The sequence below is a fragment of the Mycobacterium triplex genome, assembly GCF_000689255.1.
GTDB lineage: Bacteria > Actinomycetota > Actinomycetes > Mycobacteriales > Mycobacteriaceae > Mycobacterium > Mycobacterium triplex.
In genome coordinates this window covers 4075999-4133669 of sequence record NZ_HG964446.1, presented here as the reverse complement: position 1 = coordinate 4133669, position 57671 = coordinate 4075999, and the positions used below count along the sequence as shown (strand labels likewise).

At 65.4% G+C, this 57671-nt stretch carries 46 protein-coding genes, 1 tRNA gene and 1 pseudogene (1 of these 48 running past the window's edge); 24 read left to right on the top strand and 24 right to left on the bottom strand.

All coding sequences use genetic code 11. The features are described from left to right. The first annotated feature begins 220 nt into the window (after positions 1-220). From BN973_RS19190 to BN973_RS19175, 4 genes are all read left to right on the top strand, one after another. Positions 221-766, top strand: coding sequence for an MmpS family transport accessory protein (locus BN973_RS19190; RefSeq protein WP_036470164.1), 546 nt, complete (start codon positions 221-223; stop codon positions 764-766). After that, complete coding sequence (locus BN973_RS19185) at positions 763-3693, top strand: MMPL/RND family transporter (protein WP_036470162.1); 2931 nt, start codon at positions 763-765, stop codon at positions 3691-3693. Before BN973_RS19190 ends, BN973_RS19185 begins: the two co-directional genes overlap by 4 nt. A gap of 274 nt (positions 3694-3967) precedes the next feature. Further along, positions 3968-4990: an alpha/beta fold hydrolase gene (locus BN973_RS19180; protein ID WP_051641358.1), complete on the top strand. Its 1023-nt coding sequence runs from the start codon at positions 3968-3970 to the stop codon at positions 4988-4990. Between the two features lie 167 nt (positions 4991-5157). After that, positions 5158-6471, top strand: a complete 1314-nt coding sequence (locus BN973_RS19175) for an NtaA/DmoA family FMN-dependent monooxygenase (RefSeq protein WP_036470161.1) — start codon at positions 5158-5160, stop codon at positions 6469-6471. 4 nt (positions 6472-6475) lie between these two features. Here BN973_RS19175 and BN973_RS19170 read toward each other — a convergent pair whose 3' ends face one another. Beyond that, positions 6476-7402 (bottom strand): class I SAM-dependent methyltransferase, encoded by a 927-nt coding sequence (locus BN973_RS19170; protein ID WP_036470160.1) that lies wholly within the window; start codon positions 7400-7402, stop codon positions 6476-6478. A gap of 374 nt (positions 7403-7776) precedes the next feature. Between BN973_RS19170 and BN973_RS19165 the strand changes: the two genes are divergently transcribed. Next, entirely contained in the window at positions 7777-8427 is a 651-nt protein-coding gene (locus tag BN973_RS19165) for an HAD-IA family hydrolase (RefSeq protein WP_036470157.1), read from the top strand. Between the two features lie 77 nt (positions 8428-8504). On the opposite strand, the gene BN973_RS19160 is transcribed toward BN973_RS19165, so the two are convergent. Together BN973_RS19160 and BN973_RS19155 are read right to left on the bottom strand one after the other, a co-directional pair. Continuing rightward, positions 8505-10562 (bottom strand): SIR2 family protein, encoded by a 2058-nt coding sequence (locus tag BN973_RS19160; protein WP_036470156.1) that lies wholly within the window; start codon positions 10560-10562, stop codon positions 8505-8507. Between the two features lie 89 nt (positions 10563-10651). Next, entirely contained in the window at positions 10652-11920 is a 1269-nt protein-coding gene (locus tag BN973_RS19155; protein ID WP_051641357.1) for a sensor histidine kinase, read from the bottom strand. Between the two features lie 523 nt (positions 11921-12443). On the opposite strand from BN973_RS19155, the gene BN973_RS19145 reads away from it, so the two are divergent. Next, positions 12444-12992, top strand: a complete 549-nt coding sequence (locus tag BN973_RS19145) for a hypothetical protein (RefSeq protein WP_036470154.1) — start codon at positions 12444-12446, stop codon at positions 12990-12992. A gap of 16 nt (positions 12993-13008) precedes the next feature. On the opposite strand, the gene BN973_RS19140 is transcribed toward BN973_RS19145, so the two are convergent. The 3 genes from BN973_RS19140 to BN973_RS19130 form a co-directional block, all read right to left on the bottom strand. Continuing rightward, entirely contained in the window at positions 13009-13737 is a 729-nt protein-coding gene (locus BN973_RS19140; protein ID WP_169718188.1) for an esterase, read from the bottom strand. A 5-nt stretch (positions 13738-13742) separates the two neighbouring features. Further along, positions 13743-14609 (bottom strand): NHL repeat-containing protein, encoded by an 867-nt coding sequence (locus BN973_RS19135; RefSeq protein ID WP_169718187.1) that lies wholly within the window; start codon positions 14607-14609, stop codon positions 13743-13745. A 92-nt stretch (positions 14610-14701) separates the two neighbouring features. After that, the gene (locus BN973_RS19130; RefSeq protein WP_051641354.1) at positions 14702-15958 is read right to left on the bottom strand and encodes a TolB-like translocation protein; all 1257 of its coding nucleotides are present in this window, start codon (positions 15956-15958) and stop codon (positions 14702-14704) included. Positions 15959-16173: 215 nt separating this feature from the next. Between BN973_RS19130 and BN973_RS19125 the strand changes: the two genes are divergently transcribed. After that, positions 16174-17604: a serine/threonine-protein kinase gene (locus BN973_RS19125; RefSeq protein ID WP_051641353.1), complete on the top strand. Its 1431-nt coding sequence runs from the start codon at positions 16174-16176 to the stop codon at positions 17602-17604. 27 nt (positions 17605-17631) lie between these two features. Continuing rightward, positions 17632-18759, top strand: a complete 1128-nt coding sequence (locus tag BN973_RS19120; protein WP_036470153.1) for a BTAD domain-containing putative transcriptional regulator — start codon at positions 17632-17634, stop codon at positions 18757-18759. Between the two features lie 6 nt (positions 18760-18765). Here the strand turns inward: BN973_RS19120 and BN973_RS19115 are convergent, their stop codons facing one another. Further along, a complete protein-coding gene (locus BN973_RS19115) occupies positions 18766-19284 on the bottom strand; it encodes an EXPERA domain-containing protein (protein WP_036470152.1) in 519 nt (172 codons plus the stop codon). A 627-nt stretch (positions 19285-19911) separates the two neighbouring features. Between BN973_RS19115 and BN973_RS19110 the strand changes: the two genes are divergently transcribed. From BN973_RS19110 to BN973_RS19100, 3 genes are all read left to right on the top strand, one after another. Further along, a complete protein-coding gene (locus tag BN973_RS19110; protein ID WP_036470151.1) occupies positions 19912-20841 on the top strand; it encodes a TPM domain-containing protein in 930 nt (309 codons plus the stop codon). Positions 20842-20924: 83 nt separating this feature from the next. Next, positions 20925-21314 carry a YchJ family protein gene (locus BN973_RS19105; RefSeq protein ID WP_036472717.1) on the top strand — a complete coding sequence of 130 codons (390 nt, stop codon included), beginning with the start codon at positions 20925-20927 and terminating at the stop codon, positions 21312-21314. A 55-nt stretch (positions 21315-21369) separates the two neighbouring features. Further along, entirely contained in the window at positions 21370-22512 is a 1143-nt protein-coding gene (locus BN973_RS19100) for a zinc-binding dehydrogenase (RefSeq protein WP_036470150.1), read from the top strand. Here BN973_RS19100 and BN973_RS19095 read toward each other — a convergent pair. Next, a tRNA-Cys gene (locus BN973_RS19095) sits at positions 22513-22583 on the bottom strand. A gap of 106 nt (positions 22584-22689) precedes the next feature. Between BN973_RS19095 and BN973_RS19090 the strand changes: the two are divergent. Next, positions 22690-23746, top strand: a pseudogene (locus BN973_RS19090) (alpha/beta hydrolase fold domain-containing protein). Positions 23747-23825: 79 nt separating this feature from the next. Here BN973_RS19090 and BN973_RS19085 read toward each other — a convergent pair. Further along, positions 23826-25232 carry an aldehyde dehydrogenase family protein gene (locus BN973_RS19085; protein ID WP_036470149.1) on the bottom strand — a complete coding sequence of 469 codons (1407 nt, stop codon included), beginning with the start codon at positions 25230-25232 and terminating at the stop codon, positions 23826-23828. 116 nt (positions 25233-25348) lie between these two features. Further along, positions 25349-26320, bottom strand: coding sequence for a LacI family DNA-binding transcriptional regulator (locus tag BN973_RS19080; protein WP_036472715.1), 972 nt, complete (start codon positions 26318-26320; stop codon positions 25349-25351). A 207-nt stretch (positions 26321-26527) separates the two neighbouring features. On the opposite strand from BN973_RS19080, the gene BN973_RS19075 reads away from it, so the two are divergent. Beyond that, positions 26528-27538, top strand: coding sequence for an AraC family transcriptional regulator (locus tag BN973_RS19075; protein WP_169718186.1), 1011 nt, complete (start codon positions 26528-26530; stop codon positions 27536-27538). On the opposite strand, the gene BN973_RS19070 is transcribed toward BN973_RS19075, so the two are convergent. The 3 genes from BN973_RS19070 to BN973_RS19060 are packed head-to-tail and all read right to left on the bottom strand — an operon-like array spanning position 27539 to position 29375. Further along, complete coding sequence (locus tag BN973_RS19070; RefSeq protein ID WP_051641351.1) at positions 27539-28366, bottom strand: TIGR03621 family F420-dependent LLM class oxidoreductase; 828 nt, start codon at positions 28364-28366, stop codon at positions 27539-27541. Positions 28367-28387: 21 nt separating this feature from the next. Continuing rightward, positions 28388-28843: a hypothetical protein gene (locus BN973_RS19065; RefSeq protein ID WP_036470146.1), complete on the bottom strand. Its 456-nt coding sequence runs from the start codon at positions 28841-28843 to the stop codon at positions 28388-28390. Then, a complete protein-coding gene (locus BN973_RS19060) occupies positions 28824-29375 on the bottom strand; it encodes a pyridoxamine 5'-phosphate oxidase family protein (RefSeq protein ID WP_051641350.1) in 552 nt (183 codons plus the stop codon). The genes BN973_RS19065 and BN973_RS19060 overlap by 20 nt, the downstream gene beginning before the upstream one ends. 262 nt (positions 29376-29637) lie before the next feature. Here BN973_RS19060 and BN973_RS19055 point away from each other — a divergent pair, with 262 nt between their 5' ends. The 4 genes from BN973_RS19055 (at position 29638) to BN973_RS19040 (ending at position 35405) form a co-directional block, all read left to right on the top strand. Beyond that, positions 29638-29820, top strand: coding sequence for a hypothetical protein (locus tag BN973_RS19055; RefSeq protein ID WP_036470144.1), 183 nt, complete (start codon positions 29638-29640; stop codon positions 29818-29820). 83 nt (positions 29821-29903) lie between these two features. Continuing rightward, complete coding sequence (locus BN973_RS19050) at positions 29904-30797, top strand: lytic transglycosylase domain-containing protein (RefSeq protein WP_036470142.1); 894 nt, start codon at positions 29904-29906, stop codon at positions 30795-30797. Between the two features lie 169 nt (positions 30798-30966). Beyond that, positions 30967-35094: a SpoIIE family protein phosphatase gene (locus BN973_RS19045; protein WP_232232112.1), complete on the top strand. Its 4128-nt coding sequence runs from the start codon at positions 30967-30969 to the stop codon at positions 35092-35094. After that, a complete protein-coding gene (locus BN973_RS19040) occupies positions 35094-35405 on the top strand; it encodes an STAS domain-containing protein (RefSeq protein WP_036470140.1) in 312 nt (103 codons plus the stop codon). Before BN973_RS19045 ends, BN973_RS19040 begins: the two co-directional genes overlap by 1 nt. Positions 35406-35429: 24 nt before the next feature. Here BN973_RS19040 and BN973_RS19035 read toward each other — a convergent pair whose 3' ends face one another. Continuing rightward, positions 35430-36137 (bottom strand): Type 1 glutamine amidotransferase-like domain-containing protein, encoded by a 708-nt coding sequence (locus tag BN973_RS19035; RefSeq protein ID WP_036472709.1) that lies wholly within the window; start codon positions 36135-36137, stop codon positions 35430-35432. Positions 36138-36340: 203 nt separating this feature from the next. Between BN973_RS19035 and BN973_RS19030 the strand changes: the two genes are divergently transcribed. Next, positions 36341-37942 carry an MFS transporter gene (locus BN973_RS19030; RefSeq protein ID WP_051641349.1) on the top strand — a complete coding sequence of 534 codons (1602 nt, stop codon included), beginning with the start codon at positions 36341-36343 and terminating at the stop codon, positions 37940-37942. Positions 37943-37984: 42 nt separating this feature from the next. Here the strand turns inward: BN973_RS19030 and BN973_RS19025 are convergent, their stop codons facing one another. From BN973_RS19025 to BN973_RS19015, 5 genes are all read right to left on the bottom strand, one after another. Next, the gene (locus BN973_RS19025; protein WP_036470137.1) at positions 37985-38524 is read right to left on the bottom strand and encodes a GNAT family N-acetyltransferase; all 540 of its coding nucleotides are present in this window, start codon (positions 38522-38524) and stop codon (positions 37985-37987) included. A 257-nt stretch (positions 38525-38781) separates the two neighbouring features. Continuing rightward, on the bottom strand, positions 38782-38943 hold the full coding sequence (locus BN973_RS31415) for a hypothetical protein (protein WP_163667078.1): 162 nt from the start codon (positions 38941-38943) through the stop codon (positions 38782-38784). A 303-nt stretch (positions 38944-39246) separates the two neighbouring features. Further along, positions 39247-39492: a hypothetical protein gene (locus tag BN973_RS31120; protein ID WP_156959183.1), complete on the bottom strand. Its 246-nt coding sequence runs from the start codon at positions 39490-39492 to the stop codon at positions 39247-39249. 21 nt (positions 39493-39513) lie between these two features. Beyond that, a complete protein-coding gene (locus BN973_RS19020; protein ID WP_198048950.1) occupies positions 39514-47016 on the bottom strand; it encodes a BTAD domain-containing putative transcriptional regulator in 7503 nt (2500 codons plus the stop codon). 113 nt (positions 47017-47129) lie between these two features. Then, positions 47130-47786, bottom strand: coding sequence for a hypothetical protein (locus BN973_RS19015; protein ID WP_051641348.1), 657 nt, complete (start codon positions 47784-47786; stop codon positions 47130-47132). A 146-nt stretch (positions 47787-47932) separates the two neighbouring features. Here BN973_RS19015 and BN973_RS19010 point away from each other — a divergent pair, with 146 nt between their 5' ends. After that, positions 47933-48856, top strand: coding sequence for a class I SAM-dependent methyltransferase (locus tag BN973_RS19010; protein WP_036472702.1), 924 nt, complete (start codon positions 47933-47935; stop codon positions 48854-48856). Here BN973_RS19010 and BN973_RS19005 read toward each other — a convergent pair. From BN973_RS19005 to BN973_RS18995, 3 genes are all read right to left on the bottom strand, one after another. After that, a complete protein-coding gene (locus BN973_RS19005; RefSeq protein WP_051641347.1) occupies positions 48828-50123 on the bottom strand; it encodes a glycosyltransferase in 1296 nt (431 codons plus the stop codon). The two genes, BN973_RS19010 and BN973_RS19005, sit on opposite strands and share 29 nt — an antisense overlap. Before the next feature lie 248 nt (positions 50124-50371). Continuing rightward, positions 50372-51139: a class I SAM-dependent methyltransferase gene (locus BN973_RS19000; RefSeq protein WP_036470135.1), complete on the bottom strand. Its 768-nt coding sequence runs from the start codon at positions 51137-51139 to the stop codon at positions 50372-50374. Positions 51140-51173: 34 nt separating this feature from the next. Continuing rightward, positions 51174-51794: a hypothetical protein gene (locus BN973_RS18995; protein ID WP_036470134.1), complete on the bottom strand. Its 621-nt coding sequence runs from the start codon at positions 51792-51794 to the stop codon at positions 51174-51176. A gap of 129 nt (positions 51795-51923) precedes the next feature. Here BN973_RS18995 and BN973_RS30640 point away from each other — a divergent pair, with 129 nt between their 5' ends. Together BN973_RS30640 and BN973_RS18990 are read left to right on the top strand one after the other, a co-directional pair. Further along, positions 51924-52223: a hypothetical protein gene (locus BN973_RS30640; RefSeq protein WP_139830121.1), complete on the top strand. Its 300-nt coding sequence runs from the start codon at positions 51924-51926 to the stop codon at positions 52221-52223. 9 nt (positions 52224-52232) lie between these two features. Next, positions 52233-52868 (top strand): class I SAM-dependent methyltransferase, encoded by a 636-nt coding sequence (locus BN973_RS18990; RefSeq protein ID WP_036470133.1) that lies wholly within the window; start codon positions 52233-52235, stop codon positions 52866-52868. Between the two features lie 16 nt (positions 52869-52884). On the opposite strand, the gene BN973_RS18985 is transcribed toward BN973_RS18990, so the two are convergent. Beyond that, a complete protein-coding gene (locus BN973_RS18985) occupies positions 52885-53574 on the bottom strand; it encodes a histidine phosphatase family protein (protein ID WP_407067554.1) in 690 nt (229 codons plus the stop codon). A gap of 168 nt (positions 53575-53742) precedes the next feature. After that, positions 53743-54366 (bottom strand): chitin-binding protein, encoded by a 624-nt coding sequence (locus BN973_RS30635; protein WP_084163454.1) that lies wholly within the window; start codon positions 54364-54366, stop codon positions 53743-53745. Between the two features lie 363 nt (positions 54367-54729). Here BN973_RS30635 and BN973_RS18975 point away from each other — a divergent pair, with 363 nt between their 5' ends. From BN973_RS18975 to BN973_RS18965, 3 genes are all read left to right on the top strand, one after another. Further along, on the top strand, positions 54730-55515 hold the full coding sequence (locus tag BN973_RS18975) for an acyl-CoA thioesterase domain-containing protein (protein ID WP_084163637.1): 786 nt from the start codon (positions 54730-54732) through the stop codon (positions 55513-55515). After that, a complete protein-coding gene (locus BN973_RS18970) occupies positions 55512-57074 on the top strand; it encodes an AMP-binding protein (RefSeq protein WP_036470129.1) in 1563 nt (520 codons plus the stop codon). Before BN973_RS18975 ends, BN973_RS18970 begins: the two co-directional genes overlap by 4 nt. Before the next feature lie 122 nt (positions 57075-57196). Then, on the top strand, positions 57197-57671 hold the 5' portion of the coding sequence (locus BN973_RS18965; RefSeq protein ID WP_051641345.1) for a hypothetical protein. The gene runs 407 nt beyond the window's last position; 475 of the gene's 882 nt are visible here — the first part of the coding sequence; the start codon lies at positions 57197-57199; the stop codon falls past the right edge of the window.

The window sequence follows — 57671 nt, the reverse complement described above, 5'->3', positions numbered from 1 at the left end:
CCCAGCCGGTCGCACCTATGAACGGCAAGTGGATACTGTCTTTCCGCTGCACTTGTGTTCACGCCGAAGCAGGGACGGTCAAGGGGAGTGTCTGAGTCTGCGAATCGCTCAGCTCGGGAGGTGAAGTCCGGACCATGTCGGTGTAGGTTAGAGCGTCTAAGCTTACCCTCACTAAGCTAATGAGTTGAGTAGCCTTCGGCCCCTGGTTAGGAAAGCGCCCATGACGAGCACCAAGCCATGGACAGAGTCGCGAGATCCCAACGTTGCCCCACGCAGCGAGGAAAAACCCGGCCCACAGCCCGCCAAGAAGAAGGGCCTGTTCAGCCGGTTTTGGCTCATCCTCACCATTGCCGCCGTAGTCGCTCTATCGGGTTTCATGGTCTACCGACTGCACGGAATCTTCGGCGTCCACAGCGGTTCGTTCGGTGGTGGCACATCCGGTGACGTCATCGACCAGTTCAACGCCAAGACCATCACGCTCCAGGTCTGGGGTTCACCGGGCAGCACGGCGACCATCAACTACCTCGACGAAAACTCCCACCCCCAGCAGGCCCTCAACGTCCCCTTGCCCTGGAGCACAGTATTGAAGTCAACAAAGCCCGGCATCCCGGCCAACCTGGTGGCGCAAGGAGACGGCAGTTGGATCGCCTGCCAGTTCGTCGTCAACAACCACGACGGACGCGGTGACGTCATCAAGGCTCCGAACCACTCGCCCCCCCACGAAACCGTCAACGCCTTCGTCTACTGCCTGGACAAGTCCGCATGACCGAGACCACCGAGCCTGTGCCGCGCGTTGATCAGCCGCTGATCCCGCCGTTCCTGCCGCGGATGATCCATCGGCTCGCATTGCCGATCGTCCTGCTGTGGTTGGGCCTCGTCTTCGTCACCAACACCATCTCTCCGCAACTGGAGGTCGTCTCCAAGAGGCAGTCGGTGTCGTTGAGTCCCACGGACGCGGTGTCGTTCCAGTCGATGATGCGCGTCGGTTCGACGTTCAAAGAGTTCGATACCGACAGTTCGGCGATGATCCTGTTGGAGGGCGACAAGCCGCTGGGGGCCGAGGCGCACCACTACTACGACGAGATCGTCAAGCGCCTCGAGCAAGACAAGAACCACGTTCAGCACATCCAGGATTTCTGGAGTGATCCGCTGACCGCCGCGGGCTCCCAGAGCCACGACCAGAAGGCTGCCTACGTCCAGGTCTACCTCGCCGGCAACATGGGCAGCGCCAAGTCCGGCGAATCCACCGATGCCGTCCGCAAGATCGTCGAATCGGTGCCCGCACCGCCCGGGATCAAGGCCTACGTCACCGGGGCGGGTCCGCTGTTTGCCGATCAGTCGCACGCGGGCGAGAAGGGCGTCGCGACAGTCACCATGGTCACCTTCCTGGTGATCATCGTGATGCTGCTGTTCGTCTACCGCTCGATAGTCACCGTTGCGATCATGCTGACGATGGTCTTCGTCGAGTTGGCGGCGGCCCGAGGCGTCGTCGCGACGCTCGGAAACTACAACATCATGGGGTTGTCGACGTTCGCCAACAACATGCTCGTGCTGATGGCGATCGCCGCCGGAACGGACTACGCGATCTTTGTGGTCGGCCGCTACCACGAGGCCCGCGGTCTGGGCGAGACGCGTGAACAAGCGTTCTACACGATGTTCCACAGCACGGCCCATGTCGTGCTCGGGTCGGGTCTGACCATCGCCGGCGCGATGTACTGCCTGAGCTTCTGCCGGTTGCCATATTTTTCGTCACTCGGCATACCCTGCGCCGTCGGCATGTTGGTCGCGGTCCTCGCGGCCTTGACTCTGGCACCGGCGGTCCTCACCGTGGCATCGTTCTTCAAGCTGCTGGACCCGAAGCGCACGCTGCAGACCCGGGGCTGGCGACGCATCGGTACCGCCGTCGTCCGGTGGCCCGCACCGGTTCTCGCGGTGACCATCGCCGCCGCACTAGTTGGTCTGCTCACTCTGCCCGGCTACAAGACGGACTACGACACCCGCCACTTCCTGCCGGAAGACACTCCGGCGAATGTCGGTTATGCGGCCGCCGACCGGCACTTCAACCAGGCTCGGCTGAATCCCGAGCTGTTGATGATCGAGACGGACCACGACCTGCGTAACCCGGCCGACTTCATCGTCCTGGACAAGGTCGCCAAGGCGGTCTTCCACATCCCCGGTATCGGCCGGGTCCAGACCATCACCCGGCCGTTGGGCACGCCGCTCGACCACAGCACCCTCGGTTTTCAGATGGGTGCCCAGTCGGCAGCGCGGCTGCAGACCCAGCACTACCAAGAAGAGCAAGCGCAGAACCTGCTGAAGCAGGCGGACGAGCTCAAGAAAACGATGGCAACGCTGCATGAGCAGATGCAGGTCACCCAGGATCTGAGCAACACCACACACGAAACCACCAGGCTCACAAAGCAAACCGTGGAAATCACCGAGAAGCTGCGCGACGACATCGCGAACTTCGACGACTTCCTCCGGCCGATCCGTAGCTACTTCTACTGGGAGAAGCACTGCTACGACATACCGGTCTGCTGGGCAATCCGGTCGGTTTTCAACGCGCTGGACGGCATCGACCAGGTGGCCGAGAACATCGTGAACCTCAGCGCGAATCTCGACAAGCTGGATCAGATCCAGCCGAAGCTGGTGGCACTGATACCGCCGCAGATCGAGAGCCAGCAGCACAACCTCGACACCATCATGTCGAACTATGCGATCACGAAGGGTCTTAACGACCAGGCGAAAGCGCAGGCCGACAACGCCACCGCGCAGGGCGATGCCTTCGACAAGTCCAAGAACGACGACACGTTCTACCTTCCGCCGGAGGCGTTCAAGAGCCCGGATTTCGCCAGGGGCCTCAAACAGTTCATATCGCCGGACGGGCACGCTGTCCGGTTGATCATCTCGCATGAAGGCGACCCGGCGACTCCCGAAGGTGTCAGCCACATCGAGCCGATCAAGCAGGCCGTGCACGAGGCGATCAAGGGCACGCCCTGGGAGGGCTCCAAGGTTTACCTCGGCGGTACCGCCGCGACGTACAAGGACATGCACGACGGCTCCAACATCGACCTGTTGATCGCCGGAATTGCCGCGGCCACACTGATTTTCGTCATCATGTTGGTGATCACCCGAAGCGTGGTTGCGGCCTGCGTGATCGTCGGCACGGTGTTGCTGTCGTTGGGCGCCTCGTTCGGACTCTCCGTGCTTCTATGGCAGTACATCCTGGGGATCAAGTTGCACTGGATGGTGCTGGCGATGGCGGTCATCCTGCTGCTGGCGGTCGGCTCGGACTACAACCTGCTGCTGATATCGCGGTTCAAGGAGGAAATCCAGGCCGGGCTCAAGACGGGGACGATCCGCGCGATGGCCGGTTCGGGCTCGGTGGTGACCGCCGCCGGTCTGGTGTTCGCGGCCACCATGGCCACGTTCATGTTCAGCCCGCTGCGGGTGATGGCCCAGGTGGGCACGACGATCGCGTTGGGTCTGTTGTTCGACACCTTGATCGTGCGGTCGTTCATGACACCGTCGCTGGCCACCTTGCTCGGACGCTGGTTCTGGTGGCCGCAGCATGTGCGTCCACGGCCGGCCAGCACGATGCTGCGACCGTACGGACCGCGTCCCGCCGTGCGCTCGCTGATCCTCAACGACGTTGACGAAAACCCACCGGGCGGACTGGTCACAAAGCGCTAAAAGCTTTGTCGACAACCTGATTCGGGCGCTGAGCGTAGCCTCGCCGGGCTTCTCGGCATCAGGCGGTGTTCTGTCGATCTTGCAAGTAGTGGAGCACGGGTGCTGCCCCGCGCTCGAACGGCAGAAATTTGAGGATTTCGTCAGAACCTCTTGACTGAGGATAGCGTCGTATATGACGATTTCGTCAGTACGTTGGTTTCGTAAGACGGCGATGCCGTAGCGACCCCGGCAACAAACACTCAGACCGGCCCAGCATCGAAAGGAACCGCTCCAGATGACCGTTGATTTCGTCGACACTTACACTGATCCGCCGCAGCGCCTGAGCGAGGAGCGCAGTGCCGGCGCCGGGCAGGACCTCTTCCAACGCGTCGATGCCGTCCTCGACCAACTCCCTTCTACCGATCCCGCGCGACCCAGCCTCGACGGGGACCGCGAGCGGCTCGGCGATGCGACGGTGGTGCACCGGTTCGTTGCCGCGCCCGGTGACAGCGAAACCGTCACCTGGCACTACGTGGAAGCCGGCGACAGATCGGCGCCCACAGTCGTGTTCTTGCATGGTGTGCCGGATTCGTGGTGGCAGTGGCACTACGCGTTAGAGTCACTCAGCAACCAATATCATTGCGTCGCTATCGATTTGAAGGGCTACGGTCAATCTGACAAGCGCACTGGCGACTACCGTCAACAGGGTGTCGCAGCCCAACTCCAGGCCCTGCTCGACGCGATCGGGATCTCCGAATTCGCATTGGTGACGCATGACCGCGGAACCCCGCCCGGCGATCACCTCGTCAGCATGCTCGGTGATCGAGTGACCGGATACGCGCGCGGACAGCAGCATCTGTGGCATCTGCATCCCAGCCTGCATCCGCAGGAGCAACTATTCACCTCGGCCGACGCCCCGGTGGTGCTGGCCGACGCGCGGCGATTTGTCACAACCGCCTACACGTGGCTCGTCACCCGGCCCGTCGCGGCGACCGACCTCCTTCGCACAATCGAGGAGTTCTCCCATCCGGGCATCGCCGCGGCCGTCCCACGGTACTTCCACTCCTCGTCGTTCAGGCAGGAATGGGTCGATCGACGCACCACCTTGATCCGCCGCTGGACGGCGCCGGTGCTGATTCTGCAAGGCGCGCACGACCCTCTGCAGCCCCGCGAGTTCTACACCGATCCCGACGTGATCGGCATGCTGCCGTCGGGCAGCGACGTACACCTATTCGATGCGGGACACTTTTGGCCCTTTGAGGCGCCGGACGAATCGGTCGACGTCATTCGGACGTTCCTAGACTCGGTCGCCCGCTAGCGAGTGACTCCGTGTCACTGGTGTGTGTCGGCACGGCGAAGGACTATTTCAACCCCAGACCGCGTTGCCTCGTCAGGATGCCTCGGGCCGCGGCGAATGGTTTGATCAACTGACATCGCCGCGACGCCTTTCTCGCAAGCATTCACGCGCACGAAGGAGTCGAACCCATGGGCACGCGGCCTCTGCACTTCAACGCTTTCATCTGGCCGAACGGCTATCACGAGGCCGCGTGGCGCGTCGTCGACGGCGACGTGCGCAACGTCCTGGGCCTGTCGTACTACACCGACATCGCGCGGACCGCCGAACGCGGCCTGATGGACTCGATCTTCTTGGCCGACAACATCGCCATCGCCGAATATCGCGCCACGTATCTGCCTCAGACGCAGTTCGATCCGATCGCGGTGCTGTCGGCGCAGGCGGCGGTCACCGATCGCATCGGGCTGATCGGGACGGGTTCGACGACCTACAGCAAGCCGTGGGAGCTGGCTCGCCGATTCGCGACGCTGGATCACCTCAGCGGCGGCCGCGCCGGCTGGAACATCGTCACCACCGTCACGCCGCTGGCCGCCGCCGCCTTCGGCGAAAAGTTCCACCCGGAGCACGCCGACCGGTACGCGCAGGCCCACGAATTCGTCGACGCCGTCACCCACGTCTGGGACAGCTGGGAGGACGACGCGGTCATCGGTGACCGCGAACGCGGCGTGTGGGCAGACCGCGCCAAGTTGCATGGGCCGCGCTTCCACGGCAAGTACTACGACGTCGAGGGGGTCCAGCCCTTTCCGCGCAGCCCGCAGGGGCACCCGGTGTTGGTGCAAGCGGGACAATCGGCCGCGGGCGTCGGGCTGGCCGCGCGATACGCCGAGGTGGTCTTCTCCGGGCCTCCTTCACTCGAGGCGGCGGTGGCGTTCCGGGCCAACCTGCACGAGCAGGCCGCGGCCGTCGGCCGTAAACCCGACCACATCAAGGTGTTGCCCGCGTTGATGATCACGCTCGGCGCCACCGAGGCCGAAGCCCGGGCGCGAGCCCAGCGCCTCGAGGACCTGGAGAGTCCCGAGTTTCGGTGGCAGAACACGCTTTACACGGCGGGGCTTGATCCGGACGGCTTCGACCCCGATGCTCCGCTGCCCACCGAACTCTGGGCGCAGCGGTCGGCGCCGTCGAGCCGGGCCGAGCAGCTCTTTGCGGCCTCGCGTGCGCGGCCTGAGGCTTCGTTACGGGAGATCACGCAGGAAGTGACGGGCGGGCTGGCGGGGCAGACGCATTTCATCGGCACGCCCGAGCAGCTGGCCGACCACGTGATCGGGTGGCAGGACGCCGGTGCGGTCGACGGGTTCACGATCATGGGGTCGACATTGCCGCATGAGCTCACGACGTTCGTCGATCATGTCGTGCCCATCCTGCAGCGCCGTGGCCGATTCCGCACCGAGTACACCGGGCCCACATTGCGCGATCATCTTGGGCTCGAGCGGCCGGCCAAATAGCCTCTTACAATTCCACGCGATCAACGACGAAGCGAACCTGGCAGCTTTTGTGAATATTACCGGGGCGGAAACCGGTGATTTCTGTATCTACAACATGGAAACCAAGGCTGTTAAACAATGAATGCCACTCGCTAACCCGCTTGAACTGACAGCCGAAATTCATATCGACAAGACCCTGAGCGACGGCGTTGCCAAAGAAATCGACAAGTACGAGCACCTGAAATTGATCATTTTCATTCAATTTATTGAACTCGTTTAATTCAATCTGTCCCGAAGCAGCACCGAGTGAGTTTGTGGGGACGGCGTACGTGTCCTCCTCGATAATCAACCGTCGCGCAACGCGCCGCAAATTAATCAACAGCGGAATCACATCGGTGGCATCAACGTGGTGGAGAACCGTTTTGACGATCGCACTGTCGAACATGTCGTCCGCATAGGGGACATCGACAGGTGAAGCCATCTGCCGAAACGGCAGCACATCGGCGTCCGCGCCACGGTAGTCCATGACGTCTGTGGTGTAGCAGTCGAAGCCGGCGCGGGCGATCAGCGCAGCTAAATGACCGCGACCGGAGCCGAAGTCGAGCACGGTGCTACCGCTAATGGCGTCGGCGAGATTGTTGAAGTCCTGTATCGGCTTCCGCTGTGACTTGTACGCCGAGTAGCCCTCGCTGAACCATGACCCGTTTCCTTCGGAGGCGAAAAATTGCTCGTGCACCTCTTCCGATGCTTGATAGAGTTCACCCCCATCGCCAGCTGCCAGCAAAAACTTAAAAGCGTCCTCTAGGACCCCACTCACATCGCTGGCATAGTCAGGAAAGTGAGATTTGTAGCTCTTGTCCAACACCGACATCGTGAAATTCAGTGCCGACGTTCCCTGCTGCAAAGTCTCATAAATGAAGTCGTATTGAGCGCGTTTGGTGGCTGTTGGCACCAAGGATCCTTTCGTTGCCCATACTGCAAATGCCTGACGCAGCGTCGTTGGGTAGCGGCAGGCGGAGGCCCAAGCAGTGGATTGAACGACATGATATCAGGGCAATGCAAATAGAAGCTGCCAGGCTAAAAGTAGTTAAATTTCCTTGATCCGCCTTTACAAATGTGCGAAGCGCGCGTATTAGCAACGATGTCCGGCCCAACGACGGGGCGCATCAACGCTGTTCGGAAGATCCGGTTTGACGTGCGGTTTTCACCGCGAACCGCTCCCTTCGCGCCGGGTTGGATATTGCCGAGCACAACCTCGAGGGCAAACCGCGTCCGACCGCATCGCCCCCGCGAACCTGGTCCGGATGCACCGTAGGGTTGCGGGCTATGGCGGTGCTGCGCGGCAAGCGGATCCTGTTCGACATCGACGGCACCCTGGTCGACTCCACCGCCACGGTCGAACGGTCCTGGGGCACTTGGGCCACCGAATACGGCGTCGACTACGAAGAGGTGCTCAAGGTCTGCCACGGCAGGCGAACCGAAGACACTGTCGCGCAATTCGTCGCACCACAGCAGCGCGTCGCAGCGACGGCTCGGCTACTTGCCTTGCAGGAATCCGCCGATCTCGAAGGTGTCCTGGCGCTACCGGGAGCACACCGATTGCTTGACGCGCTACCGCGTACCCATTGGGCCGCCGTGACGTCCGGTCCGCGGTCGTTGATGGCTGCTCGACTGGCGGCAGCGCGGCTTCCGGCCCCGGAGCTGCTGATCGGCGCAGAAGACGTCTCGACCGGCAAGCCAGACCCCGAGAGCTACCTCAAGGCGGCTGCCGCGCTGGGCTTCGAGGCACAGGAGTGCCTGGTGGTCGAGGATGCGCCCGCGGGCGTCGCTGCCGGCCGAGCCGCAGGGGCGCAAGTACTGGCCGTCACGACCACTCACCACGCGACCGAACTCGCGGACGCGCACGTCGTCGTGACCGATTTATCCCGCGTCAGCGTCGAAGTCACCGAGGATGGGGTGGCCTTGCTGATCAGCTAACCGGTGGACAGCAAGGCATTTCACGTTGCGGGCGACTCTATTTGTGAATCGCTGGTCGCGGGTTCGAGCCTGGGCCTTCACTCGTCGCTAACCGGCGGGTTGCCAGACGCGCTCTCTCGAACGAACGATGCCCAGCACTCCGCTGGGTACGCGAACGAGTGCGCGACCTCCGGATCGATGCTGCCGGCGACAACGAAGCCACAGACAGACAACGTCGCGTCGACAACCGGCGCACCTGAGGCACCCGGGGCGACAACACCGTCCAGCTCGGCAAGACCGGCTACTTCGCCGATCTCGGCGATGCGTATCGACGCGTCCAGCGCCGTCACCCTGCCCGAGCTGATGCCGGTTACCGCGCCTGCAGCGACGAGCATCTGCACTGTGGCGCCGAGCTGTAAGCGGCCGGTCGCAAGGCGCAGCCCTGGCGTGCGCAGGTGATCGGGTGCTTCCAACACTGTCGGGCCAAAAGGACTCGTCGACTCGACTGCGATCGCACGGGTGCTGAACGAGTCACCATTGGAATCGATGAGAATTACCTCACCAGCGACGACATGCAGATCGCTTGCCGAGCGGTCGCATAGGATCACTCTTGGTTCGGCGAGCAGAAACGCGGTCGCCTTCAGCACGCCGTCGGGGCCCGCGATTCCGAAAGTCGCAGACATCAAATCGTCGATCGTCTGTGCTCCGGCATCGATTGTCTCCGCTGAACGCGATTCCAGCTCGGCGGCATCCGACGGCTGCCTCGGAACCGCTTCTTTTAACGCCTCCGCGAGGGCGGGGAAGAACGCCTCGAACGTACACTTGGGATCCACTACGGCGCGGAAGAATTTGATCTCTTTGTAGATGTCTTTCAAATGATCCGGGACCTTGTCGTGATGCAGGAACCACACCGAACCGCCGGCGGACTTCACGAGCTCGAGCACTTTCTGGTCGCGCAGGCTGTAACCGATGACGAGGAAGTCGCGACCCGCGACCGCGTCTTCGAGGATGTCCCAACTCTCGCTGAGGAACCTGTCCATCTCATCCACGGTCCAGGCCATCAACCGCGAGAACAGGTCTCCATGCAGTTTCACGATCTTCACGCGCGGGCTGGGCTCGCGTAGCGGCAGCTCCATCCGCTCCGGCCTGATTACCCCGTTGACGAGAATGATGTAGTCGCGCCGCCACAGGCGCGCCGCCGACAGCGCGTCGTCGAGCAACGGATCGCCATTCGTCGTCAGCACGAGGTCGAAGTATTTGTTTGCCAACAACGTGGCGAGAGCCTGATAGCCCGCGGTGATCTCCTCAGGGAATTTCTCGTTCTGCAGGAATTTCGCGAGGTAGCGGTAACGCTCAGACTCGCTCAGCGTAGCGATGTACTTGGCGAACTCGTCGAAGTCTTTGCACTTGAAGAATTTGTACAGCTCAGCCATCGTGCCGACGCCGGCCTGAAGTGATGCGCCGGCGCCGAGGAGCAACACCGGTGGTTTCTCGGCGAGGCTGCGCCGCTTGTCCAGGTCCATGACCAGGTCGTCAAAAGTTCGGTGGACAATGCTGCCACCGGATTGCTCGGCTGCTGGCGCCGAAGGCGGTTCATCGTCGAGGAGGTCGACTTCGTCGATTGCGGATTTCAAGTACCGGATGGCCAGTCGCACGCCGTCGCGTTGGATATCCGCTTGGTCTTCGTTGGCGAAACTTATCCGGCCGTAGCGGATGTCGCGGAACTTCGTAAGTGCGAGGCTGCCTTCGCCGACCGTAGATCGAAGCACGGCCTCTGTTCTCATTCGCCACTCCGCCAAGTCATCTGGCTGACCGTCGTTCGCGGCCTCGATCTGTTGGCTTAGTAATTCGATCTTGCGGTCCTTGGACATGCCGTCCGAGAGATCGAGTTCGGCGACGGCGGACTTCAGGCACACAACTGCGCGGATCACGGCGTCGCGCTGTCGCGCCGCTGTCTGGTCGATCGGATCGCCCCAACTTATCCAGCTGAAGCTGATCGCGCGGAAGGCCGCGAGCGCGGGGCTTCCTTCGCCGACCGTGCGCCTGAGCACGGTCTCTGTCTTGAATCGCCACTCCGCGACGTCGTCGGGGTGACCGTCCTTCGCTTCCTCAATCTGCCTGTTGAGGAGCTCGATCTTCCGGTCCTTCGTCGGCATGCGGCTAGCTTTGCATACCGCTCACCGCAGCATTCGATATTCGTCAAAGGGCCGGTCGACCAGCTACCAGCAAGCAATCCCCGCAACGATCAAGCGGCAGTGAGATGACGTGCCGTCCCTAACGGTACGGAGATGGCGAGTTCGGTTCCGGGGGAGGTGGAGCGCACGTCGAACTGGCCACCCGAGGCGAGTACCCGCGCGCGCATCGATGCCATTCCGATATGACCTTCCTCAGCCTTCCGCGCGATAGCCGCCTCGGAGATGCCCACTCCGTCGTCGGCGACACGCAACCAGGCCAACCCTTCTCGGTATTGCAACTCGATCCAAAGGTTTTGCGCCCGGGCATGTTTGATGACGTTCGTCGATGCTTCGCGCACGGCGTTGTACAGCACGTCGTCGGCCTCGGTGCGCAGCCCGTCGGGCCAACTGGCCGCGTCGAAATCGACGGTGAGTCCGGCGCGGGAACCAAGGCTTTCGGCGAGGGCGGAGACCGCCGACTTCAATCCCATCCGCACCAGCACGTCTGGATGCAGTTCACGGACGACGTCGCGCAGCAGCCCCGAACACTCGGCCAGCGCGGACGCGACGCGGTCGGCGGCATCGGCTGAGCCGGCCCGCACATCCTCCATGTCTTGGCGCGCAACCAAGATGTACTGAAGAGCACCATCGTGCAGACGTTCCGAAATCGCCTGCCGTTCATGCCTTTCCACTGCCAGCAACTCCTCCAACAGCTGGCTTCGCTGCCGCGCCAAGTCGGCGATCATTTCCAACCTGGACCGCTGGAGGAAGGACAGGGCAACCGACCCGCCGGCTAGTGCGGCCAAGACGAATGAGCTCAGCAAGATCGACGCCCACGGCTCCTGGTCGGCAGACCTGGTGATCGAGCACGTCAGAACGAATACCGACAAGGTCGGGATCGCCACCGCCGCACTGATCTTGGGATCCAGTTGCGCGCCCGCGATCAACGGGATCAGGAAGAAGCCATTCCGCATCACATCGGATGTCCAGTCCTGCGGGGAGGTCACGCCGGCGAGTATCGACAGGACCGAAACCATCATGACGTCGGCGGTCAGCATGAGCAGCGGTATCAGCGTCCTGGTGGATGCCGTCGGGGGCGACCCACGGCGCAGCGTCAACGCACTCCAGCATCCGAGGATGACCATGTACACCAGCGGGATGGTCGCGCAGACCCACTCGTAATGGTCCGGCGGCTCCAGCAACAACGTCGCTACGACCAAGACAATCAACACCGTGCGCAATCCAAACTGCAGCAGTGTGCCTTGCCACATCGTCCGCCGAACGTCGGGTACCACCTGTTGCGCTCGCAGGTCGACCACACGCTGATGATCTCCGGGCATGAGCGGCTCCTGTCGTCTCGCGATGGCGAGATCATAGCCGCCGATTTCCGGCGAGAATGGATGCCGCGGCAAACGGATTGGACGTGGCCCAAGAGGACGGTTAGCCCGGCTCCGTGCGGGCCGGCGGGTTAAGGTCGCGCGGGCGCGGCTGCACTTCCACGCATGCAATCCTGAAACTCAGGACTACCCGGGGCGAAGTCGAAGCCACAGTTGCATTCATGCGTTTGCTGCGGGTTGGCCAGCGAATCGCAATACGGAGTGCCTGCCGAGGCCGGTGACGCGGTCCACACGACCCCAGCGGCCAAGACTGCCGACGCGGCCCCGATGGTGGCCGTCAATACTCGCGTCTTCATGTCGGGATTCCTTTTCTTTGAAGACGACGGTACTGCCGCCCTTGGTCCCGGCGGTGACAACGTTTGTAGCACCGCGCTAGCCGAATAGTAGGGTCCTCAAGGCTCGCTCGCGATTCGAAACCCGGCGCAGCCGAAAGCGTGCCGGCCCGAAAGCGCGTTATCGTCTGCAAATGGCCATTCTTACTCCCGTGCGTGCCGGGGTCGCGACGGTGCTGGCGATAACGGCATGCGCGACAGCGCCCCTCGGCGCCGCGGACCCGACGACGACCCAACAGTCGCCGTTCCCGACCGGAAAATCCGGCGCGACGATCCACGTCACGGAATACAGCACCGCGACCGCCGACGTCACGCTCGACAACGTGGCCTGGGTGTCATCGGGTTGCACCAGCAGCGGGGGAGGCTGCAACGTCATCGAGCTCACCATCGTCGGCAAGTCCGACGCGCCATTCAGCTATAGCGAGCGCACCATCACCGCCGCATCTTCCCCGTGGCGGCAAGACCCGTACCGGGACGTGCAAGGCGGCTCGTCCTTGGTCGATTACCAGACGATCGGCAAGACGCCGCCGCTGCGCTCGGGCACCGTCGCCAACGGCCAAACCGCGCACGGATTCATCGCCTACGACAGCAATGTGAAACAGGGCGACTTTTATGTCGAGTTCAACGATCCCAACGCCCCCGCGGCACCCACCCCGTTGGCGGGCTGGAAAGTCCACACCTAGCCAGCCCCCGGGGCGGCTAAGCAAGTAGCGGCGCCAATTCCGCACGGGGCACCGTGATTTTGTGGGGCCCGGCGTTGTCCCGCACCACTTGGTCTTGGCCGAAGAAGAAGATCACCGCTTCGTTGGTGATCGCGAAGTTTTGGTACGTCTGCTCATCGAGATCGGCTGTCGGCGCGTCGAACTGGCGCTCGACGATCGGATTGAGGACCTCCAATGGTTTCGTCCCGGGCTTGAACAACGTGTCGAAGGTGATTGGGGCGCGCTTTCCGAGGTCGAAGTTGAACGATCGGAATGTGGTGTCGGGGTGGCCTTCATGGGCGAAACCGGTGTCGTTGTCGATCTCGAGCACCAGGCTTTGGGTGCCTGAATCCGTTGACCCTGAACGAAATGCCATGGCGGTGACGTGGTATTCGTATGGTCGGCCACGCCCATCCGACGGCCCGAATTTGGCGACCCAGTCGAGGAATTCATCGCGGTCACGCTTCAGAAAGTCGGTCACCGGCCGCATGTCGGGGTAGTCAATAGGGAAAGTGATCTCGATCTTGTAGGCCGAGGATTCGTCACGGACATGGCAGCTGTGGTCGGGGCTGACGGTGCCCTGCAACTCTGAGCACGCCGATTGCCCTTGCACCGCAACCGATGTAGTCGATCTGGTTTGGTGCCTGTCACTGGACGTGCCGCACCCTGCCGCGCTCGCGGCCATGACCGCGGCCACGACCGCGATCAGCGCGCGCCGATATGACATCGCCATCACCGCGCCGGCAGCTCGAGGATGCGGAAGTGCAGGCCGTCGTTGAGGTAAACGTTGCCCCTGGTGTCGACGGCGACGCTGGAGGGATCCTTGAGATCGTTGAACGGCAACGTCGTTGGACCGCTCGCGCCCCGGTCCAACCTCAGCACGCGGTCAAGGTCGATGGCGTAGACATTGCCGCCGACGTCCACCGCCACATCGGTGGGCATTTTGAGGTCGCCGAATGGAAGCACGGTTGGGGTGGTCGCGCCGGGCGCCAGCTTCAACACTCGCTTGCCGCCCGAGTCGACGACGTAGACGCCGCCGCCGTTGTCCACCGCCACGCCCTCGGGGCCGATGTCGTTGAACGGCAACGCGACCGGGCTAGCCGAGCCCGGCGTAAGTCGCAACACCCGCTTGCTGCCCGAGTCGCTGACGTAGACATTGCCCGCGTTGTCGACCGCGATGCCGGCGATCATGTTGAGGTCGGTGAATGGCAGCACGGTGGGGTTGGTGGTCCCGGGCGTCAACTTCAGCACCCGGTTCTTGTCATCGTCGGTGATGTAGAGATTGCCCGCCGCGTCCGCCGCGGCATCGACCGCCTGGCCGAGGCCGGTGAATGGCAGCGGTTTTGGGTTGCTCGTGCCCGCCGGCATCTCCCACACCTGGCCGTAGTGCGAGTCGAGCACAAACACGTTGCCCGCGGCGTCTACCGCGACGCCGGCGGGATGGTTGATCAACTCCCCGAACGGCAGAACCACTTGGGGCGCATAGGTTATGGGATGCGGCGCGTGGGTGGCACTCGCCGACGGCGCGGCGCTCGGCACGGCGGGGCTGCCGGTGGAACATCCCGCCGTCGACATCGCCGCGGCGATTCCGACGGCCACGGCCAAGGGTCCACCGCAATGGAGCCGTCTTGGCCGCCGACCGACAACACGGTCTGTAAGCCGTTGGTGGCGAACAGATTTCGTCATGTCCACTACCTCTGGCCCGGGTAGGGCACCGCACTGATGACGCCACCGCCGTTCACGGTCGGCCCGAGCAGCACCGTCGAGGTGTTGGCCGTGGGGTTGTAGTCGATCAGCGACTGCCCGCCCCCGCAGCCGGCCCGGGCTTGGAGATCGAGGTCGCCTCCGTTGACGCCGAGGACCACGACGCTGCGGCCCTTCACTTCGGGCACCGAGACCTGTGAGGTGGTGCCGTCGTCGTTGAGCTTGGCGAGGTATACGACACCGCACGCTCCGGCGGCCTGCAGGAACGTTCCGGCGGGGAGCTGCCATGCGTTCAGGTCGCCGTAGTCGGGGCCGCGCCCGTCGTTCGGCGCGGTAAGCGCAGTCGGTGTCCCGCCGTCGATCGGCACCAGCCACAACTGCGACCCCTTGGAGCTGCCGCAACGAGCGAGGGCGACCTTCGCGCCGGTGTCCCACCACCGCATCGGTGAGCAGTCCTTCTGCCCATCGAGCGGCAGCGCGTTGCCGGGTGTCCCGTCGTTGCTCATCAGGGCGAGGCCGGTGGCCGTGCCCAGCACCAACTGGGTGCCGTCCGGGGTGGAGAGAAACCCTTGAAAGTCCTGCCCCACCGGGTAGGTCAACTGGTGGTTGCCGTCGAGGTCGACGCGTTCCAGCGACTTAGGCCTCGAGGAGTTCCACCCGTGCAGCAGTATCGCCTTGCCGTCGGGACGTGTGTAGCGGGGACTGGCCTGGTCGCCGTCGACGGCAAAGGTCCGCTTCGCGCCGGTGTGCAGGTCGACTTCGGTGATCGCCCGGTGGCCCTTCCCATCCGTGACGAACAGGGCACGGGTACCGTCGCCCGACCAGTCGACCAACCGCGGGCTCGAACCCTCGCCCGGCGGCGGGAACGTGGTGATCGGGTAGCGGCCACCCGCGGGATCGACCAGGTACAACGTGGTAGCGGCCGTCTGCCAGGTCGGTGCGCCGGGGGGCGGCATTTCGCCGGGGTGCAAACCCGGAACCGGGCTCCACATGGCGAGCATCCAACCCGGACCGACCTGCGACCAGGGAACGGTCTCGAGTGGGGCCTCGACGCCGCGGGCCGCCATCGCCGGGGAGGGCTCGGCAAATGCGGTTGGCGACGGGGCGATCCCCGCCGTGAGCGTCGCCATTGCCAGCGCCAGCGTCGTCATCTCCATCCATCGCCGGAACCCGGCGCGCGGACGGGTGTCGCGAAGGCCGACGTTTCGCGGCGCGGGCTGTGCGTGATGCGGTGTGCCGATCATATTGTGTCCTTGAAAATCGTGGCCGGCTCGGTGCCGGCCGGGCCATTTGCTAGCGGGCCGCGGTGCCCGGTCACGTACAGGCTGGGCCGCATGCCTTGCGCGTTTCTTGCGTCTTTCTTGGCGTGCGACCCCGCAAGTGTCGGCTTGCGCCCCAAATGGGTGCATGCGCGGGCCGTGAGCGAGATACTGCGTCGGTACCCGAAGGACTCAAGGGGATGGCCGTGGACTCGCGCGTCGGTATGACGTTCGGCAAGTACAACCTCACGCGCCTGCTCGGCAAGGGCGGGGGCGGGGCGGTCTACGAAGCCTTCGACACCGGCAAACAGCGAACCGTCGCGGTAAAGATCCTGGCCGACGAGTTGTCAACCAATCCCACGTTTCGCACCCGATTTCAGCGGGAGTCTCAGGCAGCGGCGATTCTGCAGGAACCTCACGTCATTCCGATTCACGACTGGGGCGAGATCGACGGCAGCCTGTACATCGAGATGCGCTTGGTGCAGGGGCAGACGCTTCTCGACCTGATCGCGAATGGCCCGTTGGCTCCCTCGCGCGCGGTCGCCATCATCAGTCAGGTCGCCGCCGCACTGGACGCCGCGCACGCCGAGGGACTGATCCATCGAGACGTCAAGCCGCAGAACATCATTGTCACCCCTGCCGATTTTGTGTATCTGGTCGACTTCGGAATCGCCGAGGGCAGGGGTGATCCGCGGCTGACGACAGTCGGAACTCAGATCGGCACCTTGAATTACATGGCGCCCGAACGGTTTCGCGACGGGATCACCACGCCCGCGGTCGATGTCTACTCGCTGGCGTGCGTGTTGTACGAGTCGGTGACCGGGGACGCCCCATTCGCCGGTGACAGCCTCGAGCACCTGGTCGCGGCCCACATCGCCCTGCCGCCCCCGCAGCCGAGCGCGACGAATCCGCGAGTTCCGGCCGCGCTCGACAATGTCGTCGCCCGCGGGATGGCCAAACACCCCGACGACCGCTACGGAACGGCGGGCGCTCTTGCCCGTGCGGCCCAGCGCGCGTTGGGAAGTGGAGACGACCTGACCGACGTCATGGCGTCGGGTGAAGGCGCATTGGCAACCGAGACCCGGCCGTTGGCCGCCGATGTCCCGTCAACGCGTCCGGATCTGGCGGCCGCGGGGCCCCGCGACCCAGATCCAGGCAAGCGTCGGTGGCTGCTGCCGGCCGTGATCGCGGCCACGGCGGCTCTGGTTCTCGCGGGCATTGCCTTGGACATCGGCCTGTTCGCCCACCGGCCGGCCGGGCAGCCCGAGAGCCCGGCCACGCGTGCCGCGCTGCCCCCGTTGGTGACAGGTCCCGACCTGAGCAGCCTGCACCAGTCGTGCGATCAGGGCTTCTCCTTGCCGAACGCCACAGGGTTCGGCACCCGCGCCGGCCGCGGGACTCCCGAGACCTCATGTCTTTTCGCCAACAGCGTGTTGGTCACCTACTGGGCTGAATACGGCGACGCCAGCCCGCTACCAAGAGCCGTCTCGGCGCCGGGCGCCATTGACTGCAAGTCGGTGCCCGGCGCGCTGTGCAACGGCTCCAACTTCCTCATGCACTGCCGGCAACAGCCGGGGGACAGCTGGATCACCTGCATCGGCGGAAGCAGTGCGCGTGTGTACCTGTGGTGAGCGCGAGCCGAAGGGACTGCTGTCGCGATGACCCACAGCGCGTTGCGGTTTGGGCTATTAGGACCGTTGCAGATGGGTGCCGACGGAACCGACCTGCCGTTGGGTGCGGCAAAACAGCGGGCCGTGCTGGCCTTGCTGCTGATCAATCGAAACCGCACCGTTGCGATTGACTCGTTGATTGACGCCGTGTGGCAACAAGACCCACCGCCCGAGGCTCGAGCGAGCCTGCATGCACACGTCTCCAGGATTCGCCGATTGATAGGTAGCGCCGCCGTGGATCCCGCCGCGATCCTGGCCAGCGTGCAGCCGGGGTATCGGCTGGCTGTGCCCGAAAAGGATTGCGACTTCGGCCGTTTCGCCATCGAACAGAAAGCGGGAATTGAGGAGGCCGCCGCCGGTCGGTTCGAAGAGGCCAGCGGTCACTTGTCTTCCGCGCTGGCCGAGTGGCGCGGGCCGGTGCTCGAGGATTTGCGCGACTTTCAATTCGTTCAGCCCTTCGCCTCGGCACTGATGGAAAACAGGCTGGTGGCACTAGGGGCGCGGGCAGAAGCCGAAATTGCTTGCGGTCGAGCGCATTTAATAATCAGCGAACTCGAAGCTCTGGTGGCCGAGCATCCGTACCGAGAACCGCTGTGGGCGCAGTTGATGACGGCCTACTATCTGGCGCAGCGGCAATACGAGGCACTTGGCGCCTACGGTCGGCTGAAGGTCGCGCTCGCCGACGATTTGGGTATCGACGCCGGTCCCGCGTTGCAGCGTCTTCATCAGCGGATCCTTCGCCAAGAGCCGCTAGACGTTCGACAGGCGGCGCGCGCAACCGCGAAACGTGCTGCCGCGACGCGTCGGCGGCGGACCGAAGTTGCCCAGGAGTCCGCGGTCGCATACCTGCGCGACGCCGGCGGAAGTCGTTATCCGCTGCGCGGTGCCGCCACCAGGATCGGCCGCGTCCCCGACAATGACATCGTCCTCGACGATGACACGGTCAGTCGCTACCACGCGGTGGTCGTCGACACCGGGAACAGCTTTGTCATCACCGATCTGCGGTCAGCCAACGGGGTCGACGTCGCGGATCGGAGGATTCGAGTCAGCGCGACGCTGGCCGACGGCGATCGCATTTGCATCTGCGGCCACGAGTTCGTCTTCGAAATGAGTTGACGAGACTCATCTTCGGGCGGTGCGCGGCCAGAATCGGTACGCCACCAGCGTCGGCACGATCACCCAGGGGAGGTTGAGCGGCAGGTAGGTCGCCAGGTGTGGGGGACTGTCAGGTCCGAGGAAGGTCTGCATGAAGTAGAAGTACATGTTCACCACCGCGCTGACGGCGTAGGCCATGGCCAATGCGGGTAGCCAGGGCCACGATTTGAGCTTCCAGACGCCGATGGTGAGCACCACGAGCAGCGGAAGTTGGACGAAACCGTCGTACAACAGCGAGGCCCGCAAGGCGGGCGGCATGACGAGGTGCTGCGGTTCTTGCTCGACACCCCAGGTGTGTAAGGCGCGCAAGGGTGGCCACGGGCTGTCTGTGGCGACGGGAACTCCGAGGGCCTCCGGCAGACTCAACACGAGCGCGTTGATGACGCCGAGCACGAAGGCCGGGAGCAAGAGGTAGTCGAGCCGGCGCCGGACAAGGGTGCGGGAGTTCTTGATGGAAACCTCGTGCTGCATCAGCTCATCTTGCATCAAGCTCACCGTGGCTTATCAGCCGAATCGAGTAGTCGACTACTCGTGACCAATCACGATAATGAATCCAATACTTGGCTCGTCTTGACCTGTACGGCGGTCCGGAATTCCGCAACCGGCATCAGGTTACGACACGCTGGCTGTCGACGGAAACAAGCCGTTGCAGCGCAATCTCTTTCGCGGCCGATATTGCCACAGCCAACACCGGCGACATACGGATTAGGACACCACATCATGCACCGAATCGTTGTCGAAGCACTGCTGGCGGGCGCCTTGGCATTGGCCAGTTTGGGGCTTGGCACCGGTAGTACCCAGGCCGACCCGGCCACGCACATCTGTAACCGGTTGGCGATGTGCAGCCGCGTTTGGTGCCCGGGCAGTCCTCTGCCACAGCCGGACGTGGTTTGGGACATGAATATGTGCCACCACTACTATCGCGGCAGCCTCGGGCAACCGGGAACCGACGGCGGCATTCCAGTCGGTGCACACATTCTGGAGGGAGATCCTGCCCGGGTGAACACCTGCAGCGGGGCGCTCATCCGCTTGTGGAACGGCAAGGTCGGCTGTCGGAAGTGAAGAGAGAGGCATGATCTCGGCTATCGGTCGGTGGCGGGCTAGATTACCCGTATGCGAATCGTTCGCCCGGTCGGTGCATTCCTGACGATCCTGGTAGCGGGCCTGGTACTGGCAACGCCCGCCGGCGCACAACCGCCCACCAAGCTCACCGACCACATCACCGACAACACGCAGGTGTTGACGGATTCCGATCGGGCGGCGATCAGCTCGGCGATCGACCGGCTCTATCAGGATCAGCACGTCCAACTGTGGGTGGTCTACGTCGACAACTTCTCCAGGTACAAACCGGAGAATTGGGCCGACAAAACCCGCACGGCCAGCGGGATGGACGACCACGACGCGCTGCTGGCCGTGGCCACCAACACCAAGGCGTACGCGTTCTCGGTGCCGGGCAAGGTGCGGGGCCTCACCGCTGCCGATTTGAACAGCCTGCGCAACAACAAGATTGAACCGGCCGTGGGCGCCAAAGACTGGAGCGGTGCGGCGGTCGCCGCGGCCACCGGTTTGGACCAATCGGCGCCGGTGCAAGCGCCCAATACATCGCCGGGCTCGTCAAACCGGACCTGGTTGTGGATCGCGGTCGGCGTCATCGTCGTCGTGGTCATCGTTGTGGTGGTGCTGCTCGTTTACCGAGCCCGCCGGCGTCGGCGCGGCACTCGGCCGGTTGACCATCGCGACGGGCAGCGCGTGGAATCGCTGGGGCAGGCATTGCCCATCGCGGATGCCCGGTTGCGCCAAATCTCCGACTACGTCGCCAAGCACCGCCAGAGCATCGGCACCGAGGCCCGCACGCGCTTCGAAGAGGCGAAACGCCATTTGGCGGCTGCGCGCGGCAAGGCAGCCGGCAATGAGGCCGAAGCACTTGCCCATGCCAACGGGGCGTCGACGCTGGCCGCTCAGGCGCAATCGCTGGCCAATGCCGACGTGCTGGCTGCACACCGCACGCCGCGGCGCCGAGGCACCACATCCAGCGCCGAGTGAGGTCGGTTCTGACCCGCACGAGGCGCGGCGGACCGTAGGGTTCAGATGGCGGCCCCGTATCGCATCCTGATGGGGTGAGCGAAATCCTCGGGCCGCCGTGTCCGTGCGGCAGCGGCGATAGCTATCGCGCTTGTTGCGGGCCCCTGCACGATGGCGAGTCGCAGGCCCGATCGGCCGAGGAATTGATGCGGTCGAGGTACTCGGCATTCGCCTACGGCGACGCCAAGTATCTATTCCGCACCTGGCACCCGCGCACCCGGCCGCCCGACGTGACCGTCGACCCGGGCATCACCTGGACCGGCCTCGAGGTGGTCGACACCGTCGCGGGTGGTCCCGACGACGATCGCGGTGAGGTGGAGTTCAACGCCCTGTTCGAGTCCGGGGGGCGTGCCGACAGCCTGCATGAGCGCAGCCGCTTCGAGCGGCGTGCCGGTCGATGGTTTTATCTCGACGCCGTCCCGGAAGATCTGTAGCCCCCTCAAGCGTTGACACCCCAAGGCCACCCACGACGGAAACGAGGCACCGCCCATGACCGCAGATTTGCCCGCTGCAGCACTGGAGCTGCGTTCGCTGGCGACATCCGATGGCACGCTGGAACTCTCGCTGCAGGAGGTCCCGGTTCCGACTCCCGGTCCCGGTGAGGTGCTGGTGCGAGTGGAAGCCTCGCCGATCAACCCGTCGGATTTGGGTTTGCTCGTTCCCGGTGCCGACATGACCAAGGCGACGGTCGCCGGCACGGCCGAACGCCCCGTCGTCACCGCCCCCCTCGGGGAGGGCACCCTCGCGGCGCTGTCGGCACGACTGGACAAGTCGCTTCCGGTGGGCAATGAAGGCGCGGGCATCGTGGTGGCCGCGGGGTCCTCGGACGCGGCCCAGGCCCTCGTCGGCAAGACCGTGGCGATCGTGGGCGGCGCGATGTATTCGCAATACCGCGCGGTCGACGCGTCGGCATGTCTGGTCCTGCCGGACGGAGCCACGGCGCGCGATGGAGCGTCGTCGTTCGTCAACCCGATGACGGCACTGGGTATGACGGAAACCATGCGCCGCGAAGGGCATTCGGGCCTCGTGCATACCGCCGCGGCATCCAACCTGGGTCAAATGCTGGTCAAGCTCTGCCGGAAGGACGGCATACCGCTGGTCAACATCGTCCGCAAGCCCGAGCAAGAGGAACTGCTGCGCTCGCTCGGCGCGACCCATGTGCTGAATTCGACCTCACCGTCGTTCCCGGCCGACCTCGTCGAGGCGCTCAAACAGACATCCGCGACGCTTGCCTTCGACGCCACGGGTGGTGGAACGCTGGCCAGCCAGATCCTCAACGGCATGGAGAAGGCGGCAAGCGCGACCGCGGCGGAGTACTCGCGCTACGGCTCGACGACGCATAAGCAGGTGTACCTCTACGGCGGACTGGACACCAGCCCCACGGTGCTCACCAGGAACTTCGGCATGGCCTGGGGCATCGGCGGCTGGCTGCTCACCTACTTCATTCAGAACGCCGGCGCCGAGACCCTGGCACGCTTGCGCGCTCGGGTGGCCGCCGAACTCACCACGACGTTCGCCAGCAACTACACCCGGGAGGTGTCACTGGCCGGAATGCTTCAGCCCGACGCGTTCAACGAATACCTCAAGCGCGCGACCGGCGAGAAATTCTTGGTGACCCCGCACGCCACCTAGAGCGAGTGACGGGATTCGAACCCGTGTGTACGGCTTTGCAGGCCGCTGCCTAGCCGCTCAGCCACACCCGCACGAATCGTCACGATGCCAGCCCGGGCGGCTGCAGCCCAGTGTTTCGCTCGCCGCGAGCATTTCGGTCTGGCGGCGCCGCGGCAGGCGAGGAGTAGAGTCGCGAAAATGGCCAATGGTCGTCTTGCCGATCCGGACCGTTGTCTGCGAACCGACCCTCGGGCCGACCCGCGCATGGTCGAAGCTCTTGCGCCGCTAGGTCTCGACAGCAATGCGCCGACGGTGGCACTGACAAAGCGATGCGCCCCTTGAGGAACGGCTGGCATATGCCGCGATGGCCGAGGAGGGGATGGGCGCCGTGCTCGGCATCTTTGCGGCGGGTGTTCCGGACGCCAACGGTGTGACCACTACGGCGACGACGATCACCGGCGAAGACGGCAACGATGTGACGCTGTACGTCAGCCGCCCCGATGCGGATGGCCCGTTGCCTGCCGTGGTGCATCTGCACGGTGGCGGCATGGCCATCGCCAGCGCTGCCGACGTAACCTACCGGCGGCTGCGCGAGCACATCGCGGGTACCGGCCTTGTCGTCGTCGGCGTCGAGTTTCGCAACTCCGGCGGAAAACTCGGCCCGCACCCGTTTCCTGCCGGATTGAACGACTGCGCGGCCGGTGTCCGTTGGGTTGCATCGCATCGCGCGGAACTCGGCGTCAGCCACCTGGTCGTCGCGGGAGAGTCCGGCGGAGGCAATCTCACCCTGACCGTGGCGCACAAGGCCAAACGCGAAGGGTGGCTGGACGAAATCGCGGGCTGCTATGCGCAGTGCCCGTACATCTCCAACCGGTGGCATGATGCGCCCGATGAGTTGCCTTCACTGCGGGAATGCGACGGCTACTTCATCAGCCTTCAGCAGTTGGAGCTGCTGGGATCGCTCTACGACCCCGGCAAGCAGAACTCGGACGATCCGACTTGTTTTGCCGGCGTCGCGACCGGCGAGGATCTCAAAGGCCTTCCACCACATGTGATTTCGGTGAACGAAATCGACCCGTTGCGCGACGAAGGACTCGACTACTACCGCCGTCTGGTGCGCGCGGGTGTACCCACCGCGGGCCGGTTGGTCGCGGGCACCTGTCACGGGGGCGATCTGATATTCGCGGGCGCGATGCCCGAGGTTTTCGCGGCCAGCATCCGCGATCTCAGCGGCTTCGCCAAGAGCGTCGCCTAAGGCGTCGAGCTGCCGCGAGCGTAACGCCGCGCGGAAAAATCAGCCCGAATTCCACCCTGGCGTTACGCTCGCGAGGGAGTCACAGGCCGATGTAGACGGCCTTGGTGTTGAAGTAGGCCTCGATACCCTTGCGCCCACGCTCGCCGCCCCAACCCGACTGCTTGTGGCCGCAGATCGGCATCGACGGGTCTGCCGCGAGCGAGGAGTTCACCCAAACCTGGCCTGCGCGAAGCTCATTCGCCATGCGGTGGGCGCGCGAGAGGTTCTCGGTCCAGATGGAACCGGCGAGCCCGTAATGTGTGTCGTTCGCCGCGGCGATCACCTCGTCCTCGTCGTCGAACGGGATCACACAGCCGACCGGCCCGAAGATCTCCTCCTTGATCAGCCGCATGTCGGGCGTGGTGTTGGTGATGATCGTCGCCTCGTAGAAATAGCCCTTGCGGTCCATCGGCTTGCCGCCGGTGATCACCTGCGCGCCGCCGGCCACGCCGTCGTTCACGATGCCTTCCACCCGCTTGCGCTGCTTGTCGCTGATCAGCGGCCCGAGCACGGAATCGGGATCCTCGCTGCCGCCCATCGGCAGCATCTGGGCAAAGCCCGCGAGGCCTTCGACGACCTGGTCGTAGATGCCGCGCTGGACATACATCCGCGAGGTGCACGAACAGTTCTGCCCCGAGCCGGCGAGCAGGCCCATGCCCGCGCCCATGATCGCCTTGTCCAGGTTGGCGTCGTCGAACATGATCAGCGGTGACTTGCCGCCCAGCTCGAGCGTCAGGCGCTTGAGGTTGCCCGCGGCCGCCTTCACGATCAGCCGGCCGACCTCCGTCGACCCGGTGAACGAGATCTTGTCGATGCCCGGATGCGCGGTCATGGCCGCGCCCGTGGTCTCGCCGTAGCCGGTGATGACGTTCAGCACGCCGTCGGGCAGGCCCGCCTCGCGGAAGATCTCCTCGAGCTTCAGCGCCGTCAGCGGCGTCTCCTCGGCGGGCTTCAAAACCGCGCTGCACCCGGCGGCGAGCGCCGGCGCGACCTTCAGCATCGCGACGAAGAAGGGCCCGTTCCACGGGATGATCAGGCCGACGACGCCGACCGGCTCGAGCTGCGTGAACGTGTGGTAGGTCTCCCAGGTGCCGAGCAGGCCGTCGGACACCAGGTTGGCCGATTCGCCGTGGATCTTGCCGACCCAGCCGGCGTAGTACTTCAGCATGTCGACCGACACCGGGATGATGTGCTTGGCGGCCGTCAGGTTCATGCCGTTGTCCTGGCCCTCGAGCTTTGCCAGCTCTTCGGTGCGTTCCTCGATGATGCGCGCGGCGCGGAACAGCACGTTCGCGCGGTGCGACGCGGGGGCCTTGCGCCAGACGCCCGACTCGAAGGTTTCCCGCGCGCGAGCCACGGCCGCGTCGACGGCCGCCTGGTCGGAATCGGGAACCTCGGCGATCTGCTCCTCGGTCGACGGGTTGAAGACCGCAATCGTGTCAGTCAATGTCCTTCATCCTTGTCCTTCATCCTTCAAGAGCCGCTCCGCTCGCGAGATGGCGCCGTTGCCCGACAGAGGTTACGCGCGTAACTAGCGAGTGTCCAGTGCGTGGGGCGTACGGCTTAAGTGGACTCGCGGGTGATCAGCGTCGCGATGTCGCGGGCAGCCGGACCGGGGTCGTCGGCAACCCCGAGCTCTGCCAACACCGCTGACAGTGCCACCTCGGCGATCGCCGTGCGGTCGAACTCCACCGTCGTCAGCGCCGGGACGCTGAAGCGGGACAGGGCCGTGGCATCCACACCCATGACCGCGAGATCGTCCGGGCAGCGCAGGCCGGCGCGCCGGATGCCGTCGAGCACCACGAAGGCCACCTCGTCGCTCTGGGCGCAGACCGCGGTGACGCCGGCCGCGTGCAATTCGCGGACCACCGCGGCGCTGTCGTCCGGCGTCACTGCCCGCACGACGACGTCGGGCAGGCCCTGCTGGTCGGCGGCGCGTCGGACGCCGTCGATCCAGTAGTCGCCAAGTGCCCGCCACCGACGATCGCCGGAGTACGCAAACGCCAGATTGCGATGACCCCGCGAGACGAGATGGTCGACGCGCATCTGCCCGACCGAATACTGCGGGTCCCCGAGCCCCGGCAGGGTGTGCACGCAGATGTGGGGGATGGCCGCGTCCTTGACGGCACCAGAAGCCTTGCGGCCCAAGGGAAACAGGCTCGTCACCGCGATCGGCTGGAGGTGGTTGATGGCGTCGGCGACGGCGTCGTCGTGCTCGGTCTCGAAGAGCTGAACCTGCATGATGCCGCGGCGGGTCAACTCGGTGGTCATGTGCGTGCCCACCTGCATCGGCATCTCACCGCCGGCGAGCTGCGGCACGATGTACAAGATCACACCGCTTTTCCCGCGGGCGAGATTGCGCGCGGCAAGGTTGGGCCGATACCCCAATTCGGCGGCGGCAGTGTGCACCGCGGCACGTGTTTGCGCCGAGATGGTGCGTCCGACAGAGTTGTTCAGCACGTAGCTGACCGTCGCGGTCGAGACGTTCGCCAGGCGTGCGACGTCGGCCTTGGTGGGCCTGCCCTTCACGCTCAGATCGACCTCCCAGCGCAGCCGTCTCGTTTGACGACTCAGATTACTTGGAGTCGACGCACGCTCCCGGAATCCGGTACGGCGCCCATAGCCGAAATGCGCGTCGGCCTGTCCGCACAACGCACAACCGCCACCAGCCTGCTACCAGAGCAAAGCGGGAAAAGTTACTGTGGTCGGTATCCAGTGCTTGGGGGTGTGCGCGGGGTGGTGATGAAGCCCGACCGACTGACGAACCGATCGACGGACAAATCGGATTTGCGCGTTTGGACGCGACCCGAGAATTTCGACGACTGGTCCCTGTGCTGCTGCCACAAACCTCACCTCGATCTGCTGACCGATCCCGAGGAATTCCTACTCACCCATCGGGTAGCCCGGATCGGGCCGATCGCGGTGGCCGAAGTCTTTTTCGACTCCGACGTGTCGACGGTTCGCGCCGAATTGTGCGATGCGTTCCGGGTGCTGGTGTTGGTGTCGGGGCGCATGGAATGCGTACATGCGGGAGTGTCGCTGCGTCCCGTTCTGGGCAATGCCGTCGTGGCCGCCCCGGGCGGTATGACCGAGGCGCGATGGGGAGCCGGCGCCCGAGTGCTCACCTTGCTCATGGATCGCTGGGCCGTCAGTGATGCGCTCAGCGATGCGCTCGGTCGACAGGTGACGTCGCCGGTCGACTTCACACCGATGATGGCGACGACGGCGGCGGCGACACAAAGCTGGTTCAAGATGGTGGCGTTGCTGCACGAGCAGCTTTTCCGCGCCGACAGCCTGCTCAATCGGCCTCTCGTCGGGTTACCGTTCGTCGACAGCCTGGTGCGCGGATTTTTACTGGCCGCCGACCATTCGCTCCGTGATGCACTCACCGAAGGCAAAGGGCTGGCCGCACCCCGCGCCATTCGCAATGCGGTCGAAATCATCGAGGAGAACGCGCATTTGCCGCTGACGTTGTCCCTGATCGCCGCCCGCAGTTGCGTCAGTGTCCGTTCGCTACAACTCGGTTTCCGGCGCTATCTCGGCGTCTCGCCGATGGCGTATGTGCGCGAGGTCCGGCTGCACCGCGCACACCGAACACTGCTGGAGTCCGATCCATCGATGACCACCGTCGCCTCGGTGGCACACCGCTGGGGCTTCACCCACCTGGGCCGGTTCGCCGCCGCGCACGCCGCCCGTTACCGCGAGACTCCCGTAGAGACGTTGCGCCGCAGCGCATTCCAGCGCAGTGCGTGACTATCCCCTGACTCGGTCGATCAGTTTCTCGAGAGTGGGCCATTTGACACCACGGCCCTCGCCGATGGAAAACGTGAAGTAGCTGATTCCCAGTTCGTGTCGCATGCGCGCGATGCGCTCGGCCGCCGCCTCGACGGGACCGTCCAACACCGTCGCCATCGAATGGAGTTGCGACTCGGGCACGTCGGTGGGATCGTCGATGGCCAACTGGCCGAAGGGGAACGACAGTTCGATCTGATCCAAGCGCGCGCCGGCGCGCTCCTTGACGTACTGAACGCGTTGCACGAGTCCGCTTTCGGGGCCAAAGGTCAGCACCGAGATTATGTCGGCATGCGCGGCGGCCAGTGCCAGCATTTTGTCGCCCGCCCCGCCGATCATGATCGGCGGGGCGGGTTGGACCGGCGTAGGGGAGTAGTCCGGATCGGCGAAGGCCGCCCGGATCCGCGTGAGGTGTTCGGCAACCATGCGCAAGCGCTGTGCCGGCGTCGGGAAGCGAAGGCCTGCCATGGCGAATTCCTCGGCAACGTAGCCGGCGCCCAGCCCGATCTCGAGGCGGCCGCCGGTTGCCGAGTCCACCGCCGCCACGTCGCGGGCCAACAGGGCGGCCGGGTAGAAGGCGGCATTGAGCACACAGGTGCCTACCCGCACCGAAGGAACCGCGGTGGCGACGGCCACCAGGGACGGAAGGGGCGCGCTGTAGCCGAGGTGGTCGGGCAAAAGTACGACATCACAGCCGCTTTCCGCCGCCAGGCGCGCCTGGTCGACCAGGTGTGTGACCGAACCCCGTGTGCATAGGACCGCGCCAAAGCGCAGCGGTTTGCTATTCATGCAGATCCCGTCGGCGTCAAACTACGTGCCCCGCAGTCGGTTCAGTTGCGCCTGGTGTTGCATGCTCTTGATGATCGTCCAATTCACTTTGGGGCGCCTCAGTCCCCGCGCGGCGAGGTAACGAGATGAGCTGCGCCGCATGGCCTTGACCATCTGCCATCTCGATTTGAACCCGGCCGGCGAGGGCGGCGTGAACGAGGTGCTGACAAACGTCCAGCCTCCGTCGCGCCGTTCTAGGCGCCCTTTGATCCGGACGATTCGTAGGTTCCAGAGGTTCTCGTCGTGGGAGTGGGCGAGCACGTTCGCGGGCCCGGCCGCCGGGGCCAGGGAGGCCGGTATTACCACCGGCATTTCACCGGTGTGTGCGTCGTAGCGCGGCGCATGCTGTCGCACGCTGACCGGGTGGCCATCGATACCGACCGCCGTGACAACTATTTCGGGAAAGTCGCTCAGCGACTCACTTGCCAGCTGCCACACGGCGAAGCTCCTTCAGGTCGAGCGATTGCGGTTCTTTCGTGAAATTTCGTGTCTGCCAATAGAATCCATGTATCGGCGTTACATATATCGCGATCCGCCAGTAGTAAGAGGGAAACAGGCGGCGCCCGAGGAATGAGCTCATGAACTTGCTCGCCGGTTGTCGCTCGATCACCGTTTGGCACAAGGCCGCCAGGTCTGATGACGATGTCATGTCGGCGATCACCCGGTCCTCGGTCACCGCGCCGCCGCAGATCAAGACGGCACCCGTCCGGTCGGATCCGCTACCGGTCGGCTCCGAAAACAGCAGGCTCACTTTGGGATTGCGTCGGATGTTGAAGACCTTCTGCGGAAATCCGATGCTGGTGCAGATCAAGAATCGTCCGTCCCGCAACAGCAGCGCGCTGACCGGCCACGTCTGCGGTACACCATCGCGGAACACCGTGGTGAACTCACAGGTGCGATAGTTCCGCATGATCGCGACGGCGTCATCGAAGGTCGAGCCGGTGCTGGTTAACACTCCGTCTTCATGCATGCCTCGAGGCTAGGGATGCAAGCGGTCGCCGGACGAGCCATTGCGCGCCGGGCATGAGTCGAAAAACGAACCGCGGCCGGTCGCAGAGGTTCAGACGCCCGACGACTACCCATCTCGGGCACGAGCAACCGACGATCGCGACCCTCCGCATCAGGTTTGGCGCTATCCTTCTGGCCCCTGTACAGGGAAAATCGGACGGGTGGCCGCAGCCTGCCCCCAACTGGTAGCGAACCCTTCGGCCCCTCGATCGGGAGCACAAGACATGAAGCGAATCGTGGCCGCGGCACTGCTGTCGGGGTCCGTGGCGCTGGCCGGGTTAGACGCCGGCACCGTCGGTGAGCGGGGAACCGCGGGCGGCGTTCAGGTGCGGACCGGAGTCATCGAGGGCGATCCCTCACCGGCGAACACCTGCAACGGAGCGCCCATCTGCTTGCCCGGCCGGTAGCAGCCGAATCCAATCATTGAAGTCCAGCCGTCCGATGCGAAAGACTCGGTGCGGGCCAAACAACCGCAAGAGTCAAGGACGCGATGAAGCGTAGACATGGGCCGCTCGCCCTCGCGATGGTCGTGCTCACGGTCGTCGGCTGCCCCCAGTCGACGGCGTCGCCCGGACCGACGACGTTCGCCGAGGCGCCCAGTGTGCCCCGCGGCGTGCAACCTCAGCTGGCGTCCGACCCCGCACAGCTGGCAGCCGATCTGGTCGCCGACGAACTCGCGCTGCGCGACCCGTCGACGCCGGAAGCGGCGCGGGCGGTCGCGGCCCACCGCGAGCAAGCGGCCTACCGGGCCATCGGCCGGCATCCGGAATGGGATGCGACCATCCGACCGGTGATCCCGGCGTCCCTGATCGATGTCTACGACCGCAATGTCGACGCCCGTCGACAGCTTCAGGCGATGGCGCAAGTGCGGGACACGGTGCCGGCCTGGCGCATCGACCCGCCGGCTCCGGCCGACGAGCTGATCGGCTACTACCACGCGGCGGAGGCCGAGTCCGGGGTCGGCTGGAACTACCTGGCCGCGATCAACCTGGTCGAGACCCGGTTCGGCAGCATCAACGGGGTGAGCACTGCCGGCGCGCAGGGCCCCATGCAGTTCCTGCCGTCGACGTTCGCGTCCTACGGCCAAGGCGGTGACATCGCTTCGCCCCACGACAGCATCATGGCGGCCGGTCGCATGCTCGCCGCCAACGGCTTTGCCAACGACCGCGACCGGGCCATCTACAGCTACAACCACGCGCACCAATACGTCCAGGCGGTCGACGATTACGCCGGGCTGATCGGGGCCGATCCCGCCGCGTTTGCCACGTTCTATCGCTGGGACGTCTACTACGTGACGACCGCCGGCGACGTGTTGCTGCCCATCGGCTATGCGGCATCGGCACCGATCCCCGTCGCCGACTACCTGGCGGGCCACGCGCAATAGCAAGGTGCAAACCGGATAGTCGATTTATCGAATCCGCCCGCCCGCGCAAACGTCACAATTGTGGGCTATCCAGCGAAAACCTGGCGACGGAGACCGGGGTGATGGTTCTCTTGAGGGACCCGCGAGGGCAGCGACAGACGGTCTGAGCACATTTCGGAAGGGATGGGCAGTGGTTTTCCGGGCAGACCAGGAGATCGCCCTTGACCTGGCCGCCGTCGACTGGGCGGCCACCCCGCTCGGGCCCGTGGAGGACTGGCCACAAAGCCTTCGTACGGCCGTCGACATCCTGCTGTCGTCGCGGTTTTCGATGTGGATGGCATGGGGTCCTGAGCTGACGTTCTTCTGCAATGCCGCCTATCGCCGCGACACCCTGGGCCGCAAGTACCCCTGGGCGCTGGGGCGCCCGGCCAGCGAGGTGTGGGCCGAGATCTGGGCTGACATCGGTCCGCGGATCGCGAGCGTGCTGGTGACCGGGGAGCCTACCTGGGACGAGGGCTTGCTGCTGATCATCGAGCGGTCGGGATATCCCGAGGAGTCCTATCACACCTTCTCCTACAGCGCGCTGCGCGACGACGACGCCAGCATCGTCGGGATGCTCTGCGTGGTCCGGGAAGATACCGATCGAGTGATCGCCCAGCGTCGGATGGCAACGCTGCGCGACCTGGGTTCGGATCCCAGCGTCGTACGCACCGAACGCCAGATGCTGGACCACGCCGCCCGGCAACTCGGGAACAATCCGTACGACCTTCCCTTCACGACGACCTATCTGTTCGGCGAGCGCGGTGACGCGCTGCTGGCCGGGGTCAGCGGAATCGCGCCCGGGCATCCGGCGGCGCCCCAGATACTGCCTGCCGGGGGCCGTGCCGATTGGCCCACCGAGATATTGGCGCAGGGCGTGACCCAACTGATCGACCTGGACAGCGAATCACACGATCTGCCGACCGGCGCCTGGCCGGAGCCGCCCACTCAGGCTCTCGTGGTGCCGCTGCTGCAGCAGGGCGGGGAACCGGTGGGATTCCTGGTGGCCGGGCTGAACCGGTACCGCCAGCTCGACGACGGCTACCGCGGCTTCGTCGAGCTGGTCGCGGGCTACATCGCCGCCGGCGTGGGCAGCGCGCGCAGCTATCGAGCTCAGCAGCAGCGTGCCGAGGAGCTGGCCGACCTGGACCGGACGAAGACGGCGTTCTTCTCGAATGTCAGCCACGAATTCCGCACTCCGCTCACCTTGATCCTCGGACCCGTCGACGAGTTGCGCGGCCGGGCCGGGTTGGACGAGCAGGCGCGCCGAGAACTGGAACTCGTTCATCGCAACGGCTTGCGGCTGGCGAAGCTGGTCAATACGTTGCTGGACTTTTCGCGTATCGAGGAGGGGCGCATGCGCGCCCGATTCGAGCCGGTCGATTTGTCCACCGTCACAGCCGATTTGGCCAGCGTGTTCCGCTCGGCGATCGAGCGGGCCGGCGTGGCCTTCGCGGTGGACTGCCCGCCGCTCGACGAACCGGTCTATCTGGATCGCGAGATGTGGGAGAAGGTGATGCTCAACCTGCTCTCCAACGCGTTGAAGTTCACCTTCGACGGCACCATCCGGGTCGCGGTGAGCCGCGACGACACCGACGCAATCGTCACGGTGTCCGACACCGGGGTCGGCGTACCCGCGGCCGAAATCTCGCGGCTCTTCGAGCGTTTTCACCGCATCGAAAACGCACGCGCGCGTTCCACGGAGGGCAGCGGAATCGGGCTGGCTCTGGTCAAAGAACTCGTCGGGCTGCACGGCGGCACCATCATGGTCGACAGCCAGGAGGGTGTCGGGACCTGCTTCACCATCCGCCTGGCGTTCGGCTCGGCCCACCTGCCGACCGACGAAGTCTCGGCGCCACCGGCGGCACGCGCGACGACCGGCGTGATCGCCGAACCCTACGTCCAGGAGGCCTTGCGCTGGCTGCCCGGCGACCCCAGCGTCACACCGTCCGACGCCAGCAGCACGGCGATGATGACCGCCGCCGCGCCCGCCGGCAAAGACGGCGAACGGACACGCGTGCTGGTCGCCGACGACAACGCCGACATGCGTGAATACCTGACCAGTCTGCTGCAGACGTCCGGCTACCAGGTCACGGCCGTCACCGACGGGCAGCAGGCGCTCGACGCCATCCACGCGCAGATTCCCGACCTGGTGATCAGCGACGTCATGATGCCCGGCCTGGATGGCCTGCAACTGCTCGCCGCGCTGCGCGGTGATGCCCGCACCGCGGCGTTGCCCGTGCTGTTGCTGTCGGCACGTGCGGGGCAGGAAGCCTCCATCGAAGGCTTGCTGGCCGGCGCGGACGACTATCTCGTCAAGCCGTTCGCCGCCGCCGAGCTGCTGGCCCGGGTACGCACCAACGTCGAACTGTCGCGGCTGCGCAGCCACCACACCCGGTGGCGCACCGCCCTGGTGGATTCGCTGCAGGAAGGGTTCTTTGTCTGCGACGAATACGGTGCGGTGATCGAGGTCAACGCCGCGTTCACCGAGATCCTTGGCTACGGCCCCGAACTGCTGCCCTATGCCCCGCCCCATCCGTGGTGGCCGGACGCCGAAACCGCCCCGGAAGCCCGCCGGCAAGTCGAGGGTGTCTTCGAGCACCTGCTGAACGAAACCCAGGGTGCTATTTCCGCTCCGGCGGTCCACCGAGACGGGCACCGGCTGTGGGTCGCGGCCAACTTCAACCATGTGGACGACCCGGACACCGGACGTAAAATCATGGTTGGCACCCTGCGCGACATCACCACCGAGCACTACATCGTGCAGAGCCAGCTTGCCTTGTCTGCGCTGAATCAGCAATTGGCACAAGCAGATACGCTTGACGACACCCTGCGGGGTGCGGTCGGAGAACTACGGCAGACGTGGAATGCGCGTCGTGTTCTGGCCGCGACGTTCGCCCGCGACGCTCCGCTGGACGACGCACCGGCACTGTTGTGTGCCGGCGAGCCCTGTGCTTGGGACGAAGTGCCGCAACGTCATCGGCTGCTGATCGAGTCGCTACGCGACTCCGACCTACTCACCACGGTCGCCGGAGAGGCTGGCACAGCGGGCATCTCGCTGCAGCATCCCCGCGGAGTGTTGGTCGTATGGATCGACTTGGCGGAGCATCGCCCGTTCACCGCGGAGGACCACAATCTGCTGAAGGTGCTGGGCGGGCGGCTCAGCCAAGGCCTACACCGCGTCTACCAATTGGACGAGCAACGCGAAACCGCTCTGGCGCTGCAGCACGCGATGCTCGGCCCGGCGACTCTGCCGGGAGGGTTTGCGGTCCGGTACCACCCGGCCAGCCATCCGCTGCAGGTTGGCGGCGACTGGTACGACGTGGTCGATCTCGACGACGGCCGCGTCGCGTTGATAGTCGGCGACTGCGTCGGCCACGGCCTGGCCGCCGCGACGGTGATGGGTCAACTCCGCAGCGCGTGCCGTGCGCTGCTGCTCGACCAGCTCGGTCCCGCTGCCGTCCTGGCCGGGCTGGACCGCTTCGCCGCGCGGCTGCCCGGTGCCCGCTGTACCACCGCGTTCTGCGCGGTGCTCACCCTCGACACGGGGGAGCTGGTGTGCTCCAACGCGGGCCATCCGCCGCCGATCATGGTGCACGCCAACGGAAATACGGAACAGCTGGACGGTGAACACGGACTACCGCTGGGGCTGCGGCCGGACTGGACTCGACCCGAACTGTGCGTCACGATGCCACCGCGGTCGACGCTGTTGCTGTACACCGATGGCCTGGTCGAACGCCGCGGGCACTCGATCGACGAAGGCATCGCCACCGCGACCGATTTGATTCGGGACGGCAGGTCCCAGTCGCTCGACGAGGTGGCAGACCATCTCATGGTCCGGCTCGAGCCGGGGGGCGGCTATTTGGATGACGTGGCCATGCTGCTCTACCGGCAGCCCGCCCCGCTGTCGATGAAATTCGCCGCCGACGTCGATCATCTGGCCCCGAGCCGTGATGCGTTGCGTGGCTGGCTGGTCCGGGCAGGCGTCGAGCCGGATCAAATCGCCTACCTGCTCACCGCCGTCGGCGAGGCCGTCGCCAACGCAATCGAACACGGTTACCGTGGTCAACGCGGGGGCGCGGTATCGGTGCGCGCGACCGCACTCGTCGACGCCCTGCATGTGACCGTCATCGACGGCGGCACCTGGAAACCACCCCGCAACGACCCCGGAGCCAACCGGGGCCGCGGCATCAACCTGATGCGAGGTCTGGTGGAGGACATGACGATTCGCTCCACGGAAGCCGGCACCACAGTTCACTTGTACGCGAGGATCGCCTGATGCCCGCAGCGCTCACGCTGAACACCGACCACGGCCCCGACGGGAACCCCCGGGTGACCGCGACGGGGGAGATTGATCTGAGCAACGTCGACCAGCTCATCAAGGCGCTCAACGCGGCGAGTGCGGGGACCCGCCGGCCGATCACCATCGATCTCAGCACGGTCAAGTACCTCGACAGCGCCGGAATCAACGCGCTTTTCGACCACGCCGACAAAGTCGACGGGCTTCATATCATCGTCCACCGCTTGCTGATTCGGGTTCTCAGAATAAGCGGCCTGGATAAGGTTGCGACTCTCGAAGCTGCGCCGTGACGGCACCTGAAATCAGTGCCGGACTTAGCTTTTCGCGTGCAACAGGGAGTGCGTGACATGTCGGTCCTCGAACCGGAATTGGTGCGCCGGTCGCCGCAGCGCCTCGATGGCGCCGCCCGGGTGGACGACGACTCCGCTCCCGGACGGGATCCCGAGCCCGATGGCCGCTCCTTGCAGCGATCGAATCGTGCGCGATAGCCGCGCCCAGTTGGCACGCTCGTCGTGCGTGTCGACGACCGCGGGGACGAGCTTGAACACATCGAGCAACCCGGTCGCGGAGGAGGATTCCGGTGTCTCGTCGATGCCGTATTGCCCGAGCTGGACCGCGCCGGCCGAAATGCCCACCAGGATCGCCCCGCCGGTGTAGCGGCCGAGGATCGCATCCTTCATCCCGGTGTTCTCGAACGTGGTCCAACCCCGCCGCACATCGCCGCCGGCGAGGACGACCAACTGGCTGCCTTCCAGGAACGCGCGTTCGTCGGGGCCGAACGACGAGTCGATCATGCGACGGCGGGTGATGCCAACGGCATCCATCGCCGCTTCGAAGATCTCGTAGAACTCTGGGCGGTCCCCGTTGGAGGCGCCGATGTAGGCCGCGCTCAGTCGTGCGTCGCGCGCCAGCCCGTCGAGTGCAGCCGCCAGCCAGGGCCGGTTCCGCTGCTTCCAGAACAGCAGCTGGCTGTCGGCCAGCAAATACAGCGGCCGGCGTGGCTTCCGATCCGCGTCGGACATGCGAATCACCCTATCGGCGGGGTTCACGGCCGCCCCATCAACGATGGTCGGAGTTGGTATCCGTCCTGAGAGAGCCGAGCGTGAGTGTCATAAACTTTTAATCCTTAAACAACGCGAAAGCCGTTGCCCGCCACGTCGGAGAGCGCCAGTCAGCCTCGTCGGCGGGCACCGACCGAACAGAGGGGCTATCGACCATCGACTGTGTGGTGATTCAGAACCAGGAACATAAACCGTCGACGTGGGCGCCCTTGCGCAATCGCGTGTACCGCGGCCTGTTTATCGCCCAGTTCATCTCCAATATCGGAACGTGGATGCAGGCGGTGGCGGCGCAGTGGTTCCTGGTGGAAAAGCACAGCCCGGACGTCATCGTGGCGCTGGTTCAGACGGCGAGTCTGGGGCCGACGCTGCTCTTGGGGTTGTTTGCCGGTGTACTCGCCGACCTGTTCGACCGGCGTCGTCTCCTGATATTCCTGCAGACCTATGCCGTACTGGTGGCGCTCGCCCTGGCTCTGCTGACCAACCTCGGTCGCCTCACACCAACCGGGCTGCTGATGTTCACCTTGGCCATCGGGTTCGCGTCGGCGTTGACCGGACCGGCCTGGCAGGCTATTCAGCCCGAGGTTGTCCCGCGTGAGCAGATTCCGGCGGTTTCGGTTTTGGGCAGCGTCTCGGCGAACTCGACCCGAGCGATCGGGCCGGCGATCGGCGGCATCGTCGTGGCCTGGCTTGGTCCCTCGGCGGTCTTCGCGATCAACGCGGTGTCATTCTCGGCGATCATCATTGCTTTGCGGGCGTGGAATCGGCCGAAGCAGATTGTGCCGATCGAGCGCGAACGCATCGGCCAGGCCATCCTCACCGGACTGCAATACATCGAGAACAGTCCGATTTTTCGCAGGATCCTGTTGCGCACAGCGCTTTTCCTCTTTCCCGCCTCGGCCATACTGGCTCTTTTGCCGGTTGCCGCCGCGCATACCTGGCATCTGGGAGCCGGCGGCTACGGTGTGGCGCTGGGCGGCATCGGTTTCGGCGCCATCCTCGGGGTGGTAGCTGCCGAACCGTTGCATGAACGAGTGTCGGACAACATGCTGCTGGCGATCTCTGCCGCGGTCTACGGCCTTGCACCGGTGGCGGTGGTCTGGTTCCCGTTCGCGGCCGCGCTCCCATTTTTGGTGTTGTCGGGGATGGCCTGGCTCATCACGTTGACGACCTTGAACGCCGCAGCGCAGTTGTCGCTGCCGCGCTGGGTTCGGGCCCGCGGACTGTCCGTGTATCTGTTGGTCTCAACCGGATCTCAGGCGCTGGGCGCCTATGTCTGGGGCTCCCTTGCCACACGGTGGGGACTTGACGTCGCGATGCTGTGGTCAGCGGCGGTGCTGGGCGTGGTTGCCCTCAGCGTCGCGGTGCTTCCGTTGCGGCCGAGCACCGGGACGGAGAGTGTCGAGGTTTCCAGCGCCTGGCCGACGCCGACGCTCGTGTTCGAACCGTGCCCTCAAGATGGACCGGTGCTGGTGGCCGTCCGCTACCAGGTGCCGCCGGAGAATCTCGATGAATTCGTCGAAGCGATGCGAGATGTCAGGCAGTCGCGGCTGCGCACGGGTGGCCACAGCTGGCGGCTTTATCACAGTGTCGAGGAGCCCAACTCGTTCCTCGAGCGGTTCACCGTCGCGTCGTGGAGCGAATTCGAGCGCCAGCGCACCGAGCGCTGGGTGGACGTCGATCATGACGGCGTCACGAAGGCGGTCAGCTACACCGTCGACAAAACCCGGCGGCACGAGTACTACGTCGCGTTGCGTACGCGCAAGTGACAGCCGCGCGATGCCGCTGCGACGCAACATAATCGGTGTGCGCTAGCCGAGCGGATTCGGTCGTGCCTCGCGGTCGGCAGTGCCCAGGTCGAGTTGCATCCACGCGACGTCGTGCCAGCGGTCGTTCTTGAAATAGACACGCGGCCAGGCGCCCACATCCTCGAACCCGATGGAGCGGTGAAATGCGTTGCTGGCGTCGTTGGGCTGGGTGATGCCGGCGAAGATTCGCCGGTAGCCGCGCTCGGCGAGCCGGTGCAGCACTTCCGCATAAAGTCTGCGGCCCCAGCCCGCGCGGTGATGGTCGTTGCTGATGTAGATGCCTGTCTCGGCGGACCATTTGAAGGAGGGCAGGCTGATCAATGCGTGGCCGTAGGCGAAGCCGATGACCTGATCCTCGTGTTCGAGGACGAGCCATTCATGCGCCTTTTGGGCGTTGGCGATACGCGCGGCCATCTCGTCAGGGCTCGGTACCTCGAGTTCCCAACTGATCTCGGTGTTCTCGACATACGGGCGATAGATCGCAACGCAGGCCGCCGCGTCCTGCGGCGACGCCGAGCGCACGGTGCCGCTGATCGCTTGCATGCGAGCAGTCTTTCAGTCGCCCGGTTTGCCTGCGCATCGCGGGTCCATTTCGCGGCCGCGCCGTCGCCGCACACGACTTGCCATCACAGGAACAGACACCGGGTTACTGGCCCGACAGGTGGGGCCTATGACGTCCGCGTGCGACAGCGAGGTTCGCTAAGATTCCAGTACCGAGACAGCCAAAGCGCAGTGCGGTACTCGACGCCCCACGATCACGCAATGAGAATTGAAGGGGCGCAGAGGAAAAGGCGTCAGGTTTAGCGGCCGCCGCCGGCGCCGCCGCCGCGGCCACCACCGGCGCCACCACCACGGCCGCCACCGGCACCGCCGCCGCGACCACCACCGGCGCCACCACCACGGCCGCCGCCAGCGCCACCGCCGTGGCCGATGAACATTGTCCCGATGCTGTTCTTGATCATGTCCCTTACCCTATCGCCGAATCCGGCATGGTGCCAATGCGATTCACGGCACGCGTCGGCCGCTGTCGGCAGGTGAACGGACACCGGAATTTCTCTTAACAACGGGGGATGCCGGTCGTTCGCGCCTCCCGCCGATTCGCGTTGCTCGGACTCGGTGAACCAGTGGTCGCGGACCCGCAGTTCGCGAGGCTGCGAGCCTCATCAGAAGAGTTGAGGCCGAAATCGGGCGATTGGCGTGGTTTGCTGTCATGCTCTTGGGCATGGCGGCTACCCCTCAAACCGTCTACGCGCGAGATGGCGACGTCAACCTCGCGTACCAGGTCGTCGGGGGAGGTCGAGATCGAGGACGGCGATGTGCATGGCATCGCGGTGCACATCGCAGCGCGAATCATGGGAATCGCGTAACCCGACGAGGTGCTCGTGTCGGGCGCGGTGCCGCCGCTCGTGCTGGGATCCGGCCTGGCGTTCGACGATCGTGGCAGTCACCACCTCAAGGGCGTACCGGACCAGTGGCGTGTCCTCGCGGTGCAGGACCACCACGTCTGACACCGCGGCGCGCACGATACGGACCTAACGTTGCAGTTCGTCGAACCGTTCCAGCGCCGCGTCGAGATCTGCTTCGTCAAAGAACTCGTATCGATCAATCAGGTCGCCGTCGACCATAAAGACGTCGGTCATGCGCCACTCGGCGTAGAAGCCCTCTTGTGAGGTCGACTTGGCGACGTGGGTGACGACCGCTCCGCGGTTGCTCAACCGGCGAACCGCCTCGATGTAGATGTAGACGCTGCCCGCCGATTCGAGCGAGGCGCGAAGGTATTCCATCAGCTCACCCGGCGCCAGCATCGCGCCAAGGCGGTGATCGACGTCTTCGAAGGTTGGTGTCGTCGTTGGTAATTCGCCTCGATTGAGCACATCGAAGACCCGCACGACGGCTGACCACGTACGCGACCAGACGGCCGCTTCGCCTGCGAGGTAACGTGTTTCGAGTTCCGCGAAGGCTGCGCCGATCTCGTTGAGGTCGAAGACCACTACTGCCGCGGTCCGACCTTCTGCATCGATCTCGACGACATGAAATACGTCGACCTGGAATGCTTCAGCACGCTGGGCGTCATCGGACATACGGACGCGCGTCAGCGCCAGATACTCGCCGCGGGTAGCGACGATGGTGGCGGTCGAGTTCTTGAAACCGGCTTCTACGCTGGCTCGCAAATCGTCGATAGCGGCTGCTCGACCGTGCTGTACCCCGGCGTTGACACCACGGCGACGATCGTCGACGGAAATGTCCTCCGCGAGGATCTCACCCATCGAGTTCCAGTCGCGTGCCGCGTAGTGAGTCTGAAAGTGCTCGACCAATGAGCTGGCCCGGCTGGCCGAACTCTGCAGCCGACGTGTCCTCGGTTGCAGTTCTTCGAACCGTGCGAGCGCTGCGTCGAGATCTGCTTCCTCGAACATCTCGGCCCGGTTGAGCAGGGGCCCCTCGACCGTGAAGATGTCGATCAACCGCCACTCGGCATCGAAACCCTCACGCGACGTAGCCTTCGCCACATGAGTGACGACTGCGCCGAGGTCGGTCAGCCGATGAACGGCCTCGACGTAGAGGCGGGTGCGCTCCGCCTCGTCTAGCGCTGTGCGCAGGTACGCTTTGAGGTCACCGGGCGACACCCGCGCAGCGCGGCGCCGGTCGATGTCCTCGAAATTCGCTGTCGTCTCGGGGAGTTCATTTCGGTTGAGAGCGTCGTATGCCCGGGTGATGACCGACCAGGTGCCCGCGTGGTTCGCCGCTTCGCCTGCGAGGTAACGCGTTTCGAGTTCCTCGAAGGCTGCGTCGATGTCCTCGACGTCGAATGCGACGCTCGCGGCACACTGGCCGTCCGCATTGACTTCCACAACGATCAAAATCTCGACAACGAAGGCATCGAGCGCGTGATCGCGCGCCAAATAGCGGAGATGGCTGAGGGCGAGGCGTTCACCTCGGACTGCAAGTACAGTCGGCGATATCTGTGTAATGCCAGCGTTGACTTGCGCCTTCGCGCTGACGATCTCGGCATCGCGACCGTAGATGCCGCCGCCTACCAGATGACGACGATCGTCCGTGTAGTAGTCGTCGGCCAGAACTTCGGCCACTCCTGGCCAATCGCGGGCGACGACTCGTTCCAGGTAGCGCGCACACGCTTGGCTCGCCGCATTTTCTGGCTGGGCCCGTGGGCGTAATTCCTCGAATCGAGCGATCGCAGCGTCGAGGTCTGCCTCGTCGAAAACCTCGCAGCGGTTGACCTTGTCACCGGCGACCATCAACAGGGCGAGCCCGCGCCACTCGGCATCGAAGCCCTGTCGCGAAGTCTCACACGCCGAGTAGGTGACCAATGCCGCCCGGCTGTTTAACCGATGCATTTCCTCGACGTGGATGTTGATGTCTTGATTGACATCCCACCCGCCGCCAATGTAAGCGGTCAGGTCTCCTGGCCCGAACGCTGTCTCCCGTCGATGGTCGATGTACGCGCAGTCTGGCGTGCTCGGGGGCAGCTCATGTCGATTCAGTGCCGCGTAGCTAGCCGCAACGACCGACCAGACGTTCGCGTAAGCGCTGGCTTCGCCGGCGAGAAAGCGCTTGTCCAGCTCTGCGATGGCGGCGTCGGTATCGTCGGGATCGAAGGTGACGGCTGCCCCTATTTTTCCGTCGGCGTTGATTTCGATCAGGTGTAGGCCATCAATGTGGAAAGCGCCGGGTCGCTGATCTCGACGGGTATAACGGCTACGCCTGAGGGTGAGGCGGTCGCCACGGGTGGCAATGACGACCGAGGCCATGTCCATCGGTCCGAACTCGGCGGCAGCCCCCTGCATATCGTGGATCTGGACATCCCCGCCGCGGCTGACTCCCGCGCCTATCACGCGTCGACGATCGTCGGCGAAAATGTCGTCGGCGAGTATCTCGGCGAGCCCGTCCCAGTCGTGGGCCACAAAGCACGCCATGGAGCGCGCATCCACTCGGCTCGCCTTGTTTTCCAGACGCCGTGACGGTCTGGTGAGCTCGTCGAACCGCGCGAGCGCGGCGTCCAGGTCGGCCTCGTCAAAGAGCTCGAAACGATTGATCAAGTTGCCCGTTAGCGTGGACACGATGACGTCTTGGAACTCGGCTTCGAAGCCGTCGCGCGAAGTCACCTGCGCCGTATGAGTGATGACCGTGCCGAGTTCATTCAGCCGGTGCACGACCATCGGGTGGATGTTGGTTCGCCGGCTTTGATCGATTGCGGCACGCAGGTATTGGAGGAATTCACCGGGCGCGAACGCGGCCGCTCGGCGGTGATCGATCGTCACGGCGTCGGGTGTCATCGGGGGAAGTTCGTGCCGACCCAGCGCGGCGTAGTTCTCAATGGTTGTCGACCACATGTGCGCGTAGGGCGCCGCCTCGCCGGCGAGATAGCGGGCGTCGAGCTCGGCGATGGCGGCGTCGAAGTCGTCGGCATCAAGCGTGACAAACGCGACGATCCGCTCCCGTGCATCGGTCTCGACGATCTGTAGCAAATCCAGATCGAACGCCCCGGAATTCCCGTCGCCGCGAGAGTATCGGTCGCGGGTGAGGAGGAGGCGCGCCCCACGGGTGGCAACGGCGTCCGACGTAGCGTATGCGAGCCCGAGGTCTGCGCCCGACCGGAAGCTCTCGATCACGTCATCCCGGCCGATGGTGCCCCCACTGACTACCCGACGACGATCGTCGCTGTAGCAGTCGTCGGCTGTCAGGTCCGTCATGGTTGCCCAATCGCGGGTCACAAAGCACGCTTGGAAGCGCCGATAAATCCGGGCCGCCGCGTTATCCGGCGTTCGACGTTGCGAATGCTCAAGCTCGAATCTTGCGTGCACCTGATCGAGTTCGGCGATCGCGGCGTCAAGGTCTTCGACGTCGAACCACACATCCAGGGAGATCCGACCGTCCTCGTCGATGCCGACTAGCTGGAGTACCTCTTCCCGCGGCGCCCCGGGACTGGCGTCTGTGTTGCCTAACTCCGTTCGGTAGAGAGCCAACCGCTCGCCTCGTACAGCGACAACCGTGTGCTGGAGTTGAACCGTTCCCTCCATCTCGATAGAACGTCGTACGTCGCGTGGCCATCTGCCAGTCCGAAGATCGGCCTTGCCGAAACCTAGTATCTTGCGACGACTCTCGAAGAAGATGTCGTCCGCGAAATATCCCTCGAACTCGTCAAAGTCCCTACGATGGAAAGCCGCATCTCCGCGGGCGACCGCTCGCACGCATTCATTGTCCAGCTCGACGACGTGCTGTTGAGGTGCGACGCGAGCAGAGACGATCTCGCGCTCGCCAATAAGACCGCGCGCCCTTTCCGCCAGTGCCGCGGCGCCTTTGCGTTCGTACAAACCGACGGCCTGCTCGGCGGCGGATCGCGCCCCGGAAGCGTCGCCCGCAGCATCCAAAACCGTTGCGAGCGTTAGGCATGCATCACCGTGGTCAACCAGGGCGTCAGTGCGCTCGGCCAATGCCACGGCCGCCTCCGCAACCTGCCGGGCCGCCGCGTGGTCACCGCCACGTGTCAGCAGGTGTGCCCGCAGCGTGCGCCATCCCATCGACGCCTTCAAGGCGTGCCCCGCCAGACGCTCGCTCTCGGAGCACAATTCGTCCGCCTCGGCATCTCGGCCGAGTGCGAGACAGGCGCGGCCCAGCAGTGCCGCGGTCTCGGCGGTGTCGGCGTCGAGGCCCATCCGACGAAAGCCGTTGTAGGCCTTGCGCAAATGCTTTTCGGCCGCCGTAGGGTCGTCAACGATGAGTTCGACGATGCCGGCGAACTGTTCGACTTCGAGGCGCGCGTGGCGCAAGCCGAGCTCGGTGACGGTGCGACGGGCCGAGTCGATCATCCGCCGCGCCGCGGCGGCGCGTCCGCGAAAGGCCTCCAGCACGGCCTGGCAACGCGTCGACGTGGCTTCGACCGCGGGGGAGTCGGTCGTGATGCGCAGCAGCCGCACCACGTCAAGACACCGGCCGCCCGCCCGCGGAACCGGGTTGGGTCCCCACAACGCCGCGAGCGGCGCACCCGCTAGAACCGCGTTCACGCGCCGGTGTTCACGCGCCCGTCGCGCCGCGGTCAGTGCGTCGTCCAACGCGATTTCGCAGTCGGCGATTCGCCCGAGGCGGGCGAGGCACCCAGCCCGGACGGTGTGCGCCTTCGCTTCTCCGGCGGCGTCGTCCAGTTGGGCGAGCTTCGCGGCGGCCGCGCCCAACGCAACCTCCGCCTCATCCAGCCGCTCGGGGTGAATCAACATCGAGAGTTGGCCGTCGAAGCACGTCGCCCATGCCGCCAAACGCGCCGAAGCGACTGTCGTAGCTTGCAATTGGGAGACCGCACCCGCCGCCGAAGTCACGTCCCCCGCGGCCAGCAGCGCCTCGCAGCGTGCAATCAACAGCTCGGCCGTTTGGTCGTCCCGGTCCGGCAGCTCGTCGTCGAGCTCCTCGAGCGAGTGCAGGGCGTGGCGGTACAGGTCGGCCGCTCCTTCGTAGGCGAGTCGCGCCATCGCCTGGTCCGCGGCGCGGCGGCAGTAGAACACTGCCTTGGCGGCGTTTCCCGCCCAAGCGCATTCGTAGTAGTGGTGCGCCAGCTCGGCCAGCAGTTCGTCGTCGGCGCCGGGCAGCGTCTCCAGTGTCGCGGCGATGCGCTGGTGCAGTCGCATGCGCCGCACCGACGCCAACTCCGCCAGCAGCGATTGGCGGACGATCGCGTGGTTGAACCGGTAGTTGCCGCCGGGTTCCTCGATGACGATGCCGGCCTGGCAGGCCTCGTCGAACGCGTCGACCAGGTCGCTGCCGACCACCCTCTCGACCAGTTCCAATGCGAACCGGCTTCCGACGACCGCGGCCGCGGCGAGGGCCTTGTTCGTCTCGGTTGGGAGTCGAGAAAGCCTGCGGCTCACCGCTTCTCGTACGCCCTGCGGCAGTGTGCTCTGATCCCACACGCCGCCACTTTCGTCGACGTGGCGCAGGGCCTCGATGAGGAAGAAGGGGTTGCCGCCGGTGACCGAGGCCAGCGCGTGAGCGAGCTCCTCGTCGTCGTAGCCAGCCTCGGCGACGTACGCGGTCACGTCGTCTTCGTCAAGTCCGCTGAGGCTCAAGCGATTTGCCGTGCCGTCGCGGTGCAGGTCGGCGAGCATCGCGGCCAGCGGATGGGAGCGGTCGAGGTCGGTGCTGCGGTAGGTGCCGACGATCTGCACACGAGCGTGGTCGCCGAAGCGCAGCAGATGCCGCAACAGCAGCAGTGTCGGCTTGGCCGCCCAGTGCAGGTCGTCGAGTATCAGCAGCACCGGCGCACTCTTGGAGGCAATCTCCAATAGCGCGACCACGGCATCGAAAAGTGCGTAGCGCTCGGTCTCGGGGTCCGGGTGAGAGCGGTGAGCGAGATCGGGTACGACATCGGTCAGCCCGGGCACGAGCGGCAACAATGCTTCGACGCCGCGCAGTCCCCGCACCCGGTCGGCGCCCATGCACGGCACCAGCGAGCGCAGTGCTTCGGCGAACGGCTGATAGGGCGCGCCGAGGTCCTCGTCGCAGCGGCCGTACAGCACGACAGCTCCTTGTGCATAGGCCCGCTGCGACCATTCACCGGCCAGGCGCGTCTTACCGACGCCCGGTTCGCCGGCGATCAGCACCGTGGGCGCACCACCGGCAAGCGCGGTCTGCCACACCGCCAGCAGCCGTTCGAGTTCATGGCCGCGTCCGACGAAAGGCCCCGGTCCGACCAGCACCGCGGGCAGGGCGGGACGCGCCATCGGCGGCTCGGCGGTTTGCGGTTGGGGCTGAGCCGGGGCGGTGTCCAATCGCAGCTCGAACACATGCTCGGGCCGCGCGAGGTTCTTCAGCTGACGCATCCCCAGGTCGTCGAGCATGACATCGTCGGCCAGCGAGTCGATGACGAGCTCGGCGGTCGCGCCGGAGCACAGGATCTGGCCGCCCTCGGCCAGCGACCGCAGCCGGGCGACCCGGTTGACCGCCCGGCCGAAGTAGTCGCCGTCGCGAAGCTCGACCTCGCCGGTGTGCAGTGCCATCCGGACTCGCATGGGCTCCCGCAACGCCCACGGCTCGTGCGTGATCGCGTCTTGCAACTCAATTGCCGCGGCCGCGGCCGCAGAGGGCCGTTCGAAGACCGAGAAGGTCGCATCACCCTCGCCGCGGGTTTTGACCAGCCGCCCGGCGCGGGAGGTGACGACCTGCTCGACCAGTTCGTCATGACGGGCGAGGGCGATCGCCATGGCATCGGGGTCGGCCTCCCAGGCGGCGGTCGAACCCTCGATGTCGGTGAGCAAGAATGTCACCGCACGCGTTACTGACGAAAGGGTCTGTGCCACAGCAACATCCAACGACGCATCCTGTGCGACGATCGCGGCCTCCAGCCGCCGAAGCTCCGGCCCGGGATCGACCCCCAGCTCGTCGGCGAGCAGCGAACGCACCCGTTGATACGCCCCGAGGGCCTCGCCCTGCCGACCGGCCCGGTACAGGGCGAGCATCAGCTGGCCCCACCGCCGTTCCCGCAGCGGCGCCTCGGCGACCGCCGCCTCTAGGTCGCCGATGACTTCCGCGGCGCGGCCGGTGGCGAGCAGCGCGTCCGCCCGATCCTCCACCAGCGCGGCGTGACTTTCGATCCAGCGTGTCTTCTCGGACAGCCCTCGCTGGCCGTCGGGAAGTTCGGGGGCGCCGCGCCACAGGACGAGCGCCTCCTCCAAACGCACCACCGCTCGGCCGGTGTCGCCGACGGCAGCCGCGTCACGCCCGGCCTTGGCCGCTGCTTTGTAATGGGACGCATCCACGTCGGCGCCGTCTAGCCGCCAGCCCGCCCCCTCGGTGAGCACGACGCCGTCGCCCAGCACGCGGCGCAGCGCGGAGATGTGGGTCTGCAGCGCCTTGGCGGCGGTGCGCGGCGGGTCGTCACCCCACAGCAACTTGACCAACGCGTCGGCGGGCACGACCGAACCGTCGTGCAACCCGAGCATCGTGAGGATGGCGCGCGGCTTGGCGCCCGGAATGGCGACGGGCGTCCCGTCCTGTCGGACCTGGAGAGGTCCCAAAACCCCCAGTTCCACCGGTGAAAGCGTACTCACGTCTGCCATCGTCGGCGGCCGAATTCAATACCGGGTCAAGATCGAGTAAAGGTGCCGCCCGCATACTCGCGGGCATTCCCTGACCGGCTGAGTTCCTACTCCGGCGGCGCAGGGGTCATCGAGGCGATGTAGTAGACCTCGTTGCCCTTGGGATAGCCGCCGCCGCCGGTGGCGATATGGACGTGGTCGTAGTGGTTGGCGGTTTCGTTCCCGAGGTCGGCCGTCCAGGCTCCCGAGTTTGGACCGGGGTAGATCTTCTGCCGCCAAATCACGTGGTTGATGCCCCAGCGCTTCGCATTCGCCAGCGCATACCCGGCGATCTGGTTGCCGAGTTCGATGCCCTCCGGGCTGCCATGGTTCGGAATCATCACGTCGATCGCCAACCCGTTGGGATGCCACGGCAGCGGGTCTTGCCGATACCCGTAGATGGTCTTGATCTGTGGGAACAGCACGCTGATGACCCGGGCCGCCCAGATGGTCTTGATCTGCAATCGGTCCTCCGGCGCGACGCCGGCGGGTAGCGGGAACTGGAAGCCCTGCGCCCCGGTGGGTGCGGTCGCGGCCAGCGCCGCCAACGATTCGGCTTCCGCCGGAGTGGCGACGTGCGGGCCCAGTCCGGTCGCCGGGTCCTTCGGGGGCGCGGCCGCGGCCACCGTCGGGCTTGCGGTGGGGGGCTCGACGTAGCTCGTGGACTTGGTTCCTTGGGCGTAAATCATGCCGGCAGAAACGACGAGCGAGGCCGCGATCGCCATCCAGCGGCTCCTGCCGATGGCCAACACGTTCCTGCTCACCCAGAGCACTTTAGTGTCGCCTGCGACGCGTGTGGCGAACTTCGTCGTTTATGGTGGCTGCTATCGAATTTCTGCTCTCGCGGACCGGTTTCAGGACGGGGGTAACGGTGTCATCGGATGGCGCAGCGCGTACCGAAGGAGACAGCTGGGACCTGGCCTCCAGCGTGGGAGCGACGGCCACCATGGTGGCGGCGTCTCGCGCGCTGGCGTCACGCGAACCCGATCCGCTGCTCGACGATCGGTTCGCCGAGCCGCTGGTTCGTGCGGTGGGCCACCCCTTCTTCACGCGCATGCTCGACGGTGATATTCCTCTCGACGACGCCGACGCACCCTTGACAGCGCGACAGCGCTGCGAGCAGATGACCGTGCGCACAAGGTTTTTCGACAACTTCTTCCTCGCGGCGACCGCGAGTGGGATCCGTCAGGCGGTCATCTTGGCGGCCGGGCTCGACGCCCGCGCTTACCGGTTGCCGTGGCCGGCGGGCACGGTGGTTTTCGAGGTGGACCAGCCTGAGGTGATCGTGTTCAAGGGCACCACGTTGGCTCAGATCGGCGCCGAACCGACCGCCGAACGTCGAGCCGTCGGCGTCGACCTGCGCGATGACTGGCCTGCCGCCCTGCGCGACAACTTCTTTGACACCGCGGCGCCGACGGCGTGGATCGCCGAGGGTCTGCTGCCGTATCTGCCGCCGGATGCCCAGGATCGGCTGCTGGACAACATCACCGCGCTCAGCGCCCCGGGCAGCCGACTGGCCACCGAAAACATCACCGACATGCGCGTGTTCACCGACGAACGCGCGCGAGCCCTACGTAGCGGTTGGCAAAAGCACGGGCTCGATTTCGACGTCGCCGATCTGGTGTGGGTCGGCGAGCGGCGTCAAGCCGGCGAGCACCTGGCGGCTACCGGCTGGACGGTCACGCAGTACGCCACCGAAGACCTGTACGACGAAAACGGGTTTGCGCTGCCGGATCACGAACTGCTGGCCGAGTTTCGGCGCACCATCAGCTACCTGAGCGCAGAACTGGGCTGATCGCCGAGCGTTTCGGGCAGGCCAGGCCCTCGAGGAGATCGGCGGCGCCGGCCACGCTCGCGTCGGGTTTGCTCATCCGAGTGGCGAATTCGCGGGCTCGGACCACGTATTCCGGAGTGAGGATCTGGCGCAGATCGGCGACCAATGACGCGCGGGTCGTGTTGGCAAACCGCCGGGCGGCACCGACCTTCAGTCGGGTGATCTGAGCTCCCCAGATGGTCTGAACGAGGTCCATCGAGAGGACCAGCGTGGGCACTCCGGCGCGCAGGCCGGCGGCCGTGGTGCCGGTGCCGCCGTGGTGCACGACCGCGCGGCAGGCGGGAAAGATTGCGGCGTAGTTGACTTCGCCGACCACCTTGACGTTGTCGAAATGTGGCACCTCGTCGAAGTCGCTCCAACCGGAGCACACCAACGCCCGCTCGCCGAGTTGCGCGCATGCGGCGCTGATCATTTCGACCGTGTCCGCGGGAGATTCGACGCGCATGCTGCCGAAGCCGAAGCAGATCGGCGGCGTCCCCGCGGCAATCCACGACGCGACTTCCTCGTCGGCGTCCGTCGTCTTTTCCAGTGTCAGCGCGCCGACGAAGGGCCGCTGCCCCTTCCATTTGGCCCATTCGGCTGTCAAGCCGGGAAAGCACGCCTCGTCGTAGGCCTGGATTTCCAGCGAGCCACGGTCGGCGATGCGTCGCGAGGCGGGACGAGTTGCCTTGGGCAGGCCCAGTTCCCGGCGCTGCGCATCCTCGAGATGTTTCGTCATCCGCCATGTCAGCCAGTTGGACACACTCATGGCCGAGCGGGCCAATGCCGAGGGGACGACCGGGACGAGTTGGCCGTTGGCCCGGATCGGGACGTAGTGCAGGGTGGCCAGCGGCATGTCGTAGTACTCGGCGACGTTGGCCGCGGTTTCCATGAAGCTCTCGCCGGTGAACAGCACGTCGGCCCCGTCCGCCAGCGGCGTCAGCGTTTTGCTCATCTGCACCCAGCTCCGGATCACCGAGTCGCGAAGGTCGCGCCACATCCGGATCAGCGAGGGGATTTTCCACGCGTTGTGGAAGGCAGACGACCAGAAGTCGCGATAGGTATCCAGCCATTCCTGCGTGTCGAGCCCATATGGGACCGCGCTGAGGCCGGAGGCTTCGGCAAAGCCCACCAGATCGGGCGAGACGGCCATCTGCACGTCGTGCCCTCGGCGCAGCAGTTCGCGGCCGACAGCGACTGACGGCTCGATGTCCCCCCGAGTTCCATAACTTGCAAGTACAAATCTCATTGCGGATCCCGGATCTTCAGTTGTGGCGCGCCTGGTCCGGCCTCAGGGGGCATCGGTGCAATTGGTGCGGGCCCAGCCTAGCGTGCCGAGGCACCGATGCGAGCAAAGTCTGGATGCATACATATGCGTGCGTTTCGAGACCAGCAGTCTGCTCGTTGGTCACTTCAGCACCACGCGGAAGGGACGACGTGTTCCTCAAAAGCGCTAGCGCATGCGCTATCACGTCGGCGAACAGTCACATCCCCGCATCACTGGTCACCGCGGGAAACCCGGTCGGCGCGCCAGCACCAGGCGCGCATCGGGATATCGATCAGGTCGGCACCGGGAAAGCGTGCCTGCATGGCCGCGCGCGCTTGGTCGAGCGTCTGGGCGCGGTCCTGCGGCGAGGCGATGATCGCCCGGCTGTAGGTCGCCAGCATCGCCACGGCGTTCTCGAGCGTCATCGTCCGCACGAACCGGAAGATCTGCCGCTCGATGTTGTGGAAGATCTGCGGTTCGGGCAGGTCGAAGTGCAGTCGTTGCCGGAATCGGTCGACCGACTGGACCTCTTCGAGGTCTTGGCCGGGCAGCCGGCCGAGGTCGCGCACCCAGTCCACCTCTCGGTCGCGGCTCGTCCAGATCAGGCCGAAGCGGCCGCCGTCGCGCAGCACCCGACCGATCTCGGGAACGGCCCGTTCGTGATCCATCCAGTGCCACGCCGACGAAACGAAGACCCCGTCCGCGGTGGCGTCCGCGAGCGGGATCGACTCACCGCGCCCCTCGAGCGCCCGCACTCCCGGGGACCGCTCGGTCAGCACCCTGCGCATTCGCTCATCGGGCTCTACCGCGATGACTTGAGCTGCTCGGTCCACCAGGGTGCGGCTGAACAGTCCGGTTCCCGCGCCGACGTCGACGGCCACCCGACAGTCGGGGGGCACCAGCCAGTCGACCGCCTGCTGCGGGGCCTGCGGTCGCAGGCCGTCGTAGTCTTCGGCGATCGATCCAAAGGACATTGCGCGTTCTTGGCGATCGGTCACTCTGCCACGCTAGAGCGCTTACCTGTGTCTGAACTTAGGGATTCTGATGTGCTGCAAGCGTTTCGTGCAATCGGCTGACGGACCCCCACAGGTAGAACTCGGGCAGGCCCCGTTGCAGGCCCGAGCGGTAGATTCCCACTCCCGTCACCGGCGACTCATCGCCCAGGTGCGCGGCCTGGACGGCCCGAGCCGCGCCGAACAGTTCCTCGGCTGAGAAGGAGGAGCCGTTGACGGCCTCGACTCGCCGTCGCGGCTTGGTGCCGCCACCGGGTCCGAAGGGCGACAGATAAACAGCGGGAGCGCTGAGCCCCGATCCATCCTTCGTCAGCCGCTCGGCCGGATCCGATGACCATGCGATTGCCGCGTCCTGCAGTGGCGCGAACGGCAGGTCGGGTCGGTGGATGGTCTGCTCGTCGGCCGACAGCGGTTCGGAACGTAGCTCAGTCGCCTTTTCCACCAGCGTGGCGACGGTGGTGACGTAGTAGGCGATGCGCTTGCGCCGGACCGTTGCGAGGTCCGCCAGGCCCCAGCCGTTCAGATGCGGCCACCAGACGTCGTACATGACGACGTCACCGTCGTGCAGCAGAACTCGGTTGGGCCGGTCGTCGTGCGGGAACCGGAACACGGTCCCGAGCTCGATGTTGGACGCGTCCATGCGCCGCAGCGTAGCCGTCGCCGTGCGACGTGAGTCGACGCCGACCAATCCGGACCGTGAACGGCTCGGCTGGTTCACAATGATGTTGCCTGCTGCTGGCCGGATGTTTTCTCGGGGAGGAGAACCGACATGAGTAAGACGACTGCAGTGCTGACCCGCCCGCCATTGCTACGGCGTTGCGCGGTCGGCGTGTTCGCTCTCGTGTTGGCGGGGTTGCCGACGGCCTGGATCGTGGCGCCCGCCGTCAGCCGGGCCGAGCCGTATTGCGCCCCCGGCTGGGCCTGGAGCGTCGAGTTGAACCAATGCGTGTTCGTGCTTCCGGCCGCCAATGGACCGGGCGGTCCCGGTGGACCGGGAGGTCCAGGCGGACCTGGTGGGCCCGGCGGACCCGGGGGCCCCGGTGGACCCGGATTGCCGGGCCACCACTAGACATGTCGTATGACCGCACCGCAACGTCGGGGGTTCAACAGCGCCATCACCGGGGTGTGGAGTTTCCTCGCCCCCGTCTACGACCAGCCCGCGTTGCAGCGGTGGGTCTATCGCCCGCCGCACGACGAGGTCATCGCGCGGCTGCGTGCCCATCAATCGCACAAGATCGCTGACATCGCCTGCGGGACAGGCCTTCTCAGCGATCGCATCGAGCGCGAACTACACCCCGAGGCGATCTATGGGGTAGACATGTCGGCCGGCATGCTCGCCCAGGCGCGGGCCAGGTCCGATCGGGTGCAGTGGTTACGCGGCCCGGCCGAGCAGCTGCCCTTTGACGACGGCTGCCTCGACGCGGTTGTGACGACCTCGGCGTTCCATTTCTTCGACCAGCCGGCCGCGCTGCGGGAGTTCCATCGGGTCCTGGCGCCGGGCGGGCTGGCGGCGGTCTCCGCGCTGAGTACGCGACAAACGCTGCTGCATCTGCCGTCGACGAACAGGTGGAAGCCTCAACACAACGCGTCGCCCGCCGAGGTGCGGTCGATCTTCGAGGGCGCCGGGTTCACCGTCACCGATCAGCACCGGATCCCGCGGGCGTTCTGGACGCGATTCGTATCCGACGGGATAACCGTCGGCGTCAAGAGCTAAGCGCGGGGTAGGCGCGTCAGCACGGCGGGGGATCGGCATCCCATTCGGTCATCGTCCAGCCGTCGGACGGATTTCCGGTCACCACCACATGGCCCACATTGGTCAACGACTTGGTTTTCAGCAACGACGGATCCGCATTCCGCGCGTTCATCAGCACCCAGAACATGATCGCGGCGCTGTGCGAGAACGCGACCGGATTCTGCTCGCCGCTGTCGTAGATGCGTTGGACGGCTTCGGTGAATCGCGCGTTGAACTCGTTGCCATTCACCGAGCCGGGGATGCGTGCGTTGCGGTCGCCCTGTATCCAGCGTGCCGGTGCGGCGAAGTAGGTCTGGGGGATGTCGGCCTCGGGGGTGCCCTCGAACTTGCCCGCCTCGATCTCCCGCAGCCCGGGCAGCACCGTGACGGGTTCGCCGAGCACCTGTGACGTCGGCGCGGCCGTTTCCTGGGTGCGGATCATGGTCGACGCGTAGACGCCGTCGTAGTGGTTCGGCGCCAACTGCGGGGCCACGACGGCCGCCTGGCAGAAGCCGCGGGGCGAAAGTTCGGGACCGGGAACCGAGGTGTCGATCAATCCCGACGCGTTGGCCGCCGACTGTGCATGTCGCACCAGCGTCAACGTGATGGTGCGGTTTCCGGCGGCCCGCGCCGGCGCCCAGCTCGTCGCCAGCGCCGCGACTAGCAGGATGGCGACGAAACTTCGTATGGTCACAGTGATTTCACGCGTCCGTCGACGTCGACGATCCTCCGCAGTTTTCACGCGAGCAGTGTAAGACGTTCCGGGCAGCTGCGTCGCGCGAGACCCGACGACCACGCACGACGCCCGCCTCGCCGAGCGGCGAAACGGGCGTCGTGGTGGGTTGTGGTCAGCCGTTTACAGCGGGATCCAGACTCCGAAAAACCAGAAGCCCCACTGGTTGAAACCGGGATCCCACACGGGAGTCTCCTGGTAGCCCCAGTAGTTGATCGGGCCGTAGTTCCACGGGCCCCCTGGCGGCGGGAGCGGTCGATCCCACGCCGGCCGGGGCGGTTCACCCGGTCCCCAAGGGGCGGGTCCGTTGCCCCACGGTGCGTTGTTGAAGTAGCCGCGATGCGCATCGCCGTGCCAAGGACCGCCTGGTCCGCCCGGCCCGTTGAAGCCGGGACCACCCGGGTGTCCGGGTCCGCCCGGGCCACCCGGCCCACCAGGACCGCCAGGTCCAGGACCACCGGGACCACCCGGGCCACCGGGAGGTCCACCGGGCCCGCCCGGACCGTGTTCGCCGGGGCCACCAGGACCACCGGGACCACCTGGTCCACCCGGGCCCGGGCCACCGGGGCCGCCGGGACCGCCGGGATCATTTGGCCCGGTCGGCGCGTGGACACCGCCAGGTCCCGGAGCGCCATGGCCTCCCGGGCCTGCGGGAGCGGCGTTGGCCACACCGGCACCCACGCCCAGCGCTGCCGCGCTGAAGGCGCCGGCCAGCGTGCCCGCCGCAATCAATTGCTTGAGTTTCATATTTCCCCCCACTCGTTCATTAGTGGATTTGTCGAATGCTGACCCCCAACTCATCCGACGCTAGATAGCCTGGCTATGAATCGGCTGTGCCTTCTCCCTGCGAAGCCTTTGGCTACTCGCTCGGCATTCGGTGCTGGGCGGTCGGTAAGGGGGGCCGATTACCGTGTGTGCGAAGGTCAATACTGCTGTGCGAGTGGGCCTTTAACACAAACGCCGACCGCATAACGGATGACCTGGAAGACGAACTGTAATATCTACTGTTGCTTACCTCAGAGGAGGAATCTCGATGAAAGCCCTGCTCGCGTGACCGAGCCCGATATCGTGCCCGATGACGTCGATTTCAGGACGCCGAGGCCGTATTTCATGCGCGACGGAAGTCATTATGTGCCAACGGCAGTAGCGCGCGGCGGGTGGGGCCCGTCCATGAGCGGACACGTCGTCGGTGGCATCCTGGCCGCGGTCCTCGAAGGTGAGGTCGACGACCCCGAGCTGCAACCCGCGCGGCTGACGGTCGACCTGCCCGCACCGGCCGCGCTGGAGCCGTTCGAGGTGCACACCACGGTGCAACACGAACGGCGGCGATTGCGGCTGGTCGAGGCCCTTCTCATGCAGCGCGGCGAACCGGTCGCGCGGGCAAGCGCGCTGTTTTTGCGGCGCGGCTCGCAGCCCGATGGCAAGGTGTGGTCGCAACCCCTGCAGATGCCGCGGCTGCCCACCGAGCACGACGGCGACAAACCGACGCTGTTCCTGCGGACCTACGGCTGGGGCGGCGAGCTGCAGAACCCCGATCCCGACTGGGACACGACCGGACCCAAGTACACGTGGCTACACGAAACACGTCCCCTGATCGACGACGAGCCTCTCACGCCGTTCACCCGCGCCGCGCTGTGTGCCGACGTCACCGCCGCGATCGCGAACTGGGGCACCAACGCGCTGGAGTTCATCAACGTCGACTACACGCTCACCTTGAGCCGGCTGCCCGAAGGACCTCATATCGGGCTGGCCGCACTGACTCACTACAGCGACGACGGGGTGGCCAACGGTTCGGCCGTCGTCGTGGACCACCGTGGTCCTGTCGGCAGCGCGGTGTCCGTAGCCATCGCGCACTCGGGATTTCGACCACCCTCGGACTTGCCACCCGGCGGATGACGACCGGAAAGGACGTCAGCTTCTGGACGTTGATCGCCGAAGCGGCCCAGCGCGAGCCGAATCGGCGGCTTTTCGCCGACGACCATGGCCGCAGCCTGAGCGCCCGTGAGCTGCGCGATGCCGCACGCGCGACGGCGGCCGCGTTCGCCGAACGCGGGATCGGCGCGGGAACCGTGGTGTCCTGGCAGCTGCCGACCATGCTCGAGACCGTGGTCGTCATGGCGGCGCTGGCCCGACTCGGCGCGGTGCAAAACCCGATCATCCCAATCCTGCGGGAGCGGGAGGTCGCCTTCATCACCGGGCAGCTGTCGACCGAATTCCTTGTGGTGCCCGAAGTTTGGCGAGGGTTCGATCACGGCGCGCTGGCCCGGTCGTTGGCCGCGGCGCAGGGCTTCGAGGCCATCACCGTCGACCTGGCGACACCGCCGTGCGCCGGTGAGCTACGGCTGCCGCGCGCGGATGCCGATGCGCTCGCGGCGGTCACCGGCGGCGACAATCAGTGGATCTACTACTCGTCGGGAACTACCGCGGCTCCCAAGGGGATTCGTCACACCGACAGCACGGTGATCGCCGGCTCGCGTGGAATGGTCGCGGCGATGGGCATCACCGCCGACGACGTGGATCCGATCGCGTTTCCGATCGCCCATATCGGCGGGGCCGCGATGATCGCCGCCGCGCTGATGACCGGCATGCGCCTGGCGCTGTTCGAGGTATTCGATCCGGTCGCGACCCCGCGGGCCATCGCGGCGCACAATCCGACCTTTCTGGGCACGGCCACACCGTTTTTCGTGGCTTTCCTGGAAGCGCAACGGGCCCATGGTGATCGGCCCCTCTTCGGTGCGCTGCGGGGTTGCATCGCCGGCGGTGCGCCGATCACCGCCGAACTGGGACGACAAGTCCGCGAAACCTTCGGGACGGCCGGCATCGCGAACGCGTGGGGGATGACCGAGTTTCCGGTGGCGACCTCACCGTCGCTCGATGCCCCGCCCGAGGTGCTCGACTACACCGTCGGTGCACCGGTTCCGGGGGTCAGCGTCCGCGTGGTCGACAACCGCGAGAACGAACTGCCCGTCGGCCAGGAAGGAGAGCTACGGCTCAAGGGACCGCAATGCTTCCTCGGCTACGCGGACGCGACCCTCGACGCCGCTGCGTTCGACGAGGACGGCTGGTTGCGCACCGGGGATCTGGGGCTGATCGATGCCGACGGCAACGTCCGGGTCACCGGCAGGATCAAGGACGCGATCATCCGCAACGCGGAGAACATCTCGGCCCTCGAGATCGAGAACGTGCTCGCCACCCATCCCGCCGTCGCCGATGTCGCCGTCATCGGAGTGCCCGATCACAGCGCGGGGGAGCGGGTGTGCGCCGTCGTGGTACCCGCCTCGGCTGACGGCGTGTCATTGGAATCCCTGGTGCGGCACTGTCATTCGCTGGGCTTGAGCCGCTACAAACATCCCGAACGCCTCGTCATCGTCGACACCTTGCCGCGCAACCAATTCGGCAAAGTCATCAAGAAGGAGCTGCGCGAGGCCATCAGCACCAAAAAGGCTGGGCTGTAACAGTTTTCGAATGTGCTATCGCGTTCGAAATCCGTGTGGTATCCGAGGGTTGATCCAACAGGACCGGAATCAGCGCGCGTCGATACCCTGCTGCCGCGGTCGGTCCGGGTACCGTGTCAACGATGGCCATGGGATTCATCGCCGACTCCTGCGTCCCCTGGACGGGCTTCGACATATCGATCGTGGCAAGGAGTTACGCGCAGCTGACCGGCATCCTCGCCGGCTTCGCCTTTGTCGTCATCAACCTCGTGCTCGACCGTGCTTACCGGCGCCGCGGCGAAAGCCGTTCGCTGGAGCCGCGTGAAATCGAGCACGAGACGCAAGTGGGAATCGCGCTGGTGTGCGGGTTCGTCGGCCTGTTTCTGACGACCCTGCGCTACAGCCTGCTCGCCGGCGAGACCGGCTGCGCCATCACCAACGGCCGAGCTTCGTCGGCGGAAGTGCTGGCGGCCGTGGCGCTGGCGGCGTCGATCTACATGCTGCTCTACGCGATCGTCCAGTTCTTTTCCGGCATGGCGAGCACGCTGGCCAAACACTGCGTGTTCACCCTTGCGGTCCTCGTTCCGCCGATCACCGTGTTCTTCGTCGAAGACACCC

Excerpts from the sequence above, each read along its gene's own strand:
- BN973_RS19190 (WP_036470164.1), top strand. The coding sequence starts at position 221 with ATGACGAGCACCAAGCCATGGACAGAGTCGCGAGATCCCAACGTTGCC.
- BN973_RS19185 (WP_036470162.1), top strand. The coding sequence starts at position 763 with ATGACCGAGACCACCGAGCCTGTGCCGCGCGTTGATCAGCCGCTGATC.
- BN973_RS19180 (WP_051641358.1), top strand. The coding sequence starts at position 3,968 with ATGACCGTTGATTTCGTCGACACTTACACTGATCCGCCGCAGCGCCTG.
- BN973_RS19175 (WP_036470161.1), top strand. The coding sequence starts at position 5,158 with ATGGGCACGCGGCCTCTGCACTTCAACGCTTTCATCTGGCCGAACGGC.
- BN973_RS19165 (WP_036470157.1), top strand. The coding sequence starts at position 7,777 with ATGGCGGTGCTGCGCGGCAAGCGGATCCTGTTCGACATCGACGGCACC.
- BN973_RS19160 (WP_036470156.1), bottom strand. The coding sequence starts at position 10,562 with ATGCCGACGAAGGACCGGAAGATCGAGCTCCTCAACAGGCAGATTGAG.
- BN973_RS19155 (WP_051641357.1), bottom strand. The coding sequence starts at position 11,920 with ATGCCCGGAGATCATCAGCGTGTGGTCGACCTGCGAGCGCAACAGGTG.
- BN973_RS19145 (WP_036470154.1), top strand. The coding sequence starts at position 12,444 with ATGGCCATTCTTACTCCCGTGCGTGCCGGGGTCGCGACGGTGCTGGCG.
- BN973_RS19140 (WP_169718188.1), bottom strand. The coding sequence starts at position 13,737 with ATGTCATATCGGCGCGCGCTGATCGCGGTCGTGGCCGCGGTCATGGCC.
- BN973_RS19130 (WP_051641354.1), bottom strand. The coding sequence starts at position 15,958 with ATGATCGGCACACCGCATCACGCACAGCCCGCGCCGCGAAACGTCGGC.
- BN973_RS19125 (WP_051641353.1), top strand. The coding sequence starts at position 16,174 with ATGGCCGTGGACTCGCGCGTCGGTATGACGTTCGGCAAGTACAACCTC.
- BN973_RS19120 (WP_036470153.1), top strand. The coding sequence starts at position 17,632 with ATGACCCACAGCGCGTTGCGGTTTGGGCTATTAGGACCGTTGCAGATG.
- BN973_RS19115 (WP_036470152.1), bottom strand. The coding sequence starts at position 19,284 with ATGCAAGATGAGCTGATGCAGCACGAGGTTTCCATCAAGAACTCCCGC.
- BN973_RS19110 (WP_036470151.1), top strand. The coding sequence starts at position 19,912 with ATGCGAATCGTTCGCCCGGTCGGTGCATTCCTGACGATCCTGGTAGCG.
- BN973_RS19100 (WP_036470150.1), top strand. The coding sequence starts at position 21,370 with ATGACCGCAGATTTGCCCGCTGCAGCACTGGAGCTGCGTTCGCTGGCG.
- BN973_RS19075 (WP_169718186.1), top strand. The coding sequence starts at position 26,528 with ATGAAGCCCGACCGACTGACGAACCGATCGACGGACAAATCGGATTTG.
- BN973_RS19070 (WP_051641351.1), bottom strand. The coding sequence starts at position 28,366 with ATGAATAGCAAACCGCTGCGCTTTGGCGCGGTCCTATGCACACGGGGT.
- BN973_RS19060 (WP_051641350.1), bottom strand. The coding sequence starts at position 29,375 with ATGCATGAAGACGGAGTGTTAACCAGCACCGGCTCGACCTTCGATGAC.
- BN973_RS19055 (WP_036470144.1), top strand. The coding sequence starts at position 29,638 with ATGAAGCGAATCGTGGCCGCGGCACTGCTGTCGGGGTCCGTGGCGCTG.
- BN973_RS19050 (WP_036470142.1), top strand. The coding sequence starts at position 29,904 with ATGAAGCGTAGACATGGGCCGCTCGCCCTCGCGATGGTCGTGCTCACG.
- BN973_RS19040 (WP_036470140.1), top strand. The coding sequence starts at position 35,094 with ATGCCCGCAGCGCTCACGCTGAACACCGACCACGGCCCCGACGGGAAC.
- BN973_RS19035 (WP_036472709.1), bottom strand. The coding sequence starts at position 36,137 with ATGTCCGACGCGGATCGGAAGCCACGCCGGCCGCTGTATTTGCTGGCC.
- BN973_RS19025 (WP_036470137.1), bottom strand. The coding sequence starts at position 38,524 with ATGCAAGCGATCAGCGGCACCGTGCGCTCGGCGTCGCCGCAGGACGCG.
- BN973_RS31415 (WP_163667078.1), bottom strand. The coding sequence starts at position 38,943 with ATGATCAAGAACAGCATCGGGACAATGTTCATCGGCCACGGCGGTGGC.
- BN973_RS19015 (WP_051641348.1), bottom strand. The coding sequence starts at position 47,786 with ATGGCGATCGCGGCCTCGCTCGTCGTTTCTGCCGGCATGATTTACGCC.
- BN973_RS19005 (WP_051641347.1), bottom strand. The coding sequence starts at position 50,123 with ATGAGATTTGTACTTGCAAGTTATGGAACTCGGGGGGACATCGAGCCG.
- BN973_RS18995 (WP_036470134.1), bottom strand. The coding sequence starts at position 51,794 with ATGGACGCGTCCAACATCGAGCTCGGGACCGTGTTCCGGTTCCCGCAC.
- BN973_RS30640 (WP_139830121.1), top strand. The coding sequence starts at position 51,924 with ATGAGTAAGACGACTGCAGTGCTGACCCGCCCGCCATTGCTACGGCGT.
- BN973_RS18990 (WP_036470133.1), top strand. The coding sequence starts at position 52,233 with ATGACCGCACCGCAACGTCGGGGGTTCAACAGCGCCATCACCGGGGTG.
- BN973_RS30635 (WP_084163454.1), bottom strand. The coding sequence starts at position 54,366 with ATGAAACTCAAGCAATTGATTGCGGCGGGCACGCTGGCCGGCGCCTTC.
- BN973_RS18975 (WP_084163637.1), top strand. The coding sequence starts at position 54,730 with ATGCGCGACGGAAGTCATTATGTGCCAACGGCAGTAGCGCGCGGCGGG.
- BN973_RS18970 (WP_036470129.1), top strand. The coding sequence starts at position 55,512 with ATGACGACCGGAAAGGACGTCAGCTTCTGGACGTTGATCGCCGAAGCG.